General features: G+C 68.4%; 51 protein-coding genes and 1 tRNA gene. 3 read left to right on the top strand and 49 right to left on the bottom strand.

All coding sequences use genetic code 11. From position 1 onward, the window contains the following. Window positions 1-115: 115 nt before the first annotated feature. Window positions 116-877, top strand: a complete 762-nt coding sequence (locus ACRX5W_RS03615; RefSeq protein WP_436786396.1) for a hypothetical protein — start codon at window positions 116-118, stop codon at window positions 875-877. 25 nt (window positions 878-902) lie between these two features. On the opposite strand, the gene truA is transcribed toward ACRX5W_RS03615, so the two are convergent. From truA to ACRX5W_RS03385, 46 genes are all read right to left on the bottom strand, one after another. After that, entirely contained in the window at window positions 903-1,796 is an 894-nt protein-coding gene (gene truA, locus ACRX5W_RS03610; protein WP_436786395.1) for a tRNA pseudouridine(38-40) synthase TruA, read from the bottom strand. Window positions 1,797-1,972: 176 nt separating this feature from the next. Then, complete coding sequence (gene rplQ, locus ACRX5W_RS03605) at window positions 1,973-2,536, bottom strand: 50S ribosomal protein L17 (RefSeq protein ID WP_436786394.1); 564 nt, start codon at window positions 2,534-2,536, stop codon at window positions 1,973-1,975. Between the two features lie 154 nt (window positions 2,537-2,690). Next, entirely contained in the window at window positions 2,691-3,707 is a 1,017-nt protein-coding gene (locus tag ACRX5W_RS03600; RefSeq protein WP_436786393.1) for a DNA-directed RNA polymerase subunit alpha, read from the bottom strand. 127 nt (window positions 3,708-3,834) lie between these two features. Then, on the bottom strand, window positions 3,835-4,461 hold the full coding sequence (rpsD, locus tag ACRX5W_RS03595) for a 30S ribosomal protein S4 (RefSeq protein ID WP_436786392.1): 627 nt from the start codon (window positions 4,459-4,461) through the stop codon (window positions 3,835-3,837). Between the two features lie 28 nt (window positions 4,462-4,489). Next, window positions 4,490-4,891 (bottom strand): 30S ribosomal protein S11, encoded by a 402-nt coding sequence (gene rpsK / locus ACRX5W_RS03590; protein WP_235054792.1) that lies wholly within the window; start codon window positions 4,889-4,891, stop codon window positions 4,490-4,492. Window positions 4,892-4,958: 67 nt separating this feature from the next. After that, a complete protein-coding gene (gene rpsM, locus ACRX5W_RS03585; RefSeq protein ID WP_436786391.1) occupies window positions 4,959-5,339 on the bottom strand; it encodes a 30S ribosomal protein S13 in 381 nt (126 codons plus the stop codon). A gap of 193 nt (window positions 5,340-5,532) precedes the next feature. Further along, window positions 5,533-5,646: a 50S ribosomal protein L36 gene (gene rpmJ, locus ACRX5W_RS03580; protein ID WP_009740505.1), complete on the bottom strand. Its 114-nt coding sequence runs from the start codon at window positions 5,644-5,646 to the stop codon at window positions 5,533-5,535. Window positions 5,647-5,758: 112 nt separating this feature from the next. Continuing rightward, complete coding sequence (infA, locus tag ACRX5W_RS03575; RefSeq protein WP_018382544.1) at window positions 5,759-5,980, bottom strand: translation initiation factor IF-1; 222 nt, start codon at window positions 5,978-5,980, stop codon at window positions 5,759-5,761. Window positions 5,981-6,110: 130 nt separating this feature from the next. Beyond that, a complete protein-coding gene (locus ACRX5W_RS03570) occupies window positions 6,111-6,524 on the bottom strand; it encodes a DUF1707 SHOCT-like domain-containing protein (protein ID WP_436786390.1) in 414 nt (137 codons plus the stop codon). Between the two features lie 23 nt (window positions 6,525-6,547). Continuing rightward, window positions 6,548-7,336, bottom strand: coding sequence for a type I methionyl aminopeptidase (gene map, locus ACRX5W_RS03565; RefSeq protein WP_436786389.1), 789 nt, complete (start codon window positions 7,334-7,336; stop codon window positions 6,548-6,550). Window positions 7,337-7,563: 227 nt separating this feature from the next. Next, window positions 7,564-8,220 (bottom strand): adenylate kinase, encoded by a 657-nt coding sequence (locus ACRX5W_RS03560; protein ID WP_436786388.1) that lies wholly within the window; start codon window positions 8,218-8,220, stop codon window positions 7,564-7,566. Beyond that, a complete protein-coding gene (gene secY, locus ACRX5W_RS03555; protein ID WP_436786387.1) occupies window positions 8,221-9,543 on the bottom strand; it encodes a preprotein translocase subunit SecY in 1,323 nt (440 codons plus the stop codon). 359 nt (window positions 9,544-9,902) lie between these two features. Beyond that, window positions 9,903-10,355 carry a 50S ribosomal protein L15 gene (gene rplO / locus ACRX5W_RS03550; protein WP_436786386.1) on the bottom strand — a complete coding sequence of 151 codons (453 nt, stop codon included), beginning with the start codon at window positions 10,353-10,355 and terminating at the stop codon, window positions 9,903-9,905. A 1-nt stretch (window position 10,356) separates the two neighbouring features. Beyond that, window positions 10,357-10,539: a 50S ribosomal protein L30 gene (gene rpmD, locus ACRX5W_RS03545; protein WP_231778750.1), complete on the bottom strand. Its 183-nt coding sequence runs from the start codon at window positions 10,537-10,539 to the stop codon at window positions 10,357-10,359. Beyond that, the gene (gene rpsE, locus ACRX5W_RS03540) at window positions 10,539-11,144 is read right to left on the bottom strand and encodes a 30S ribosomal protein S5 (RefSeq protein WP_231778751.1); all 606 of its coding nucleotides are present in this window, start codon (window positions 11,142-11,144) and stop codon (window positions 10,539-10,541) included. Before rpsE ends, rpmD begins: the two co-directional genes overlap by 1 nt. Window positions 11,145-11,190: 46 nt before the next feature. Continuing rightward, window positions 11,191-11,574: a 50S ribosomal protein L18 gene (gene rplR / locus ACRX5W_RS03535; RefSeq protein ID WP_436786385.1), complete on the bottom strand. Its 384-nt coding sequence runs from the start codon at window positions 11,572-11,574 to the stop codon at window positions 11,191-11,193. A 2-nt stretch (window positions 11,575-11,576) separates the two neighbouring features. After that, window positions 11,577-12,116: a 50S ribosomal protein L6 gene (gene rplF, locus ACRX5W_RS03530; protein WP_436786384.1), complete on the bottom strand. Its 540-nt coding sequence runs from the start codon at window positions 12,114-12,116 to the stop codon at window positions 11,577-11,579. 19 nt (window positions 12,117-12,135) lie between these two features. Further along, window positions 12,136-12,534, bottom strand: a complete 399-nt coding sequence (rpsH, locus tag ACRX5W_RS03525) for a 30S ribosomal protein S8 (RefSeq protein ID WP_281469061.1) — start codon at window positions 12,532-12,534, stop codon at window positions 12,136-12,138. Window positions 12,535-12,705: 171 nt separating this feature from the next. Then, a complete protein-coding gene (locus ACRX5W_RS03520; RefSeq protein WP_436786383.1) occupies window positions 12,706-12,891 on the bottom strand; it encodes a type Z 30S ribosomal protein S14 in 186 nt (61 codons plus the stop codon). 41 nt (window positions 12,892-12,932) lie between these two features. Next, window positions 12,933-13,502, bottom strand: a complete 570-nt coding sequence (rplE, locus tag ACRX5W_RS03515) for a 50S ribosomal protein L5 (protein WP_436786382.1) — start codon at window positions 13,500-13,502, stop codon at window positions 12,933-12,935. After that, complete coding sequence (rplX, locus tag ACRX5W_RS03510) at window positions 13,502-13,825, bottom strand: 50S ribosomal protein L24 (protein ID WP_436786777.1); 324 nt, start codon at window positions 13,823-13,825, stop codon at window positions 13,502-13,504. The genes rplE and rplX overlap by 1 nt, the downstream gene beginning before the upstream one ends. Before the next feature lie 33 nt (window positions 13,826-13,858). Continuing rightward, a complete protein-coding gene (gene rplN, locus ACRX5W_RS03505; protein ID WP_235054803.1) occupies window positions 13,859-14,227 on the bottom strand; it encodes a 50S ribosomal protein L14 in 369 nt (122 codons plus the stop codon). A 62-nt stretch (window positions 14,228-14,289) separates the two neighbouring features. After that, window positions 14,290-14,553 carry a 30S ribosomal protein S17 gene (gene rpsQ / locus ACRX5W_RS03500; RefSeq protein WP_436786381.1) on the bottom strand — a complete coding sequence of 88 codons (264 nt, stop codon included), beginning with the start codon at window positions 14,551-14,553 and terminating at the stop codon, window positions 14,290-14,292. A gap of 14 nt (window positions 14,554-14,567) precedes the next feature. Next, on the bottom strand, window positions 14,568-14,804 hold the full coding sequence (rpmC, locus tag ACRX5W_RS03495; protein ID WP_436786380.1) for a 50S ribosomal protein L29: 237 nt from the start codon (window positions 14,802-14,804) through the stop codon (window positions 14,568-14,570). Beyond that, entirely contained in the window at window positions 14,804-15,223 is a 420-nt protein-coding gene (gene rplP, locus ACRX5W_RS03490; RefSeq protein ID WP_231778759.1) for a 50S ribosomal protein L16, read from the bottom strand. The genes rpmC and rplP overlap by 1 nt, the downstream gene beginning before the upstream one ends. A gap of 5 nt (window positions 15,224-15,228) precedes the next feature. Further along, entirely contained in the window at window positions 15,229-16,095 is an 867-nt protein-coding gene (gene rpsC / locus ACRX5W_RS03485) for a 30S ribosomal protein S3 (protein ID WP_436786379.1), read from the bottom strand. Beyond that, on the bottom strand, window positions 16,095-16,439 hold the full coding sequence (gene rplV, locus ACRX5W_RS03480) for a 50S ribosomal protein L22 (protein ID WP_231778761.1): 345 nt from the start codon (window positions 16,437-16,439) through the stop codon (window positions 16,095-16,097). Before rplV ends, rpsC begins: the two co-directional genes overlap by 1 nt. A 47-nt stretch (window positions 16,440-16,486) precedes the next feature. Further along, complete coding sequence (gene rpsS, locus ACRX5W_RS03475; RefSeq protein ID WP_436786378.1) at window positions 16,487-16,768, bottom strand: 30S ribosomal protein S19; 282 nt, start codon at window positions 16,766-16,768, stop codon at window positions 16,487-16,489. An 11-nt stretch (window positions 16,769-16,779) separates the two neighbouring features. Beyond that, on the bottom strand, window positions 16,780-17,616 hold the full coding sequence (rplB, locus tag ACRX5W_RS03470; protein ID WP_436786377.1) for a 50S ribosomal protein L2: 837 nt from the start codon (window positions 17,614-17,616) through the stop codon (window positions 16,780-16,782). 34 nt (window positions 17,617-17,650) lie between these two features. Further along, window positions 17,651-17,977 carry a 50S ribosomal protein L23 gene (gene rplW, locus ACRX5W_RS03465; RefSeq protein WP_436786376.1) on the bottom strand — a complete coding sequence of 109 codons (327 nt, stop codon included), beginning with the start codon at window positions 17,975-17,977 and terminating at the stop codon, window positions 17,651-17,653. Beyond that, the gene (rplD, locus tag ACRX5W_RS03460) at window positions 17,974-18,660 is read right to left on the bottom strand and encodes a 50S ribosomal protein L4 (RefSeq protein ID WP_436786375.1); all 687 of its coding nucleotides are present in this window, start codon (window positions 18,658-18,660) and stop codon (window positions 17,974-17,976) included. The genes rplW and rplD overlap by 4 nt, the downstream gene beginning before the upstream one ends. A 4-nt stretch (window positions 18,661-18,664) precedes the next feature. Then, the gene (rplC, locus tag ACRX5W_RS03455; RefSeq protein ID WP_436786374.1) at window positions 18,665-19,309 is read right to left on the bottom strand and encodes a 50S ribosomal protein L3; all 645 of its coding nucleotides are present in this window, start codon (window positions 19,307-19,309) and stop codon (window positions 18,665-18,667) included. Window positions 19,310-19,323: 14 nt separating this feature from the next. Further along, the gene (gene rpsJ, locus ACRX5W_RS03450; protein WP_066889903.1) at window positions 19,324-19,632 is read right to left on the bottom strand and encodes a 30S ribosomal protein S10; all 309 of its coding nucleotides are present in this window, start codon (window positions 19,630-19,632) and stop codon (window positions 19,324-19,326) included. A 521-nt stretch (window positions 19,633-20,153) separates the two neighbouring features. Further along, the gene (tuf, locus tag ACRX5W_RS03445) at window positions 20,154-21,347 is read right to left on the bottom strand and encodes an elongation factor Tu (protein WP_436786373.1); all 1,194 of its coding nucleotides are present in this window, start codon (window positions 21,345-21,347) and stop codon (window positions 20,154-20,156) included. 118 nt (window positions 21,348-21,465) lie between these two features. Continuing rightward, window positions 21,466-23,604: an elongation factor G gene (gene fusA / locus ACRX5W_RS03440; protein ID WP_436786372.1), complete on the bottom strand. Its 2,139-nt coding sequence runs from the start codon at window positions 23,602-23,604 to the stop codon at window positions 21,466-21,468. 39 nt (window positions 23,605-23,643) lie between these two features. Continuing rightward, on the bottom strand, window positions 23,644-24,114 hold the full coding sequence (gene rpsG, locus ACRX5W_RS03435; RefSeq protein WP_231778769.1) for a 30S ribosomal protein S7: 471 nt from the start codon (window positions 24,112-24,114) through the stop codon (window positions 23,644-23,646). Next, window positions 24,114-24,488, bottom strand: coding sequence for a 30S ribosomal protein S12 (rpsL, locus tag ACRX5W_RS03430; RefSeq protein WP_020549242.1), 375 nt, complete (start codon window positions 24,486-24,488; stop codon window positions 24,114-24,116). Before rpsL ends, rpsG begins: the two co-directional genes overlap by 1 nt. 1,040 nt (window positions 24,489-25,528) lie before the next feature. Continuing rightward, complete coding sequence (locus tag ACRX5W_RS03425; RefSeq protein WP_436786371.1) at window positions 25,529-29,422, bottom strand: DNA-directed RNA polymerase subunit beta'; 3,894 nt, start codon at window positions 29,420-29,422, stop codon at window positions 25,529-25,531. A gap of 135 nt (window positions 29,423-29,557) precedes the next feature. After that, complete coding sequence (rpoB, locus tag ACRX5W_RS03420) at window positions 29,558-33,043, bottom strand: DNA-directed RNA polymerase subunit beta (protein ID WP_436786776.1); 3,486 nt, start codon at window positions 33,041-33,043, stop codon at window positions 29,558-29,560. Window positions 33,044-34,296: 1,253 nt separating this feature from the next. Then, on the bottom strand, window positions 34,297-34,683 hold the full coding sequence (gene rplL / locus ACRX5W_RS03415; RefSeq protein ID WP_436786370.1) for a 50S ribosomal protein L7/L12: 387 nt from the start codon (window positions 34,681-34,683) through the stop codon (window positions 34,297-34,299). Between the two features lie 99 nt (window positions 34,684-34,782). Then, window positions 34,783-35,352: a 50S ribosomal protein L10 gene (gene rplJ / locus ACRX5W_RS03410; protein WP_436786369.1), complete on the bottom strand. Its 570-nt coding sequence runs from the start codon at window positions 35,350-35,352 to the stop codon at window positions 34,783-34,785. 656 nt (window positions 35,353-36,008) lie between these two features. Further along, window positions 36,009-36,740 (bottom strand): 50S ribosomal protein L1, encoded by a 732-nt coding sequence (rplA, locus tag ACRX5W_RS03405; RefSeq protein WP_436786368.1) that lies wholly within the window; start codon window positions 36,738-36,740, stop codon window positions 36,009-36,011. Between the two features lie 98 nt (window positions 36,741-36,838). Beyond that, window positions 36,839-37,270 carry a 50S ribosomal protein L11 gene (rplK, locus tag ACRX5W_RS03400; RefSeq protein ID WP_436786367.1) on the bottom strand — a complete coding sequence of 144 codons (432 nt, stop codon included), beginning with the start codon at window positions 37,268-37,270 and terminating at the stop codon, window positions 36,839-36,841. Between the two features lie 235 nt (window positions 37,271-37,505). Continuing rightward, window positions 37,506-38,285, bottom strand: a complete 780-nt coding sequence (gene nusG / locus ACRX5W_RS03395; protein WP_436786366.1) for a transcription termination/antitermination protein NusG — start codon at window positions 38,283-38,285, stop codon at window positions 37,506-37,508. Between the two features lie 120 nt (window positions 38,286-38,405). After that, the gene (secE, locus tag ACRX5W_RS03390; protein WP_436786365.1) at window positions 38,406-38,732 is read right to left on the bottom strand and encodes a preprotein translocase subunit SecE; all 327 of its coding nucleotides are present in this window, start codon (window positions 38,730-38,732) and stop codon (window positions 38,406-38,408) included. A gap of 117 nt (window positions 38,733-38,849) precedes the next feature. Continuing rightward, window positions 38,850-38,922: transfer RNA gene (locus ACRX5W_RS03385), tRNA-Trp, on the bottom strand. 205 nt (window positions 38,923-39,127) lie between these two features. Between ACRX5W_RS03385 and ACRX5W_RS03380 the strand changes: the two genes are divergently transcribed. Together ACRX5W_RS03380 and ACRX5W_RS03375 are read left to right on the top strand one after the other, a co-directional pair. Further along, window positions 39,128-40,381 (top strand): pyridoxal phosphate-dependent aminotransferase, encoded by a 1,254-nt coding sequence (locus tag ACRX5W_RS03380; protein ID WP_436786364.1) that lies wholly within the window; start codon window positions 39,128-39,130, stop codon window positions 40,379-40,381. A gap of 162 nt (window positions 40,382-40,543) precedes the next feature. Then, window positions 40,544-41,566, top strand: coding sequence for an adenosine deaminase (locus tag ACRX5W_RS03375; protein ID WP_436786363.1), 1,023 nt, complete (start codon window positions 40,544-40,546; stop codon window positions 41,564-41,566). A 139-nt stretch (window positions 41,567-41,705) separates the two neighbouring features. Here ACRX5W_RS03375 and ACRX5W_RS03370 read toward each other — a convergent pair whose 3' ends face one another. From ACRX5W_RS03370 to ACRX5W_RS03360, 3 genes are all read right to left on the bottom strand, one after another. Then, complete coding sequence (locus ACRX5W_RS03370; RefSeq protein WP_436786362.1) at window positions 41,706-43,187, bottom strand: DHA2 family efflux MFS transporter permease subunit; 1,482 nt, start codon at window positions 43,185-43,187, stop codon at window positions 41,706-41,708. Window positions 43,188-43,303: 116 nt separating this feature from the next. Then, entirely contained in the window at window positions 43,304-43,912 is a 609-nt protein-coding gene (locus ACRX5W_RS03365; RefSeq protein ID WP_436786361.1) for a TetR/AcrR family transcriptional regulator, read from the bottom strand. A gap of 267 nt (window positions 43,913-44,179) precedes the next feature. Further along, the coding region (locus ACRX5W_RS03360; RefSeq protein WP_436786360.1) for a UDP-N-acetylmuramate dehydrogenase at window positions 44,180-45,162 on the bottom strand (983 nt) is incomplete at its 5' end.

The raw sequence follows: 45,162 nt of genomic DNA, 5'->3' as shown, positions 1-45,162 counted from the left end.
CCCCCCCCACCCCCCCCCCCCCCCCCCCCCCCCCCCCAACGCGGGCGGCAACGGGCGGCGGGGGCGTCCCAAGAAGACCTTCCGCGGCATCGCGATAGCCGTCGCCCTCGCGGTTGTGGCCGGTGGCGTCGCGACATGGCTGGTTCTCTCCGGCGGCGACTCGGGCGACGACACCACGGCCGCCCCGCCCGGCCCCGAGGCGAGCGCCGACGTGGCCCGGCCCACCTTCCGCCCGGCGCCGACCGTCCCTCCGCCGCCCGGAAGCGAGGCCGTGCTCGCCGATCCGGCGCTGGACACCGGCCCGTTCACACCCGAAGCGCTCTTCCCCGCACCGCAGATCACGGTGGACGGCCGCACGTACACCGTGGTCGCCAAGCAGCTCGACAACAACTGCGCCGACGCCGCCAACCCCGCCCTCGCCGCGGTACTGCGCAGCCACGCGTGCGCGCAGATGATCCGGCTCACCGCCACATCCCCGGACGGCACCGCCGCCACCGTCGCAGTCGGCTCGTTCGCGAATCCGGCCGACGCCCAGGCCGCCGCGGCAAAGGGCGGCGCCGACTTGAGCGCCGCACTCCTCGGCCTGCCCGGCGGCCCGGTTCCGCTGCTGTGCCCCGTGCCGCAGCCGGGAACCCCCGGCGTGGTCTGCGCGCAGCAGACGAACTCCCTTGGCCGATATGGGCTTTTCCTCGTCGGCGGATACCCCGGCCCGGAGAACCGGATCGACCCCGCGAAGGGCGATCCGAAGGTCGACCAGATCGGCATCGATCTCGACCGCGCGGCACGCAAAGCCCTGGAAGAACGCGGCGAGCAGCGCTCCCAGGCCATCTACGAGGCGGCGAAGGCCGAAGCGGAGAAGGCCATCGAGGGCGAGTGACGAACGCCTCCGCCGACGGCAGCGCTCAAAGCACGTCGAGACGGTGCCGCTTCGCCTTCGCCGCGCGCTCCGCGAGGCGCTCGTCCGACGGGTAGGCGACCTCTTCCAGAACCAACCCGTGCGCGGGCGCGACGTGCACGGCGGAGTCGCGTACGCCCCGAGCCAGTATGTCGGCGGGCCACCGCACCGGGCGCCGCCCCGAACCGACCGCCATCATGGCCCCCACCAGGGATCGGACCATGTTGTGGCAGAAGGCGTCCGCACGCACGGCCGCGATCACCAACGGCGTGAACCCCGGCCCCGCGTCCGCCTCTCCGGGCGTCTCGCGCACCCAGTGGAACTCCTTGAGGCACCGGACCGTCGACGCGCCTTCACGCCTCTTGCAGTACGCCGCGAAATCGTGGTCGCCCAGCAGCAGACCCGCCGCCTCGTTCATCAGGTCCACGTCCAACGGCCGGTCGTGCCAGACCACATGCGCACGCCGCAACGGGTCGACACCGCCCGGGGCATCGCTGATGCGGTACGCGTAGCGCCGCCACTCCGCCGCGAACCTTGCGTCGAAGCCGTCGGGTGCCACGGACACTTCGCGCACGCGCACATCCCGCGGCAACGTGCCGGACAACCTGCGCACCAACTGCCGGCCGTCCATCGTCCACTTGCCCGCCGGGATGTCCACATGCGCCACCTGTCCGCGCGCGTGCACCCCGGCGTCGGTCCGCCCGGCCACGGTCAGTTGCGCGGGTTCCGCGAGCCGCAGAACCGTGGTGAGCGCCGCCTCCAGCGTCCCCTGCACGGTGCGCAGCCCGGGTTGGCGCGCCCATCCGGAGAACTCCGTGCCGTCGTACGCCAGATCGATGCGCAGCCGCAGCGACGCCGCGCCGACGGCGGTCGCGGTACCGGCCGCGCTGTCCGTGCTCACGCTGTCTTCCCCATCCCGCGCCCCGCCCCGGCCCACGACCGCCGGCGAACGACACAAAGCAAACGGCAAAAAGCCACGGGCCCGCCGCCACCCCGAAGGGCGGCGAACGGGCCCGCACACGGCGTCGGTCGGACGCCCAGGCGTCCGGGACACCCCCGCTCGGCGGGGAGTGCGCCCTACTTCTCCGTGTCGACCTTGTCTTCCCCGGCGTCCTCGCCGGCGGCGCCCGCGGTCTCCTCGACCTCTGCGGCCTCGGCTGCCTCGGCGGTCTCGTCGGTCTCCTTGGCCAGGTCCGGCTTGGCCTCGGACTTCGCGGCCTCCTGCTCCTTGACGGAGCGCTTGGTCGCCGCCTCGGCCTCGCCCACCGCGGTCTGCGCGACCGTCAGGGCCTCGACCAGCTCGATCACGGCCATCGGCGCGTTGTCGCCCTTGCGGTTCCCGATCTTGGTGATGCGGGTGTAGCCGCCGGGACGGTTCTCGTACCGGGGACCGATCTCCTCGAAGAGCGTGTGGACGACGCTCTTGTCGCGGATCACCGTGAGCACCTGGCGGCGCGCGTGCAGGTCACCGCGCTTGGCCTTGGTGATCAGCTTCTCCGCGACCGGCCGCAGCCGGCGGGCCTTGGCCTCGGTCGTGGTGATCCGGCCGTGCTCGAAGAGCGCGGTCGCGAGGCCCGACAGAAGCAGGCGCTCGTGTGCCGGGCCGCCACCGAGGCGGGCACCCTTTGCGGGACGGGGCATTGCTTTCTCCTTGGATTCCCTGCATCGGCCGTATCAGGTACCGGTGTCAGTCCGTCCGGGCCGGTCGGCCCGGACGCGAGCTTCCGACGAGTCGCCGGAAGCGGTCCGTGGGGAAGGACCCGAAGGCCCTCCCCACGACGTGCCGCTGGTGAGATCAGTACTGCTCGGTCTCCGCGAACCCGTGGTCGTCCTCGTCGCCGAAGCTGTCGGCCGCGGCGGTCGGGTCGAATCCGGGCGGGCTGTCCTTGAGCGCGAGGCCCATACCGGCCAGCTTCGCCTTGACCTCGTCGATGGACTTCGCACCGAAGTTGCGGATGTCCAGCAGGTCGGCCTCGCTGCGCGCGACGAGCTCGCCCACGGTGTGGATGCCCTCGCGCTTGAGGCAGTTGTACGAACGGACCGTGAGCTCCAGCTCCTCGATCGGCAGCGCCAGGTCGGCCATCAGCGCGGCGTCCGTCGGCGACGGGCCCATGTCGATGCCCTCGGCGTCGACGTTGAGCTCGCGCGCCAGGCCGAACAGCTCGACCAGGGTCTTGCCGGCCGACGCCATCGAGTCGCGCGGACGCATCGACGGCTTGGTCTCGACGTCCACGATCAGCTTGTCGAAGTCCGTGCGCTGCTCGACACGGGTGGCCTCGACCTTGTACGTGACCTTCATGACCGGCGAGTAGATCGAGTCGACCGGAATCCGGCCGATCTCCTGGCCCGCCTGCTTGTTCTGCACCGCGGAGACGTAGCCGCGACCGCGCTCGACGGTCAGCTCCATCTCCAGCTTGCCCTTGGCGTTGAGCGTCGCCAGCACCAGGTCGGGGTTGTGCACCTCGACGCCGGCCGGAGGCGCGATGTCACCGGCGGTGACCGGACCCGGGCCCTGCTTGCGCAGGTACATCACGACCGGCTCGTCGTGCTCCGAGGAGACGACGAGCTGCTTGATGTTGAGGATGAGGTCGGTGACGTCCTCCTTCACGCCCGGCACGGTGGTGAACTCGTGCAGGACGCCGTCGATCCGGATGCTCGTGACGGCGGCACCGGGGATCGAGGAGAGGAGCGTGCGACGCAGGGAGTTGCCGAGGGTGTAGCCGAAGCCCGGCTCCAGCGGCTCGATCACGAACCGGGAGCGGTATTCGTCGACGACGTCCTCGGTCAGAGTGGGACGCTGTGCGATGAGCATGGTTGGTCCTCCATGTCTTCGGTGCCCGCTATATGACACCGACGGCTATGGCAAGGGTACGGGCGGAACAGTGCAAACTGTTCCGCCCGCCCATTTTTTGTCGTCTCTCGACGAAACCCCGACGGGGTTACTTCGAGTAGAGCTCGACGATGAGCTGTTCCTGGACCTGCGTGTCGATGACCTGACGCGCCGGCAGGGAGTGCACGAGAATGCGCATCTTGCTCGGGATGACCTCAAGCCACGCGGGGACGGGGCGCTCCCCGGCCTCGGCGCGGGCCACCACGAACGGGGTCAGCTCGACCGACTCGCGGCGGACCTCGACGATGTCGTTCTCGCTGACGCGGGCCGACGGGATGTCGGTCTTGACGCCGTTGACCAGGATGTGGCCGTGGCGCACAAGCTGGCGGGCGTGGTCACGCGACTTGGCGAAGCCCGCGCGGTAGACCACGTTGTCGAGACGCGACTCGAGGATGCGCAGCAGGTTCTCGCCGGTCTTGCCCTGCTTGCGGTTCGCCTCCTCGTAGTAGCCGCGGAACTGCTTCTCCAGGACGCCGTAGATGCGCGCGCACTTCTGCTTCTCGCGCATCTGGAGCAGGTACTCGCTGTCCTTGGTACGGCCGCGGCCGTGCTCACCCGGCGGGTACGGCCGGATCTCGATCGGGCACTTCGGCCCTTCGCACTTGCTGCCCTTGAGGAACAGCTTCATCTTCTCGCGACGGCAGCGCTTGCAGTCAGCGCCGGTGTAACGCGCCATGGTTCCTTAACTCCTACTCAGCTGCGGGTCAGACGCGGCGGCGCTTGGGGGGGCGGCAGCCGTTGTGCGGCACGGGGGTGACGTCCTGAATGGACCCCACCTCCAGGCCGGTGGCCTGCAGCGAGCGAATGGCGGTCTCGCGGCCCGAACCCGGGCCCTTGACGAAGACGTCGACCTTGCGCATGCCGTGCTCCTGGGCGCGGCGGGCGGCGGACTCGGCGGCCATCTGGGCGGCGAACGGGGTCGACTTGCGCGAACCCTTGAAGCCCACGTGGCCCGCGGAGGCCCACGAGATCACGTTCCCGTTGGGGTCGGTGATCGAGACGATCGTGTTGTTGAACGTGCTCTTGATGTGGGCGTGCCCGTGAGCGACGTTCTTCTTTTCCTTGCGGCGCACCTTCTTGGCGCCGGTGCGGCTCTTGGGAGGCATCTGCTGGAAACTCCTGAGGTCGTCGGTCCGGCTTTACTCGGGACCGTCAGATCCGTCGTTGAGCGGACTACTTCTTGCCCGGCTTCTTCTTGCCGGCGATCGCGCGACGCGGGCCCTTGCGGGTGCGGGCGTTGGTGTGGGTGCGCTGGCCGCGGACGGGGAGGCCACGGCGGTGCCGCAGACCCTCGTAGCAGCCGATCTCGACCTTGCGGCGGATGTCCGCCTGGATCTCGCGGCGGAGGTCACCCTCGATGCGGTAGTTGCCGTCGATCCAGTCGCGAAGCCTGACCAGGTCGTCCTCGGTGAGGTCGCGGACGCGCGTGTCCGGGTTGACGCCGGTGTTCTTCAGGGTCTCCAGCGCGCGGGTGCGACCGACGCCGAAGATGTACGTGAGTGCGACCTCGACCCGCTTCTCGCGGGGCAGGTCAACGCCGACAAGGCGTGCCATGTATGTGGCTCCTGGGTTCGTCGGAGGTTCTGCGCAACACCGGTCCGGAAGGTCCATGCAGCGAACCTTCGGTCCCCGGCCTCCGACCGGGGGTGGCGTCCCGCGCCTGACTGCTGCGGGGGTCGGGTATTGCGACTCTTGCGTGGTGCGTGCGTCGCGCGACGATCGCGTGCCGCGTGCGGGGTGGTTCCGCTCAGCCCTGGCGCTGCTTGTGGCGCAGGTTCTCGCAGATCACCATGACCCGGCCGTGGCGGCGGATCACCTTGCACTTGTCACAGATCTTCTTGACGCTCGGCTTGACCTTCATGATCTGAATCTCTCCGGTACGTGCTGACGAGGGCGCACTGAGGCGCCCTCGTCGCCGAGGCGGTTGTCTGGTTCGCGCCCGCGCACCCGGAGACCGGGACGCGAGTGCTCGCCTACTTGTAGCGGTAGACGATTCGGCCGCGGGTGAGGTCGTACGGGCTCAGCTCGACCACAACCCGGTCGTCCGGAAGGATGCGGATGTAGTGCATCCGCATCTTCCCGCTGATGTGTGCAAGGACCTTGTGCCCGTTTTGCAGCTCGACGCGGAACATGGCGTTGGGGAGAGACTCGATGACGGTGCCCTCGATCTCAATGGCCCCTTGCTTCTTGGGCATGTCCTCCGCACTTCATCTTCTCGGGATCATCTACCGTTGGCTGTCACATCCGCCGCGAGGGCACGCTCCGCCCGGTCATGACCGGACTTCCGGGGGCGTGGCGAAACGCGGCTACAGATGAGCCGACGAGTCAGTCTAAGGCACGCGGGAGCGAGAAGCGAAACCGGGTAGCGGACCGTACCGCATACGCCGCACCCGCCGCACCGGCCGCACCGGCCGCAGCGGCAACTGCCACCGACATGACCAGCACGCCCGCGCATCCGGCCTGCGGGCGCCTTCCCGGCGCCGCCGGACCTGGCGGCTCGCCCGCACTCGGCGCGCTCGTTCCCGAAGGCCGCTCGTCGTCGCAGTCGTCGGACGCGTGCCCTGCCCCGAGGTCGCGCACGACCGCGTCGAGCTCCGCGTTCGTCGCGGCGGCCTTCACCCGCCGCAACCGTGCCTGGTACTCACCCAGCGACAAGCGCCCGGACGCCATTCGCTCCCGCAGCACCGCGGTCGCCCGCTCGCGGTCATCCGAGGTCGGCCGCCCGCCGTCACCGTCCATCGGGCCAGATTAGTGCGCCGACGTCATGCGGGGAGGGCGGTGAGGACGACCGGTCCCTCCTCGGTCACCGCGATCGAGTGCTCCCAGTGGGCCGCACAACCGCCGGCCGTCGTCTTCACCGTCCACTCGTCGGGCATCGTGAACGTCGCCGGCCTGCCGAGTGTCACCATCGGCTCGATCGCCAGGCACACGCCGGGCAGCAGCTCCGGCCCCTGGCCCGCGCGGCCGTAGTTGAGGATGTGCGGGTCCTGGTGCATCTCGGTGCCGATGCCGTGGCCGCCGTAGTCCTCGACGATCCCGTACCGTCCCCCGCCCACCGGGGTGTGCGAACGGATCGCCTGTTCGACCGCGTGGCCGATGTCGCTCAGCCTGCCGCCCGGTTTCGCGGCGGCGATGCCGGCCCACAGGGACTCCTCGCAGACGCGGCTGAGCTCGACGAGCTCTTCCGCGACGGTGCCGACCGCGACGGTGATCGCCGAGTCGCCGTGCCAGCCGTCGAGGATCGCGCCGCAGTCGATCGAGATGAGGTCGCCCTCACGCAGCGGCGTGTCGTCCGGGATGCCGTGCACCACCACGTCGTTGACCGACGCGCAGATCGACGCGGGGAAGCCGTGGTAGCCCTTGAACGACGGGACGGCACCGGCCTCGCGGATCGTCCGCTCGGCGAGGGCGTCGAGCTCGCGGGTGGTCGCCCCGGGGACGGCCGCCTCGCGGAGCTTGACGAGCGTCGTCGCCACCACACCGCCCGCGAGCCGCATCTTCTCGACCTGCGCGGGCGTCTTGCGCTCGATCTTGGTACGCCGCCTCTTCATCACCGGCTTTGTCGTCCTTCCGCGCCGCGTCGGCGTTGTCATCCGGCCCGGAGAGGATGAGGACCGGTTCGTCCTGTTCGTGTACCCGTGCGCCAACGTGCGCATGGGCGACCCGGGAGTCCCGGATCGCCCATGCGTCGGCGTTTTCCTGCCGCCGGTGCAGCGCCTCGCCCGAAGGCCGGGCCGCCTCGGCCGCTCGGTCCTGCCGAGCTCGGTCCTGCTTGACCTCAGTCCTGCTTGAACGCCTTCAGCGCGGTCTTCGCCCGCTCGGTCACCTCGGGGACGCGTCCCAAGGCGTCGATCACGACGAGGATCCCCTGTTCGGAGTAGTAGCCGACGAGCGGCTCGGTCTGCTCCTTGTAGACGTCCAGACGGTGCTTCACCGTCTCCTCGCGGTCGTCGTCGCGCTGGTACAGCTCACTGCCGCACTCGTCGCACACGCCTTCGACCTGCGGGCGGTCGAAGAAGATGTGGCAGACGTGCCCGTGCGCGCGGCACTGACGGCGCCCGGACAGCCGCTGGATGATCTCCTTGGAGGGGACATCCAGTTCCAACACGGCGTCCAGCCGGGTGCCGTGTTCGGCCAATATCTCGTCGAGCACCTTGGCCTGCGCGGTGTTCCGCGGAAACCCGTCGAGCAGGAATCCGTCGGCGGCGTCGGGCTGCGCGAGGCGGTCCCGGACCATGCCGATGGTGACTTCGTCGGGCACGAGGTTGCCCGCATCCATGTACTTCTTCGCTTCGAGACCCAACGGCGTCCTCTGGGCCACGTTGCTGCGGAAGAGATCGCCCGTCGAGATCGCGGGGATCGACAGGTCTGCGGCGATGTATTGGGCCTGGGTTCCCTTGCCCGCGCCGGGTGGGCCCACAAGAACGATACGCATTTAGCGGAGGAAGCCTTCGTAGTTGCGCTGCTGGAGCTGGCTCTCGATCTGCTTCACGGTTTCCAGACCCACTCCCACGATGATCAGGATGCTCGTGCCGCCGAACGGGAAATTGTTGGTGGCGTTGAACAGCACGAGCGCGATCATGGGTACGAGCGCGATCATGCCCAGGTAGAGCGATCCGGGCCACGTGATCCGGGTGAGGATGTAGTTGAGGTATTCCGCAGTCGGTCTGCCGGCGCGGATGCCCGGGATGAAACCACCATACTTCTTCATGTTGTCGGCAACTTCTTCGGGGTTGAACGTGATCGCCACATAGAAGAAGGCGAAGAACACGATCAGCAGGAAGTACGTCGCCATGTAGATCGGGTGGTCACCCTGCACGAAGTTGTTCTGGATCCACAGCGCCCAGCCTGAATCGCTCCCGCTGAACTGTGCGATCAGCGCCGGGATGTAGAGCAGCGACGAGGCGAAGATCACGGGGATGATGCCCGCCTGGTTCACCTTGAGCGGGATGTATGTGGACGTACCGCCGTAGGCGCGTCGCCCGATCATCCGCTTGGCGTACTGCACCGGGATGCGGCGCTGCGCCTGCTCGACGAAGACGACCAGGCCGACCATGAGCAGGCCGACCGCGACGACGGTGAAGAAGGCCACCCAGCCGCCGCCCAGCGTGCCGGTCTGCTTGATGTTCCACAGCGCGGACGGGAAGCCCGCCGCCACCGACACGAACATCAGGATCGACATGCCGTTCCCGATGCCGCGGTCGGTCACGAGCTCGCCGAGCCACATGATGACCGAGGTGCCCGCGGTCATGACCATGACCATGACCATGATGCGGAACAGGCTCTGGTCGGGAACGATTTGGTCCGGTACGCACTCCCCGCCGCCGGAGCTGCTGAACAGCGCGCCGCTGCGTGCCGTCGCCACCAGGGCGGTCGACTGGAGGATCGCCAGCGCGATCGTGAGGTACCGGGTGTACTGCGTGATCTTGGCGGTGCCGGACTGGCCCTCCTTCTTGAGGGCCTCCAACCGCGGAATGACGACCGTCAGGAGCTGAAGGATGATGCTCGCCGTGATGTACGGCATGATCCCCAGCGCGAAGATCGTCAGCTGCAGCAGCGCACCGCCGCTGAACATGTTCACCAGGCCGAAGAGACCGCCCTGGTCCGACGCGTCCACACACTTGCGGACCATCTGGAAGGAGACGCCTGGGACCGGGATCGTGGAACCGATCCGGAACAGGACGATGATCCCCAACGTGAACAGCAGCTTCTTGCGCAGGTCGGGCGTGCGGAACGCCCGGGCGAACGCGGTGAGCACACTGCCTCCTGCGCCTCACCCGAAAGGGCAAGTCGTTTGATCGATCGGGTCCCGTGGTCTACGGGGAGGTCCGATTGCCGAACCTCACGGACAATAACAGCGTCGGTCCGCGGAAGTGTCGCTCGGACCGGGAGATTTGCTGTGCGGACGCAGGGAAGTCATCCCGCCGTTCCGCACCGGCATCGCTGCGGTTCTCGCGCTGCCCCTGCGGAGTCGGTGTCCGCCGAGAAACTCAGCGGAGTCGGTGTCCGCCGAGAAGCTCAGCGGAGTCGTTGGCCGCCGATGAGCAACGGGCCACAGACGACACAGGGGCGCCACCACCTTACCGGCGTGGCGCCCCTGCTAAGAAGCCGTCGCTCCTAGAGCTCGTCGGCCGAGCCGCCGGCCGCCGCGATCTTCTCCTTCGCGGAGCCGGAGAAGGCGTGCGCCTTGATCCGGACCGCGACGGAGATCTCGCCCTGGCCGAGGACCTTGACCAACTGGTTCCCGCGGACCGCGCCCTTGGCCACGAGGTCGTCGACGGTCACGTCGCCGCCCTCGGGGAAAAGCGCGCTGATCTTGTCCAGGTTGACGACCTGGTACTCGGTGCGGAACGGGTTCTTGAAGCCCTTCAGCTTCGGAAGCCGCATGTGGAGGGGCATCTGCCCGCCCTCGAAGCGCTCCGGAACCTGGTAGCGGGCCTTCGTGCCCTTGGTGCCGCGACCGGCGGTCTTGCCCTTCGACGCCTCACCACGACCCACGCGGGTCTTGGCGGTCTTGGCGCCCGGGGCGGGCCGAAGGTGGTGCACCTTCAGCGGGTTCTCGGCTCCCATGTCAGTCCACCTCCTCGACGGTGACCAGGTGCTGCACCGTGAAAATCATGCCGCGGATCTCCGGACGGTCCTCCTTGACGACCACGTCGTGGACGCGCTTGAGGCCGAGCGAACGGAGGGTGTCGCGCTGGTTCTGCTTGCTCCCGATCTTCGACCGGGTCTGCGTGACCTTGAGACGAGCCATCACGCACCCACTCCCGCGCGGGCCCGCAGCAGCGCGGCCGGCGCCACGTCCTCCAGCGGAAGCCCGCGGCGCGCCGCGATCTCCTCGGGACGCTGGAGACCCTTGAGGGCCGCCACCGTCGCGTGAACGATGTTGATCGCGTTGTCCGAGCCGAGCGACTTGCTCAGCACGTCGTGGATGCCCGCGCACTCCAGCACGGCACGCACCGGGCCACCGGCGATGACACCGGTACCGGGGGACGCCGGCTTGAGGAGCACGACTCCGGCCGCCGCCTCACCCTGGATCGGGTGCGGGATGGTGCCCTGGATACGCGGGACCTTGAAGAAGTGCTTCTTGGCCTCCTCCACACCCTTGGCGATGGCGGCCGGCACCTCCTTGGCCTTCCCGTACCCGACACCCACGGTGCCGTCGCCGTCGCCCACCACGACGAGCGCGGTGAAGCTGAAGCGGCGGCCACCCTTGACTACCTTGGCCACACGGTTGATCGCGACGACGCGCTCGACGTACGCGGTCTTCTCGGCGGCGGCGCCGCCGTCACGCCGATCCCGCCGGTCCCGACGCTCGCCGCCGCCGGCGCCGCCACCGCGGCGCTGGGGTCCAGCCATCAGAAAATCCTCATCTGTCGTACGAAGCTTGTCCGGACCAGCGGGCTCAGAAAGCCAGCCCGTTCTCACGCGCGGCATCTGCGAGCGCGGCGATACGGCCGTGGTACTTGTTGCCACCACGGTCGAACACCACGGTCTCGATGCCCGCTGCCTTGGCCCGCTCAGCGACGAGCTCGCCGACCTTGCGCGCCTTTTCGGTCTTGTCGCCCTCGCCGCCGCGGATGGACTCGTCCATCGTCGAGGCGGACGCGAGCGTGTGACCGGCCAGGTCGTCGATGACCTGCGCCACGATGTGGCGCGTACTGCGGGTCACGACCAGACGTGGCCGCTGCGGGGTGCCGGAAACACGCTTCCGGACCCGAATGTGCCGGCGCTTGCGAGACGTGGACTTCTTCGCCACACCCTTGCCGACCTTCACACCGACGGCCATGCCTACTTACCAGCCTTTCCGACCTTGCGGCGGATGACCTCACCCGCGTACTTCACACCCTTGGCCTTGTACGGGTCGGGCTTGCGAAGCTTGCGGATGTTCGCGGCGACCTCGCCGACCTTCTGCTTGTCGATGCCCTGGACCTCGAACTTGGTCGGGCTCTCGACGACGAAGGAGATGCCCTCGGGCGCCTCGACGACGATCGGGTGGCTGAAACCGAGCGCGAACTCCAGCGAAGAGCCCTTCGCCGCCACGCGGTAGCCGACACCGCTGATTTCCAGCTTCTTGCTGTATCCCTGGGTCACACCGGTGATCATGTTCGCCACCAGCGTCCGGGACAGCCCGTGCAGGGCCTTCGAGAGCCGCTCGTCGTTCGGGCGCGTCACCGCGAGGGTGCCGTCCTCCGACTTGGCGATCTCGATCGGAGCGGCGAGGTTGTGCGACAGGGTGCCCTTGGGGCCCTTCACGACGACCTCGCGGCCATTGATGGTGACGTCCACACCGGTGGGAACCGGGATGGGCAGCCGTCCGATACGCGACATAGCTGTGCCTCCCTTCCGGTTACCAGACGAAGGCGAGGACTTCCCCGCCCACGCCTTTCTTGGCGGCCTGACGGTCGGTGAGCAGACCCTGCGACGTCGAGATGATCGCGACGCCGAGGCCTCCCAGCACCTTCGGCAGGTTCGTGGACTTTGCGTACACCCGCAGACCGGGCTTCGAGACGCGGCGGATGCCGGCGACCGAGCGCTCGCGGTTCGGGCCGTACTTCAGGTCGATGACGAGGCTCTTGCCGACCTCGGCGTCCTCGACTCGCCAGCCCTGGATGTAACCCTCCTGCTGGAGGATCTCCGCGATGTGCGACTTGATCTTGCTGTACGGCATCACGACATCGTCGTGGTATGCCGAGTTGGCATTCCGCAGACGCGTCAACATGTCTGCGATGGGGTCGGTCATGGTCATGACGGCCTCAGGGCCTTTCCCGCCGCGGTTTCCCGAAATGCGATCTGTCCCGGGCCGCCCACCCCGGCAGGGGACGGGCGGCACACGGCGACGACTGCGGGACGGGACCTACAGCGTTTGTATCGGACACCCTCGCGCGGGGCGAGGATGGTCGCCGGCAGGCGGGTTCGCCTACCAGCTGCTCTTCGTGACGCCGGGCAGCTCGCCGGCGTGCGCCATCACGCGCAGGCACACACGGCACAGACCGAACTTGCGGTAAACCGAGTGCGGACGACCGCACCGCTGGCAGCGCGTGTAGCTGCGCACCGCGAACTTCGGCTTGCGAGCGGCCTTGGCAATCAGGGCCTTCTTCGCCACTTCAGCTCTCCTTATTGCGACTCAGCCGCTTGCGCGGCTGCTCACGCTTCCTTGAACGGGAAGCCGAGGTGGCGCAGCAGAGCCCGGCCCTCGTCGTTGTTCTTGGCGCTGGTCACCACGGTGATGTCCATGCCGCGAACACGGTCGATCTTGTCCTGGTCGATCTCGTGGAACATCGACTGCTCGGTGAGACCGAAGGTGTAGTTGCCGTTGCCGTCGAACTGCTTCGGCGACAGGCCGCGGAAGTCGCGGATACGCGGCAGCGCGATCGACACCAGGCGGTCCAGGAACTCCCACATCCGGTCGCCGCGCAGTGTGACGTGCGCACCGATCGGCTGGCCCTCGCGCAGCTTGAACTGCGCGATGGACCGGCGGGCCTTGGTGACCTGGGGCTTCTGGCCGGTGATGGCCATCAAGTCCTTGATCGCACCCTCGATGAGCTTGGAGTCGCGCGCGGCGTCTCCGACACCCATGTTGACGACGACCTTGACGACACCCGGGATCTGCATGACGTTCTCGTACGAGAACTCCTCACGCAGCTTGTCCTTGATCTCGTCGCGGTAGCGCTGCTTCAGACGCGGCAGCGTCTTTGCCTCAGTGGTGACAGTCATCAGATGTCCTCACCGGTCCGCTTCGCGATCCGGATCTTGTTGCCCTCGTCGTCGAACCGGTAGCCGACGCGCGTGGGGACCTTCTTGCCGTCCTTCTCCACGACCAGCATCACGTTGCTGACGTGGATGGGGGCCTCCTGCGTGATGATGCCGCCGGTCTTGGCACCCTTGGCGGACTGGCCGACCTTGGTGTGCTTCTTGATCCGGTTGACACCCTCGACGAGGACGCGCTCAAGCTGCGGGTAGGCCGCGATGACCTTGCCCTGCTTGCCGCGGTCCTTGCCCGTGATGACCTGGACCAGGTCACCCTTCTTGACCTTCATGCTCTTCTTGCTCGTCGGGCTCTTCGCCATGGCTTACAGCACCTCCGGCGCGAGCGAGATGATCTTCATGAACTTCTTCTCGCGCAGTTCACGGCCGACCGGACCGAAGATGCGGGTACCGCGGGGCTCACCGTCGTTCTTGAGGATGACGGCGGCGTTCTCGTCGAAGCGGATGTAGGAGCCGTCGACACGGCGGCGCTCCTTGACGGTCCGCACGACGACAGCCTTGACGACGTCGCCCTTCTTCACGTTGCCACCGGGGATCGCGTCCTTGACGGTGGCCACAATGACGTCCCCGATGCCCGCGTAGCGCCGGCCGGACCCACCGAGCACACGGATGCAAAGGATCTCCTTGGCACCCGTGTTGTCGGCGACTCGCAGTCGCGACTCCTGCTGGATCACGTCTAACTCCTGATCGTCACGTCACGGCGCAGGCCCACGTCGGTGGGCCTGCCCGGCGCTCGCTACTTGGCCTTCTCGAGGATCTCGACGATGCGCCAGCGCTTGCTGGCGGACAGCGGCCGGGTCTCCATCAGGAGGACGCGGTCGCCGACTCCGCACGCGTTCTGCTCGTCGTGAGCCTTCAGCTTGCTCGTGCGGCGGATGACCTTGCCGTACAGCGGGTGCTTCACGCGGTCCTCGACGGCGACGACGACGGTCTTGTCCATCTTGTCGCTGACGACGAGGCCCTCACGGGTCTTGCGGAATCCCCGGGTCTGCTCAGTCATCTCAGTCTTCTCGCTCACGACTCGCCTCCGGTCTCCTCCACGCTGACGATCCCGAGCTCGCGCTCGCGCATCAGCGTGTAGATGCGGGCGATGTCCTTGCGGACCGCCTTGAGCCGCCCGTGGTTCTCGAGCTGCCCGGTCGCCGCCTGGAAACGGAGGTTGAACAGCTCCTCCTTGGCCTCACGCAGCTTGGCGACGAGTTCCTCGTCCGCCAGGTCGCGCAGCTCGGACGCCTTGGTCCCGGCCGCCATCACGCCTCACCTGCCTCGCGCCGGACGATCCGGCACTTCATCGGCAGCTTGTGCGTGGCGCGCAGAAGCGCCTCGCGAGCCACCTTCTCGTTCGGGTACGACAGTTCGAACATCACCCGACCGGGCTTGACGTTCGCGACCCACCACTCGGGCGAGCCCTTGCCGGAGCCCATGCGGGTCTCGGCCGGCTTCTTGGTCAGCGGACGGTCCGGGTAGATGTTGATCCACACCTTGCCGCCACGACGGATGTGCCGCGTGATGGCGATACGGGCGGATTCGATCTGCCGGTTGGTCACGTACGCCTGGCCCAGGGCCTGGATGCCGTACTCGCCGAACGCGAGCTCCGTACCGCCCTTGGCGCGACCGGCGCGCCCGGGGTGGTGCTGCTTGCGGTGCTTGACCCTGCGGGGGATCAGCATCGGGGTCAGGCCTCCGTTCCGGATTCGGGCGCCGAAGTCTGCGCGGGCGCGGCCTCGACGGCCGGCGCGGCGGAGTCGGCGGCCCCGGTGGACTCGCTCGACGACGCGTCGTTCTGCTGACGTCCGCCACGACCGCCGCCACGGCGCTCGCCACCGCGGCCACCGCCGCGCGGACGGTCGCCGCCGGGGCCACGCGACGGGCGGTTGCCCGCGCGCGCCGCGGCGTTGTCGGCGCGGACCTCGGCGATGTTCTTCACGTCGCCCTTGTAGATCCACACCTTGACGCCGATGCGGCCGAAGGTCGTGCGGGCCTCGAAGAAGCCGTACTCGACGTTGGCGCGCAGCGTGTGCAGCGGGACACGGCCCTCGCGGTAGAACTCGGAGCGCGACATCTCCGCGCCGCCGAGCCGGCCACCGCACTGGATCTTGATGCCCTTGGCGCCGGCCTTCATCGCGGTCTGCATCGCCTTGCGCATCGCGCGGCGGAACGAGACACGCGACGAAAGCTGCTCGGCCACGCCCTGCGCGACGAGCTGGGCGTCGATCTCGGGGTTCTTGACCTCAAGGATGTTGAGCTGGACCTGCTTGCCGGTCAGCTTCTCCAGGTCACCCCGGATGCGGTCGGCCTCCGCGCCGCGGCGGCCGATGACGATGCCCGGCCGGGCGGTGTGGATGTCGACGCGGACGCGGTCGCGGGTGCGCTCGATCTCCACCTTGGAGATGCCGGCCCGCTCCATGCCCTGCGTCATCATCCGGCGGATGGCGACGTCTTCCTTGACGTAGTCCTTGTACAGCTTGTCGGCGTACCAGCGGGACTTGAAGTCCGTGGTGATGCCGAGGCGGAACCCGTGCGGGTTAACCTTCTGGCCCACTAGCGGGTCCTCTCCTTCTCGGCGACAACCACGGTGATGTGGCTGGTGCGCTTGCGGATGCGGTACGCGCGGCCCTGGGCACGCGGCCGGAACCGCTTGAGGGTCGGCCCCTCGTCCACGTAGGCCTCGGACACGTACAGGTTGTTGGTGTCGAGGTTGTGGTTGTGCCCGGCGTTGGCGATGGCGCTGTCGAGCACCTTGCCGACCGGCTCGCTGGCCGCCTGCTGCGCGAAGCGCAGGATGGCCTGCGCCTCGGCGGCGTCCACGCCGCGGATCAGATCGACAACCCGGCGAGCCTTCATGGGCGTGACGCGGATGTACCGCGCCTGGGCCCTGGCTTCCATTGAAGTCCCCTTGCTCATCTCAGTTCGGTTTCCTTGTAGCCCGCCGGTCAGCGACGACGCGACTTGCGGTCGTCCTTCTCGTGGCCACGGAAGGTCCGGGTCGGGGCGAACTCGCCGAGCTTGTGGCCGACCATCGCCTCGGTGACGAACACCGGGACGTGCTTGCGGCCGTCGTGCACCGCGATGGTGTGACCCAGCATCGCCGGGATGATCATCGAGCGGCGGGACCAGGTCTTGATGACGTTCTTGGTGCCCTTCTCGTTCTGCGCGTCCACCTTCTTGATCAGGTGGTCGTCGACGAAGGGCCCCTTCTTGAGACTGCGCGGCATCGAGACTGCTCCTAGCGCTTCTTGTTCGTCTTGCGGCGGCGGATGATCAGCTTGTCGCTGGCCTTCTTCGGCCTGCGGGTGCGACCTTCCTTCTGGCCCCACGGCGAAACCGGGTGACGGCCACCGGAGGTCTTGCCCTCACCACCACCGTGCGGGTGGTCGATCGGGTTCATCGCCACACCGCGGACGGTCGGGCGCTTGCCCTTCCAGCGCATGCGGCCGGCCTTGCCCCAGTTGATGTTCGACTGCTCGGCGTTGCCGACCTCGCCGATGGTGGCGCGGCAGCGGACGTCGACCATCCGGATCTCACCCGACGGCATGCGGAGGGTCGCGAACGCGCCTTCCTTCGCCAGGAGTTGCACGCTCGCACCGGCGGAACGGGCCAGCTTGGCGCCGCCGCCCGGACGCAGCTCGATCGCGTGCACGACCGTACCGACCGGGATGTTGCGGAGCTGCAGGTTGTTCCCCGGCTTGATGTCGGCGGTCGGACCGTTCTCGATCCGGTCGCCCTGACGCAGCTTGTTCGGGGCCAGGATGTAGCGCTTCTCGCCGTCCGCGTAGTGCAGGAGGGCGATGCGCGCGGTGCGGTTCGGGTCGTACTCGATGTGCGCGACCTTCGCCGGGACGCCGTCCTTGTCGTTGCGACGGAAGTCGATCACCCGGTACGCACGCTTGTGACCGCCACCCTGGTGGCGGGTCGTCACGCGGCCGTGGTTGTTACGACCACCCTTGTTGTGCAGCGGGCGGACCAGCGACTTCTCCGGCGTGGACCGCGTGATCTCGACGAAGTCGGCGACGCTGGCGCCACGACGGCCCGGAGTCGTCGGCTTGTACTTGCGGATGCCCATGGCTTCTCTTAGTCCTCGTCCGTATCAGCGGCCGTCAGCCGACGGGTCCACCGAAGATGTCGATCCGCTCGCCCTCGGCCAGGGTGACGATCGCTCGCTTCGTGTCCTTGCGCTTGCCCATGCCGGTCCGGGAGCGCTTGCGCTTGCCCTGCCGGTTGATCGTGTTCACGTTCGTGACCTTGACCCCGAACACGGCCGCGACGGCCTGCTTGATCTGGGTCTTGTTCGCGTTCGGGTGCACGATGAACGTGTACTTGTTCTCGTCCAGAAGCCCGTAGGACTTCTCCGAGATCACCGGCTTCAGCAGCACGTCGCGCGGGTCGGTGAAGGTCTTGCTGGTGACCGGGGTGCTCTCGCTCACGCCTCGTCGCTCCCTTCGAGCTCGCTCGAAGTGGCAACGGCGGACGCGGACTTGCCTCGCGGCGAGCCGGCGATGAACCGCTCCAGAGCAGCCTTCGTGAAGACCACGTCGTCGGAGACGAGCACGTCGTAGGTGTTCAGCTGGCCCGGGTCGAGCACGTGCACCTGCGGGAGGTTGCGGGCGCTCAGCCAGGCGGCCGTGTCGTCCCTGTCGGCGACCAGGAGCACGTGCTTGCGCTCGGAGATCTTGCCGATCAGGGTGCGCGCGGCCTTGGTGGACGGCGCGTCGCCGTCGATCAGGGCGGACACGCAGTGGATGCGCGAGTGCGCGGCCCGGTCGCTGAGGGCACCGCGCAGTGCGGCGGCCTTCATCTTCTTGGGCGTCCGCTGCGAGTAGTCGCGCGGGACGGGACCGTGCACGGTGCCGCCGCCGGCGAACTGCGGCGCACGGGTCGAGCCCTGGCGCGCACGGCCGGTGCCCTTCTGGCGGTACGGCTTGCGCCCACCGCCGCGGACCTCGCCGCGCGTCTTCGTCTTGTGCGTGCCCTGGCGGGCCGCGGCAAGCTGGGCGACGACGACCTGGTGGATCGTCGGGATGCTGACCTGGACGCCGAAGATCTCCGCGGGGAGTTCGACGGTCCCGGTCTTCTCGCCGGCCGGCGAGAGAACGTCAATGGTGGTCATGAGTTCACGCCCCCTTGGCCGCGGTGCGGACCAGGACGAGTCCGCCGTTCGGACCGGGGATCGCACCCTTGACCAGGATGAGACCCTTCTCCGCGTCGACGGCGTGGACGGTCAGGTTCTGGGTCGAGACACGCACGTTGCCCATGCGGCCGGCCATGCGGACGCCCTTGAACACGCGGCCCGGAGTGGCACACCCGCCGATGGAGCCCGGCGAGCGGTGCTTGCGCTGCGTACCGTGCGAGGCGCCGAGGCCGCGGAAGCCGTGGCGCTTCATGACGCCCGCGGTGCCCTTGCCCTTGCTGGTGCCCGAGACGTCGACCTTCTGGCCGGCCTCGAAGACGTCCGCGGTGATCTCCTGGCCGAGCGTGTACTCGGACGCGTCGGAGGTGCGGAGCTCCACCAGGTGACGGCGCGGGGTGACCCCGGCCTTGTCGAAGTGCCCGGCGAGCGGCTTGTTGACCTTGCGCGGGTCGATCTGGCCGAACGCGATCTGAACGGCGCTGTAGCCGTCGGTGTCGGCGTTGCGGACCTGCGTCACGACGCACGGCCCGGCCTGGACGACGGTCACCGGAACGACGCGGTTGTTCTCGTCCCAGACCTGGGTCATGCCGAGCTTGGTGCCCAGAATGCCCTTCATCTGCTTCGTCATCGTCGGTGCGTCCCTCAGAGCTTGATCTCGATGTCGACGCCGGCCGGAAGGTCGAGACGCATCAGCGAGTCAACCGTCTTCGGCGTCGGGTCGAGAATGTCGATGAGCCGCTTGTGCGTGCGCATCTCGAAGTGCTCGCGCGAGTCCTTGTACTTGTGCGGCGAGCGGATGACGCAGTACACGTTCTTCTCGGTCGGCAGCGGCACCGGGCCCGCGACCTGCGCACCCGTACGAGTCACCGTCTCGACGATCTTGCGCGCCGAGCTGTCGATGACCTCGTGGTCGTAGGCCTTGAGCCGGATGCGGATCTTCTGTCCCGCCATGGCTGCTTTGTTTTCCTTCTCTCGTACCGCTGCGGATCACCCCCGCTGTCGCGGGAGGAAGTCTTGGCCGGTAACCCGACCGGGCCGACCGACCCCCGCGGTCGGGCGTGTCGCCCTGCTGCCCGCAAGCGTCCCTTGAACCCCTTTGGGGGGAGGCTCCGGGAAGCCGGGCAGCGGATCGCACTGTCCTTGCTGCTGCGGCAAGCAGCCGGACATCGATGCGACCACCAGGCAGTGCACGCGCACACGTCGCGGTGGTTGGCGGGGAGGCAAGTCCACCGTTGCCCGAGCCGTAAGGCCGCGTGCCGTCACAGGCGCGCAAAAACCCCTTGGCCTAACCGGGCAACCTGACCAGTATGCAACACGCGGTGCTGCCTTGGCCAATCGAGGTTTAACCGACGGAGAATCCGTTCGGACAACCCCGGGCGACTGGATCCGCCCCGTCTTCTACGGGGGTGTGATCTCCGGACAGAACAAGGCCCCGCCCGTCGGACCCGGAGGACCGACGGGCGGGGCTTCGCTCACTTGAGGATCTTGGTGACCTGGCCGGCGCCGACGGTACGGCCGCCCTCGCGAATCGCGAAGCGCAGGCCCTCCTCCATGGCGATCGGCTGGATCAGGGCGACGGTCATGGCGGTGTTGTCACCGGGCATCACCATCTCGGTGCCCTCGGGGAGGGTCACCACGCCGGTCACGTCCGTGGTCCGGAAGTAGAACTGCGGACGGTAGTTGTTGAAGAACGGCGTGTGGCGGCCACCCTCGTCCTTGGACAGGATGTAGACCGTGGCCTCGAAGTCGGTGTGCGGCGTGACCGACCCCGGCTTGATGATGACCTGGCCGCGCTCGACGTCCTCGCGCTTGATGCCGCGCAGCAGCAGACCGACGTTCTCACCGGCCTGGCCCTCGTCGAGCAGCTTGCGGAACATCTCGATGCCGGTGACCGTGGTGCTGGTCTTCTCCTGCTTGATACCGACGATGTCGACGGTCTCGTTCACCTTGATGATGCCGCGCTCGATACGGCCGGTGACGACCGTACCGCGACCGGTGATGGTGAAGACGTCCTCGACCGGCATGAGGAACGGCTTGTCGACGTCGCGCTCCGGCGTCGGGATCGCCTCGTCGACCGCGCTCATCAGCTCAAGGAGCTTGGCGCCCCACTCGGCGTCGCCCTCAAGGGCCTTGAGCGCCGACACGCGCACGACCGGCAGGTCGTCGCCCGGGAACTCGTACTCCGAGAGCAGCTCGCGGACCTCGAGCTCGACGAGCTCCAGGATCTCCTCGTCGTCCACCATGTCGGCCTTGTTCAGGGCGACGACGATGTACGGAACACCGACCTGGCGGGCCAGGAGCACGTGCTCCTTGGTCTGCGGCATCGGGCCGTCGGTGGCGGCGACCACGAGGATGGCGCCGTCCATCTGCGCGGCACCGGTGATCATGTTCTTGATGTAGTCCGCGTGACCCGGGCAGTCGACGTGCGCGTAGTGACGGTTCTCCGTCTGGTACTCGACGTGCGCGATCGAGATGGTGATACCGCGCTGACGCTCCTCCGGCGCCTTGTCGATCTGGTCGAACGGCGTGAAGGGGTTCAGGTCCGGGTACGCGTCGTGCAGCACCTTGGTGATCGCCGCGGTAAGGGTCGTCTTACCGTGGTCGATGTGACCGATGGTGCCGATGTTGACGTGCGGCTTAGTCCGCTCGAACTTCGCCTTCGCCACTGGGGTCCTCCTGTGGACTGGTTCTTTTTACGCCGTACGACGTCGGGGTGGTCGGGTGGGGCGGGCCGGCGGCCCGGAGTCGTCGGTGACCCCGGGCCCGCGTCCCGCAGCGGGTGTCTTACTCGCCGCGGGACTTGGCGATGATCTCGTCCGCGACGTTCCGGGGAACCTCGGCGTACGAGTCGAACTGCATGCTGTAGCTGGCCCGGCCCGAGGTCTTGCTCCGGAGGTCGCCGACGTAGCCGAACATCTCCGACAGCGGAACGAGAGCCTTCACAACGCGGGCGCCGCTGCGCTCCTCCATGGCCTGGATCTGGCCACGGCGCGAGTTCAGGTCACCGATCACATCGCCCATGTAGTCCTCGGGCGTGGTGACCTCGACGGCCATCATCGGTTCGAGGAGCGCCGGGCTCGCCTTGCGCGCCGCCTCCTTGAACGCCATGGAGCCGGCGATCTTGAAGGCGAGCTCGGAGGAGTCGACGTCGTGGTACGCGCCGTCGTGCAGGATGACCCGCACGCCCACCAGCGGGAAGCCGGCGAGGACACCGAACTCCATGGCCTCCTGGCAACCGGCGTCCACCGACGGGATGTACTCCCGGGGGATGCGGCCACCGGTGACCTTGTTGACGAACTCGTAGTTGTCGTCGCCACCGGCGTCGAGCGGCTCGATGCCGATCTGCACCTTGGCGAACTGACCCGAACCACCGGTCTGCTTCTTGTGCGTGTAGTCCACGCGCTCGACCGGGGTGCGGATGGTCTCGCGGTAGGCCACCTGCGGCTTACCGACGTTGGCCTCGACCTTGAACTCGCGCTTCATGCGGTCGACCAGCACCTCAAGGTGCAGTTCGCCCATGCCGCCGATGATGGTCTGGCCGGTCTCCTCGTCGGTGTGCACCTGGAACGAGGGGTCCTCCTCGGCGAGGCGCTGGATCGCCACACCGAGCTTCTCCTGGTCGCCCTTCGACTTGGGCTCGATGGCGACCTGGATGACCGGGGCCGGGAAGGTCATCGACTCGAGGATGACCGGGTTCGACGCGTCGGACAGCGTCTCGCCGGTGGTCGTGTCCTTGAGGCCCATGACGGCGACGATGTCGCCGGCGCCCACGCTCGGGATCTCCTCACGCTTGTTCGCGTGCATGCGGTAGATCTTGCCGATGCGCTCCTTCTTGCCCTTCACGGAGTTGAGGACCTGGGATCCCGACTCCATGCGGCCCGAGTAGACCCGGACGAAGGTGAGCTTGCCGAGGTGCGGGTCGCTCATGATCTTGAAGGCCAGGGCGGCGAGGGGCTCGGACTCGTCCGGCTTGCGCGTGACGACCTCCTCCTCCTTGCCGACCTTGTGGCCCTCGATGACCTCGCGGTCCAGCGGCGACGGCAGGTAGCGCACGACCGCGTCGAGCAGGGGCTGGACGCCCTTGTTCTTGAACGCGGTGCCGCAGAACACCGGCGTGAAGGTCGGCTCGTCGGCCTTCTCCGGGCTGGTCGAGGCGATGGTCGCGCGGCGGATCGCCGCGTACAGCTGCTCCTCGGTGGGCTCGACGCCCTCCAGGAACAGCTCCATCATCTCCTCGTCGTGCTCGGAGATGGTCTCGACCAGCTTCTCGCGCCAGGTCTGGGCGATCTCCGTGTGCGTGGCCGGGATGTCGACGACGTCGTACATCTCGCCCTTGGCGGCCTCGGCGGACCACACCAGGGCCTTCATGCTGACGAGGTCGACGACGCCCTGGAAGTCGGCCTCGGCGCCGATCGGCACCTGCATGACCAGCGGGGTCGCACCCAGGCGGTCGTCGATCATGTCGACGCAGCGGAAGAACTCCGCGCCCGTGCGGTCCAGCTTGTTGACGAAGCAGATGCGCGGCACGCCGTAGCGGTCGGCCTGACGCCACACCGTCTCGGACTGCGGCTCGACACCCGCGACACCGTCGAACACGGTGACGGCACCGTCGAGGACGCGGAGCGAACGCTCCACCTCGACCGTGAAGTCCACGTGGCCCGGGGTGTCGATGATGTTGATGGTGTTGTCGACACCTTCGAGGGACCAGTGACAGGTCGTCGCGGCCGACGTGATCGTGATGCCGCGCTCCTGCTCCTGCTCCATCCAGTCCATCGTGGCGGCGCCCTCGTGGACCTCGCCGATCTTGTAGTTCACACCGGTGTAGAACAGGATCCGCTCAGTCGTCGTGGTCTTGCCCGCGTCGATGTGAGCCATGATCCCGATGTTGCGGACCTTGGCCAGGTCAAGAGCAGTGGTAGCCATGTGGCTTTCTCTCTCGTATCTCGTTCGACGGGGTGACGACTACCAGCGGTAGTGCGCGAAGGCCTTGTTGGACTCGGCCATCTTGTGCGTGTCCTCGCGCTTCTTGACTGAAGCGCCCAGACCGTTGCTCGCGTCCAGCAGCTCGTTCATCAGACGCTCGGTCATCGTCTTCTCGCGACGGGCGCGGGAGTAGCCGACGAGCCAGCGCAGCGCCAGGGTGGTGGAGCGGCCGGGGCGAACCTCGACGGGGACCTGGTACGTCGCGCCACCGACACGGCGGCTGCGGACCTCCAGGGTCGGCTTGACGTTCTCGAGAGCGCGCTTGAGCGTGATGACCGGGTCCGTGCCGGTCTTCTCGCGGCAGCCTTCGAGGGCGCCGTACACGATCCGCTCGGCGGTGGAGCGCTTGCCGTTCAGCAGGACCTTGTTCACCAGGGAGGTGACCAGCGGCGAGTTGTAGACCGGGTCGATGATCACCGGTCGCTTCGGGGCCGGGCCCTTGCGAGGCATTAGCTCTTCTCCTTCTTCGCGCCGTAGCGGCTGCGCGCCTGCTTGCGGTTCTTCACACCCTGCGTGTCGAGCGACCCGCGGATGATCTTGTAGCGCACACCGGGGAGGTCCTTCACACGGCCACCGCGCACGAGCACGATCGAGTGCTCCTGAAGGTTGTGGCCCTCACCGGGGATGTACGCCGTGACCTCGATGCCACTCGTGAGGCGAACACGCGCGACCTTGCGAAGAGCCGAGTTCGGTTTCTTGGGCGTCGTCGTGTAAACACGGGTGCACACGCCGCGACGCTGCGGGCTCCCCTTGAGCGCCGGTGTCTTGGCCTTGTCGACCTTGTCCTGGCGGCCCTTTCGGACCAGCTGCTGGATCGTGGGCACCGCGTCTCCGTCTTCTTCGTGCCAAGCGGTCTGGAATACGACTGCATCTTCAAAGTGCTGCTGGATGGCCTAGATCCCTGGGTGTACGGGCCATCGCCTACCTTCGCTATCCGACCCCCGCGGTCGGGCGTGTCGCCCAGTATTCAGCGCGGATCGGAATCGGGAGGTATGTGTTTCGGTCTCCTGCACCCTCTCATGAACGCATCCCATCCGGATTGCGGTGAGCGCAGGCGCAAGAACCCGGGGACACCCCAGGCACAGGGAAAGAGACTACCTACCACACGTGCCGAGGTCAAAGCGAAAGCCACAGGCCCGGTTGCCACCGTGGATTCACTCGTCCGCGCACGTCCCGACCGCCGTTTTCGCCGGCGCCCGGCCCTCTTCGCCCCGTCCGGAAACAACCTTACCCGGATGGAGCAACGCCGAACGGGCTACGCACATGAAGATGCCCGCCGAGGCCTCCCGGAGGGCTCGACGCGCCGCGGCGCGAGCGGGGAAGCCCGCCCGGGAGAGGCGGCAGCGGCGAGCGTTCCGAGACGGCTTGTACGCGCTCGTGGGCTGTCCAGGCTCCTGCGCGCCGCCGGGCCGGGCGCAGTGGGTCCTCGGCATGACGACGATCGCGGGGCGCGAAGGGACAGCCTGGGCCAGACCGCCTCAGCGCAGCCCGGAGCGTGCGCGCGTCACGTTTCCCGGGACTCAGCCTCGGGACGCGATCCGGCCGCCCGCACGACCCGGGCCCACTGCCGCGCGCCGAAGACGAGCGGTGAGCCGCCGAATTCGGAGTCGCGAACTTTGACCCCCTTCGCCGTCGCCGATACCGGCCGCCTCGACGCATTGGGCGTCCCAGTTCCCGCCCTGGGTGCTCTTGCGTCGGCGAACCGTGGTCATGGCGTCCTCCCCGAACGGGCAACTCCCGCAGCACAACACCGACAAGTCGAGGGGGGCCGGCGAGAGCTTCGGACGCCAGGCCTTTCACGTCCCCGAAAAACGCGGCAGGGCCGCCACCGGTGTGGTGGCGACCCTGCCGGCGTTGCGCGGGCTCAGCCCTGGTAGCCGCCGAAGTCGTACTCCTCCAGCGGAACCGCCTGGCCCGAGCCGGTGCCGAAGGCGGAGTAGTCGGCCTCGTCGTACCCGGACATCGAGTACATCGCGGCCTTCGCCTCCTCGGTCGGCTCCACCCGGATGTTGCGGTAGCGGGGCATGCCCGTACCGGCCGGGATCAGCTTGCCGATGATGACGTTCTCCTTCAGGCCCAGCAGCGGGTCCGACTTGGCGTGGATCGCCGCGTCGGTGAGCACCCGGGTCGTCTCCTGGAAGGAGGCCGCCGACAGCCACGACTCGGTGGCCAGCGACGCCTTGGTGATACCCATGAGCTGCGGACGTCCCGAGGCCGGCTGACCGCCCTCGGCCACCACGCGCCGGTTCTCGCTCTCGAACCGGCCGCGCTCGACCAGTTCGCCCGGCAGCAGCTCGGCGTCGCCCGACTCGATGATCGTCACGCGGCGCAGCATCTGCCGGATGATGATCTCGATGTGCTTGTCGTGGATCGACACGCCCTGCGAGTTGTAGACCTTCTGGACCTCGGCCACGAGGTGCACCTGCACCGCGCGCTGGCCGAGGATGCGCAGCACGTCGTGCGGGTTGACCGCACCCTGGGTCAGCCGCTGGCCGACCTTGACGGGGTCGCCTTCGTCCACGGTCAGCTTCACGCGCTTGGACACCGCGTACGCCAGCTCGTCCGAGCCGTCGTCCGGGGTCACCACGACCTTGCGGGTCTTGTCGGTGTCCTCGATGCGGACCCGGCCGGACGCCTCGCTGATCGGGGCCACACCCTTGGGGGTGCGGGCCTCGAAGAGCTCGACGACACGCGGCAGACCCTGCGTGATGTCGTCACCGGCCACACCACCGGTGTGGAAGGTACGCATCGTGAGCTGGGTGCCCGGCTCACCGATCGACTGGGCGGCGATGATGCCGACCGCCTCGCCGATGTCGACGAGCTTGCCGGTGGCCAGCGAACGGCCGTAGCACATCGCGCACGTGCCGACCTTGGACTCGCAGGTCAGCACCGAGCGGGTCTTCACCTGCTCGACGCCGGCGGCGACGAGCTGGTTGATGATGACGTCGCCCAGGTCGACGCCCGCGGGGGCGATGACCTTGCCGTCCACGACGACATCCTCGGCGAGGCTGCGCGCGTACACGCTGGTCTCGACGTCGTTGGTCTTGCGCAGCGAACCGTCCGCCGCCCGGACCGCGATGTCGAGGGTGAGGCCGCGGTCGGTGCCGCAGTCCTCCTCGCGGATGATCACGTCCTGCGAGACGTCCACCAGACGCCGGGTCAGGTAACCCGAGTCGGCGGTGCGCAGCGCGGTGTCGGCGAGACCCTTGCGCGCACCGTGCGTGGAGATGAAGTACTCCAGCACGGACAGGCCCTCGCGGAACGACGCCTTGATGGGACGCGGGATCGTCTCGTTCTTGGCGTTCGACACCAGACCGCGCATGCCCGCGATCTGACGCATCTGCATCATGTTTCCGCGCGCACCCGAGTCGACCATCATGAAGATGGGGTTCGTCTTCGGGAAGTTCGCGTTCATCGCGTCGGCGACCTCGTTGGTCGCCTTGGTCCAGATCTGGATCTGCTCCTGAGCGCGCTCGGCCTTGGTGATCAGACCGCGCTCGTACTGCTTCTGGATCTTGTCGGCCTGCGCCTCGAAGCTTTCGAGGATCTGCGCCTTGTTCGGCGGCACCACGATGTCGGAGATCGACACCGTGACCCCCGAGCGCGTGGCCCAGTGGAAGCCCGCGGCCTTGAGGTTGTCCAGCGTCGCGGCGACCTCGACCTTGGGGTAGCGCTCCGCGAGGTCGTTGACGATCGCGGAGAGCTGCTTCTTGCCGACCTCGGTGTCGATGAACGGGTAGTCCAGCGGCAGGAGTTCGTTGAACAGCGCGCGGCCGAGCGTCGTGGTGAGCCGCAGCGGCTGCCCCGGCTCCCAGGTCACGCCCTCCGGGCCGTTGTCCGGCGCGACCCAGCCGCGCGGCGGCACGGTGCCGGCGGGCAGGCGCAGGTCGATCTTCGCCTGGAGGTCCAGCTCCCGGGCGTCGAACGCCATGATGGCCTCGGCGACCGAGGAGAACTGGCGTCCGGTGCCCTTCATGTCGTCGCGGTCGGACGTCAGGAAGAACAGCCCCAGCACCATGTCCTGCGTGGGCATGGTGACCGGCCGGCCGTCGGCCGGCTTGAGGATGTTGTTCGAGGACAGCATCAGGATGCGGGCCTCGGCCTGGGCCTCGGCGGACAGCGGCAGGTGCACGGCCATCTGGTCGCCGTCGAAGTCCGCGTTGAACGCGGTGCAGACGAGCGGGTGGATCTGGATGGCCTTGCCCTCGACCAACTGCGGCTCGAAGGCCTGGATGCCGAGGCGGTGCAGCGTCGGCGCACGGTTCAGCAGAACCGGGTGCTCGGCGATGACCTCTTCGAGGACGTCCCACACGACCGGGCGGGCGCGCTCGACCATGCGCTTGGCCGACTTGATGTTCTGCGCGTGGTTCAGGTCGACCAGGCGCTTCATCACGAACGGCTTGAACAGCTCCAGCGCCATCTGCTTGGGCAGACCGCACTGGTGCAGCTTGAGCTGCGGGCCGACGACGATGACCGAGCGGCCCGAGTAGTCGACGCGCTTGCCGAGCAGGTTCTGGCGGAACCGGCCCTGCTTGCCCTTGAGCATGTCGGACAGCGACTTGAGCGGACGGTTGCCCGGCCCGGTGACCGGACGACCGCGGCGGCCGTTGTCGAACAGCGCGTCGACGGCCTCCTGGAGCATGCGCTTCTCGTTGTTCACGATGATCTCGGGCGCGCCGAGGTCGAGAAGCCGCTTCAGGCGGTTGTTGCGGTTGATGACGCGGCGGTACAGGTCGTTCAGGTCGGAGGTCGCGAAGCGGCCACCGTCCAGCTGCACCATCGGACGCAGGTCCGGCGGGATGACCGGGACGCAGTCCAGCACCATGCCCGTCGGGCTGTTGCGGGTCTGGAGGAACGCCGAGACGACCTTGAGGCGCTTGAGCGCACGGGTCTTCTTCTGGCCCTTGCCGGTGCGGATGATCTCGCGCAGCTTCTCGGCCTCGGCTTCGAGGTCGAACGACTCCAGGCGCTTCTGGAGCGCCTGCGCGCCCATGCTGCCGAGGAAGTACGTGCCGAAGCGGTCCCGCATCTCGCGGAACAGGATCTCGTCGCCTTCGAGGTCCTGGACCTTGAGGTTCTTGAAGCGGGTCCACACCTCGTCGAGACGGTCGAGCTCGCGCTGGTTGCGGTCGCGGAGCTGCTTCATCTCGCGCTCGGCACCCTCGCGCACCTTGCGGCGCACGTCGGACTTGGCGCCTTCGGCCTCCAGCTCCGCCAGGTCGGCTTCGAGCTTCTTCTGGCGCTCCTCGACCGCGGCGTCGCGGCGCTGCTCGATCTGCTGGCGCTCGACCGAGATCTTGGCCTCAAGCGACGGCAGGTCGCGCTGGCGGCGCTCCTCGTCGACGTACGTGATCATGTACGCCGCGAAGTAGATGACCTTCTCCAGGTCCTTCGGGGCGAGGTCGAGCAAGTAGCCGAGACGGCTCGGCACGCCCTTGAAGTACCAGATGTGGGTGACCGGCGCGGCCAGTTCGATGTGGCCCATCCGCTCACGGCGCACCTTGGCGCGCGTGACCTCGACGCCGCAGCGCTCGCAGATGATGCCCTTGAAGCGGACGCGCTTGTACTTGCCGCAGTAGCACTCCCAGTCCCGGGTGGGGCCGAAGATCTTCTCGCAGAAGAGCCCGTCCTTTTCCGGCTTCAGGGTGCGGTAGTTGATGGTTTCGGGCTTCTTGACCTCGCCGTGGGACCACGTGCGGATGTCGTCGGCGGTGGCGAGACCGATACGCAGCTCGTCGAAGAAGTTGACGTCGAGCACTGTTTCGTCAATCCCTCTTTCGGGGTTTGGTCCCGGCGGCGGCCACTGGGGTTGGCGGCCGCCCCGGGGGTGTCTTCATCAGGTCTGTGGTCCGGGTGTCCGGGGCCCGAACGTCATCGGGTCCCGGGCCGCACATCAGACCTCTTCGACGCTGCTCGGCTCGCGCCGGGACAGGTCGATACCGAGCTCCTCCGCCGCGCGGAAGACGTCCTCGTCCGTGTCGCGCATCTCGATCGACATGCCGTCGCTGGAGAGCACTTCCACGTTGAGGCAGAGCGACTGCATCTCCTTGATGAGCACCTTGAAGGACTCGGGGATGCCGGGCTCCGGGATGTTCTCGCCCTTGACGATGGCCTCGTAGACCTTCACGCGGCCGAGCACGTCGTCGGACTTGATCGTCAGAAGTTCCTGGAGGGCGTAGGCGGCGCCGTACGCCTCCAGCGCCCACACCTCCATCTCACCGAAGCGCTGGCCACCGAACTGCGCCTTACCACCCAGCGGCTGCTGGGTGATCATCGAGTACGGACCGGTCGACCGGGCGTGCAGCTTGTCGTCGACCAGGTGGTGCAGCTTCAGGATGTACATGTAGCCGACCGAGATCGGGTGCGGGAACGGCTCGCCGGAGCGGCCGTCGAACAGCCGTGCCTTGCCGGACCCGTCGATCATGCGGACGCCGTCGCGGTTCGGGATCGTCGAGTCCAGCAGACCCGTGATCTCCTCCTCGCGCGCGCCGTCGAAGACCGGGGTGGCGACGTTGGTGCCGGGCTCCGCCGCGTCCGCGCCGATGGCGCGCAGGCGGTCCTTCCACTCCTCGTCGCTGCCCTCGACCTGCCAGCCGCGGCTGGCCACCCAGCCGAGGTGGGTTTCGAGGACCTGGCCCGGGTTCATCCGGGACGGGACGCCCAGCGGGTTGAGGATGATGTCGACCGGGGTGCCGTCCTCCAGGAACGGCATGTCCTCGACCGGCAGGATCTTGGCGATGACGCCCTTGTTGCCGTGGCGGCCCGCGAGCTTGTCACCGTCGGTGATCTTGCGCTTCTGCGCGACATAGACGCGGACCAGCTGGTTCACGCCCGGCGGCAGTTCGTCTCCGGCCTCGCGGTCGAAGACGCGCACGCCGATGACCTTGCCCTGCTCACCGTGCGGCACCTTCAGCGAGGTGTCGCGGACCTCGCGCGCCTTCTCGCCGAAGATCGCGCGGAGCAGGCGCTCCTCGGGGGTCAGCTCGGTCTCGCCCTTGGGGGTGACCTTGCCGACCAGGATGTCGCCGGGCACGACGTCCGCGCCGATGCGGATGATGCCGCGCTCGTCGAGGTCGGCGAGGACCTCCTCGGAGACGTTCGGGATGTCCCGGGTGATCTCCTCGGGGCCCAGCTTGGTGTCGCGGGCGTCGACCTCGTGCTCCTCGATGTGGATCGAGGAGAGGACGTCGTCCTGCACGAGGCGCTGCGACAGGATGATCGCGTCCTCGTAGTTGTGGCCTTCCCACGGCATGAACGCCACGAGGAGGTTCTTGCCGAGGGCCATCTCGCCGTCTTCGGTGCACGGCCCGTCCGCGAGGACCTGGCCGGCCACGACACGCGCGCCCTCGTCGACGATGACCTTCTGGTTGAAGCTCGTGCCCTGGTTGGAGCGCATGAACTTCTGCACGCGGTACGTGGTGTACGTGGCGTCGTCGTTCATGACGGTGACGTAGTCCGCCGACACGTCGGTGACCACGCCGTCCTTCTCGGCCGCGATGACGTCGGCCGCGTCGACCGCCGCGCGGTACTCCATGCCGGTGCCGACCAGCGGCGACTCGGACTTCAGGAGCGGCACGGCCTGGCGCATCATGTTCGATCCCATGAGCGCGCGGTTGGCGTCGTCGTGCTCCAGGAAGGGGATCATCGCGGTCGCGACCGACACCATCTGGCGCGGCGAGACGTCCATGTAGTCGATCTCGTCGCCCGGAAGGTAGTCGATCTCGCCGCCGCGGCGACGGACCAGCGCGCGGGCCTCCGCGAACGTGTTGTCGTCGTTCAGCGGAGCGTTCGCCTGCGCGATGACGAAGCGGTCCTCTTCGTCGGCGGTCAGGTAGTCCACCTCGTCGGTGACGACACCGTCGGTGACCCTGCGGTACGGGGTCTCGACGAAGCCGAACGCGTTGACCCGCCCGTACGACGCGAGCGAGCCGATCAGGCCGATGTTCGGGCCTTCCGGCGTCTCGATCGGACACATGCGGCCGTAGTGGGACGGGTGCACGTCGCGGACCTCGAAGCCCGCCCGCTCGCGCGACAGACCACCGGGGCCGAGCGCGTTCAGGCGCCGCTTGTGGGTCAGGCCCGACAGCGGGTTGGTCTGGTCCATGAACTGCGACAACTGGCTTGTGCCGAAGAACTCCTTGATGGAGGCGACGACCGGCCGGATGTTGATCAGCGTCTGCGGCGTGATCGCCTCGACGTCCTGCGTGGTCATGCGCTCACGGACGACGCGCTCCATGCGCGCGAGGCCGGTGCGGACCTGGTTCTGGATCAGCTCGCCGACGTTGCGCAGGCGGCGGTTGCCGAAGTGGTCGATGTCGTCGGCCTCGACGACGATCTCCTGGCCGGACAGGCCGGTCATCTCCTGCTCGCCGGCGTGCAGCTTGACCAGGTACTTGATCGTCGCGATGACGTCCTCGACGGTGAGGGTCCCCGCGTCGAGCGGGCGGTCGACGCCCAGCTTCTTGTTGATCTTGTACCGGCCGACCTTGGCGAGGTCGTACCGCTTCGGGTTGAAGTAGAGGTTCTCCAGCAGCGTCTGCGCGGCCTCACGCGTGGGCGGCTCGCCCGGACGCAGCTTGCGATAGATGTCGAGCAGCGCGTCGTCCTGGCCCTGGGTGTGGTCCTTCTCCAGGGTCTGGCGCATCGACTCGTACTCGCCGAACTCCTCAAGGATCTGCGAGTCGGTCCAGCCCAGCGCCTTCAGCAACACGGTGACGGACTGCTTGCGCTTGCGGTCGATGCGCACACCGACGGTGTCGCGCTTGTCGATCTCCAGCTCCAGCCACGCACCGCGCGACGGGATGACCTTGGCGCTGAAGATGTCCTTGTCGGACGTCTTGTCGATCTGCTTGTCGAAGTAGACGCCGGGCGAGCGCACGAGCTGCGACACCACGACACGCTCGGTGCCGTTGATGATGAACGTGCCCTTGTTCGTCATGAGCGGGAAGTCGCCCATGAAGACGGTCTGGCTCTTGATCTCGCCGGTCTCGTTGTTGGTGAACTCCGCCGTCACGAACAGCGGCGCGGAGTACGTGAAGTCACGCTCCTTGCACTCTTCGATCGAGTTCTTCGGCGGCTCGAAGCGGTGGTCGCGGAACGTGAGCGACATCGACCCGGAGAAGTCCTCGATCGGGGAGATCTCCTCGAAGATCTCTTCGAGGCCGGACTTCCTGGGGACGTCTGCTCCGGAGGCGAGCGCATCCTCGACTCGAGCCTTCCAAACGCTGTTGCCGAGCAGCCAGTCGAAGCTCTCGGTTTGCAGCGCGAGAAGGTTCGGTACCTCAAGAGGCTCGCGGATCTTGGCGAAGGAGATGCGGAGCGGGGCGGTACTGGCGGCGCCGTTGTTCGTAGCGTTCGTGGCGTTGCGCGAGGCGGCCAAGAGGGGTCCTTCCGAGGGCATCGGACTCACTATGCGCATGCCGGACAGCCTCGGTGGGAGTTACCGTGGACGGGTCAACAGGCAGCGCAAAGGGTCAGTGTAGCCACACGGCACACCGCTGTCCAGCGCCTGGAATGGGCGCTCGCCATCTCGGGGGCTTCTGCCACCCGGCAAGTGCTCTTCGGGACGCGTCCGAAGAATTGCGCGCCGCGTCCGGTTCGTCAAGAGGCGGCCAAGCGGTTGCGGCGCGGGGACCACTCTTGCACAGCCGACCGACAGATACCCGCTGCCGAGTCGGCGCGTTGCAGGTTCGCCCGAATTCTGCGCGCACCCGCAGGTCACGCCCCTCCCGGTCCCCCGGCCGACGACACCGGGATCGGGCCGCAGGCGCGAGAACAGGCGGTTGCCGGGGCACCGCGCGGGTACCTCCGCGCAGGTGTACGGGAACTTCGGGCAGGGTGCGCCGGACATCGCAAACAGCGTTCCCAAGTGTTGTGTAAATCACTCTTGCGGGTGAAGCCGAACCGGTGAATCCGACGCCCCGAAGGCCTGCGGCACGAGACCGATGCCACGTTCTCCGGAACGTCTCGCCACCCTGGGCGGCTCTCCACAGGACCGTCGGCCGGGGGCGCCGACGTCCCCGGCCGCGGCGAGTCCGCCGAGCGCCGAGTCCTGCTGTGTTTCCTCATGTGTGCTGTGTCACCGCCCGGCGTGCTCGCGCAGGGCGGAAGGGGGCCGCGAAACGTCGTACTCGCGGCGCCCACCGCCGGCAACGGGTCACCACAAAATTGCCGCCTCGACTGACGTTCGTAGCGCCGCCTCGCCTCGGCCCTCGGGTTCGCGTGTCACGTTCGGAGTCCCCCTGCCACGGCCGAGCACGGCTGACGTCGATGGCCTGATTGCATCGCTCGGTGCCGCAGTGTGCGTGTGCGTGGTACCTGACTTATCGCGCTGTGGCGACGTGCCGTGCCGCGGTGCGGCCACGATCGCCGCTTCCGCGTTCGCAAGGTGCGGTCGGTGTCGCGTCTCGGCCGACGCGCCCTGCCGCCGGACGCGGCCGCGGAGTGAGGCCTTGGGGCATGAGCCCGCGTTCGCCGCCTCGGCGTTCGCGATCCGGGGCCGGCGTCGCCTTTCGGCTGACGCGCTACGGCGGTCACCACAGACTGTGCCCCGGTTTCCTCGAAAACGCCGTCAGGCGGCAACCCCTTTTCGGGTTGCCGCCTGACGGATGGTGCAGGTACTGCCGACCGTGATTACTTCACGGAGACGGTGGCGCCGGCGCCCTCAAGGGCGGCCTTCGCCTTGTCCGCGGCTTCCTTGTTGACGCCCTCAAGCAGCGGCTTCGGGGCGCCGTCGACCAGGTCCTTGGCTTCCTTCAGGCCCAGGCTCGTGAGCGCGCGGACCTCCTTGATGACCTGGATCTTCTTGTCGCCCGCGCCTTCGAGGATGACGTCGAAGGTGTCCTTGACCTCGACCTCGGCAGCCTCGCCGCCACCGGTCGGGCCGGCCACGGCCACGGCGGCCGGGGCGGCAGCCTTGACGTCGAAGGTGTCCTCGAAGAGCTTCACGAACTCGGAGAGCTCGATGAGGGACATTTCCTTGAACGCGTCGAGCAGCTCGTCAGTGCTGAGCTTCGCCATGATCGGCGGTCCTTCCTAATCTGGTTCGGCGGGTGCCGGGTGATGTGGATGGCGGGGGCTGGGCCCCCGGCGACCGGGGTCGCGGTCCTGCGGGCCGAATTACTCGGCCGCGGCCTCCGCGGCCTCGGCGGCGGGAGCCGGCTCGCCGGCACCGCCCTGCTCGACCTTCGCGCGCAGTGCGTCCGCGGTGCGAGCGAACTGCGTGAGCGGGGCCTGGAAGGTCGCGGCGGCCTTGGCCATCGAGCCCTTCATGGCGCCCGCCAGCTTGGCGAGCAGCACCTCGCGGGACTCGAGGTCCGCGAGCTTCTTGATCTCGTCAGCGCTGAGGGCCTTGCCCTCCAGGACACCGCCCTTGATGACGAGAAGAGGGTTCGCCTTGGAGAAGTCACGCAGGCTCTTGGCAGCCTCGACCGGGTCACCGGAGACGAAGGCGATCGCGGACGGGCCCTCAAGGAGCTCGTCCAGCTCGCTGATGCCCGCCTCGTTCGCCGCAACCTTGGTCAGCGTGTTCTTCACCACGGCGTACTGCGCGTTCTCACCGAGGGAACGGCGGAGCTCCTTGAGCTTCGCCACGGTGAGCCCGCGGTACTCGGTCAGCACGGCGGCGTTCGAGTCGCGGAACATGTCCGCGAGCTCGGCAACCGCGGCTGCCTTGTCGGGCCTCGCCATGGGACGGGCCTCCTTCCGCGATGCGATCGACGATCGGCCGTGGACCGACCGGATGCCGGACAGACCACCGACGGACAGGGGACCCGACAAACGAAAACGCCCCGGCGCGGGCGCACGGGGCGGACACGGCCCTCCGGTGATCCGGGCGGGCCAGGAACGTCTCACGAACACCTGCGCAGGTCGCCCGCTGCTGCGGAACCTTCGGTCACGGGACCCTTGCGAGAAGGGCACGCCAGTGACGACCGGCGGTCTTTGGCTTCGCCCCAAGGTACGGGAGAGCGAGCAGATGTGGCAAATCCCTATCGCGGGTGGGGGCGCGGCGTCATGTGCCCCTTCAAGTGCCGCTTCGTTGCCTCGGCGGAGTTTCGCGCCCCTACCCGTGCCATCGGTCGGCCCACGGCTCGTCGCAACGGATCGCTGTCCCCACCACCGCGTCGAATGTGGGGTGGCCCGCGTGTCCGTGCGAAGGATCGTGCGTATCAAAGGAGTGGGCTGACGGACGCACACGGTCGCGCCCGTGTGCCGAACGCTCTCCCGGCGACCGGCCCGCAACGTGGCCCGCGCACCCCGCGAAAACGTGCGGTGGCCCGTACACCCCACGAAGGTGTGTACGGGCCACCGGAGTTCGCTGCCTGACGCGGCGTCGACCGGATCGGTCAGACGGCGGCCGGGTCCTCCTCGACGAGGAGGTTGCGGGTGCGGTTCGGGTCGACCGGGATGCCGGGGCCCATCGTCGTCGTGAAGGCGACCTTCTTGACGTAGCGGCCCTTGGCGGCGGACGGCTTGACACGCAGGACCTCGTCGAGCGCGGCGCCGTAGTTCTCCACGAGCTGCTCGTCGCTGAACGACGTCTTGCCGATCACGAAGTGCAGGTTGGAGTGCTTGTCGACGCGGAACTCGATCTTGCCGCCCTTGATCTCGTTGACCGCCTTGGCGACGTCCGGCGTCACGGTGCCCGTCTTGGGGTTGGGCATCAGACCGCGCGGACCGAGCACGCGGCCGAGGCGGCCGACCTTGCCCATGAGGTCCGGCGTGGCGACGACCGAGTCGATCTCGTTGAGCAGTTCGCCCTTGAGGATCCGGTCGATCAGCTCGTCGGCGCCGACGATGTCGGCGCCCGCAGCCTTCGCAGCCTCGGCACGGTCACCGGTCGCGAAGACCAGGACCCGGGCGGTCTTGCCGGTGCCGTGCGGGAGGATGACGGTGCTGCGGACCATCTGGTCGGCCTTGCGCGGGTCGACGCCCAGGCGCAGGGCGACCTCGACGGTCGCGTCGAACTTGGTCTTCGAGGTGGCCTTGGCCAGGCGGACGGCTTCGAGCGGGGCGTACAGCCGCTCGCGGTCCACCTGGGCGGCGACCTCGCGGTAGGTCTTGCTGCGCTGCGTCACTTCTGCTCCTGGGAGATGCGAAGAGGAGTCGTGGTGGATCGGGCCGACGCAACGGCCCTGCCACGTGTTGCCGAGGTGCTGGAGGATCCGGCGGGGGCTCAGCCCTCGACCGTGATGCCCATCGAACGTGCGGTGCCGGCGATGATCTTCTCGGCGGCGTCCAGGTCGTTCGCGTTGAGGTCGGGCATCTTCGTCTCGGCGATGCCGCGGACCTGCTCGCGCGTGATCTTGGCGACCTTGGTCTTGTGCGGCTCGCCCGAGCCCTTCTCGACACCCGCGGCCTTGAGGATCAGGCGCGCGGCCGGCGGCGTCTTCGTGACGAAGGTGAAGGAACGGTCCTCGAAGACCGAGATCTCCACCGGCACGATGTCGCCGCGCTGCGACTCGGTGGCCGCGTTGTAGGCCTTGCAGAACTCCATGATGTTGACGCCGTGCTGGCCCAGCGCCGGACCGACCGGCGGGGCCGGGGTGGCGGCGCCGGCCTTGATCTGCAGCTTGATGATGGCTGCAAGCTTCTTCTTGGGAGGCATGGTTTCCGGGTCCTTCGACGAGATGTACTTCCCTGTCGCCGCACGGTACGCAGAGCACCGCGAGGGAGCTCTTTCGTACGGCATGCGCCGCGCTCGTCCGGCCCCCCGGCGGCACATGACAAGTGCTCGGGGACGCGGCACACGCGGCGCGGCGCCCCACAACGATAGCCACCGTTGCGAAGGCGCCCTAATCCGCGGCCCGGAACGGCTGCGCGCCGCCCCGGGCCGGGAAGTCTCAGTTCTTCTGGATCTGGTTGAACGAAAGCTCGACCGGGGTCTCGCGGCCGAAGATCTCGACGAGGCCCTTGACCTTCTGCGAGTCGGCGTTGATCTCGTTGATCGTCGCCTGGAGCGTCGCGAAGGGGCCGTCGATGACGGTGACCGAGTCGCCGACCTCGAAGTCGAGCACCTTGACCTCGGCGGGCGCCTTGGTCGCGGTGCCGCCGCCGGCGACCTGCTCCTCTTCGGGGGCCAGGATCTTGGCGACCTCGTCGAGGGTCAGCGGGTAGGGCTCGTGGGCGTTGCCGACGAAGCCGGTGACACCGGGAGTGTTGCGCACGGCGCCCCACGACTCGTTCGTCAGGTCCATGCGGACGAGCACGTAGCCGGGGAACTTGTTGCGCTTGACGGTCTTCTTCTGACCGTTCTTGATCTCGATGACCTCTTCCATCGGCACCTCGACCTGGAAGATGTACTCCTCCATGTTGAGCGAGGTCGTGCGCGATTCGAGGTTGGCCTTCACGCGGTTCTCGTAGCCCGCGTAGGAGTGGATGACGTACCACTCACCGGGTGCGCGGCGCAGGGCCTCGCGGAACTCCTCAAGGGTGTCCACCGGGGACTCGACCACGGCAGCCTCCGCAGCCTCTGCGGCGTCGCCTTCCGCGGCCGACGCGTCGTCGACGGCCCCTTCGGGGACAGCGGTGGCCGGGGAGGACACGGCGGCGTCCTCCGCCTGCTCCGGCAGGGACCCCGTCTCCTCGACGGCCTCGCCGGGGAACAGGTTCGGGTCTGACACGGTGGCTGCTTCTTCCTGGGTGGGGGTCAATCGGATGGGCCGGCGGTCTGCCCGGAGACATGAACCGGTGCCCTGGGCATCACTGCCTCAGGACACCACAGTAACCGCCGAACGGGCGGATCAGCCGAAGACTTCGAGCGCCGCCTTGGAGAAGCCGAGGTCGAGCACGTAGACGATGCCGATGATGATGAGGCAGAAGACGATCACGACGGTGGTGTACGTGATCAGCTCATTGCGCGTCGGCCAGACGACCTTGCGGAGCTCGGCGACGATCTGCCGGTAGAACAGCGCGAGCCGGGCGAAGATGCCCCGCTTCCTCGGCTCGGGCTTCTCGGCCTGGGCCCTGCGCCCCCTGCGGTTGCCGCCGCCGGGAGGGGTCTCGTCCACGCCAAGCTCGTCCGAGCGCTCATCCTCGGGCGTGGCGGTGGAGCCGTGGGCCTCCGTCACTCGTCCTCACCTGATCCGGCCTGACTGGATCACCGACGGTGTCGTCGGCGCTGTTCGACTGCGCTGACTGCATGCGCACCCCGGCAGGACCTGCATCCCGGCCGGTATGGCACATCGCAGGGCACGAGGGACTTGAACCCCCAACCCCCGGTTTTGGAGACCGGTGCTCTGCCAATTGAGCTAGTGCCCTTCAAGGGTGGCTCCAACTTAGCCCACCGTCCAGCTCGGGACCACGGGGTTTCCGGGCGCGACAGCAACGGGGTTGGATCCGCCAGGGGACGAGTGTACGGGTTGAGGTGCCCCAGGTCGAACCGGCCGTTCCTCGTGCCGCTCTTCCGCGGCATATCCCGAAACCGGCGTGTCCCGGCCCACCGGGCAGTGCGACGATTGGACGCATGACCGCTGCTTCCTCCAGCCCCCAGACAAACCCCCGCACCGGCTCCCCCACCGAGCGCCGGGTGTCGGCACGCATCGGTGCGATCGCCGAGTCCGCGACCCTTGCCGTCGACGCCAAGGCCAAGGCCCTCAAGGCCGCCGGGCGTCCGGTCATCGGTTTCGGTGCCGGCGAGCCGGACTTCCCGACGCCGGACTACATCGTCGACGCGGCGGTGGCCGCGTGCCGCACTCCGAGGTTCCACCGCTACACGCCGGCCGGGGGGTTGCCGGAGCTGAAGCAGGCGATCGTCGACAAGACCCTGCGCGACTCCGGGCTCGCCGTGGACGTGTCGCAGGTGCTGGTCACGAACGGCGGCAAGCAGGCGATCTACGAGGCGTTCGCGGCGATCCTCGACCCGGGCGACGAGGTGATCGTGCCGGCGCCGTACTGGACCACGTACCCGGAGTCGATCAAGCTGGCCGGCGGCGTCCCGGTCGAGGTCGTGGCGGATGAGACGACGGGCTACCTGGTGTCGGTCGAGCAGCTTGAGGCTGCGCGTACGCCGAACACCAAGGTGCTGCTGTTCGTCTCGCCGTCGAACCCGACGGGGGCCGTCTACTCGCGGGCGCAGGTCGAGGAGATCGGGCGCTGGGCAGCCGCGCACGGGCTGTGGGTGCTGACCGACGAGATCTACGAGCACCTGGTGTACGACGACGCCGAGTTCGTCTCGATGCCGACCGTCGTCCCCGAGCTGGCCGACCGCACGATCATCGTCAACGGCGTCGCGAAGACGTACGCCATGACCGGCTGGCGCGTGGGGTGGGTCATCGGGCCGAAGGACGTCGTCAAGGCCGCCGCCAACCTCCAGTCGCACGCGACGTCGAACGTCTGCAACGTGGCCCAGGCGGCGGCGCTCGCTGCGGTGTCCGGCGACCTGTCGGCGGTCGACGAGATGAAGGTGGCGTTCGACCGCCGCCGCCGCACGATCGTGCGGTTGCTCAACGAGATCCCGGGCGTCGAGTGCCCCGAGCCGAAGGGGGCGTTCTACGCCTACCCGTCGGTCAAGGGGGTCATCGGCAAGGAGATCCGCGGGCAGGTGCCGGCGAGCTCGGCGGAGCTGGCAAGCCTGATCCTCGACGAGGCCGAGGTCGCCGTGGTGCCGGGCGAGGCGTTCGGTACGCCGGGCTACCTGCGTCTTTCCTACGCGCTGGGCGACGACGACCTGGCCGAGGGTGTCGCACGTATCGCGAAGCTTCTGTCCGAGGCGCGGTGACGACCGCCTGAGCGGATCGCACTGTGCGGTGGCCGCCTGCCGGGACCGGCGGGCGGCCACCGCGCGTTCGCGGGCCGTCGGCCGCCGGTTCCCGGTCATCCGGACGGGGCAACCTGAGCGGACGGCACCCGTTCGGGCGCGCGTTCGGCCATGATTCGGGGGATGGATCACCCCGTCCGCGATGTACGCGCTCTCCCGAAGGCTCACCTGCACCTGCACTTCACCGGTTCGATGCGCACCCAGACCCTGCTGGAGCTCGCCGACCGGTACCGCGTGCACCTGCCGTCCGCCCTGACGTCCGGCACTCCGCCGCGCCTTCGGGCGACCGACGAGCGCGGCTGGTTCCGCTTCCAGCGCCTGTACGACATCGCCCGGTCGTGCGTGCGCGGCGTCGACGACGTGCACCGGCTCGTGCGTGAGGCGGCCGAGGACGATCTCGCCGAGGGCTCGGGGTGGCTGGAGATCCAGGTGGACCCGACGTCGTACGCGCCGCGGCTGGGCGGGCTCACGCCGGCGGTCGAGGTGATCCTGGACGCGGTGGAGGAAGCCGAGCGCTCGACGGGTGTGGGGATCGCGGTGGTGATCGCGGCCAATCGGACGAAGCACCAGTTGGAGGCGCGCACGCTGGCCCGACTCGCGGCCCGGTACGCGGGGGGCCGGGTCGTCGGTTTCGGTTTGTCGAACGACGAACGGCGGGGCAGGGCCTTGGAGTTCGAGCGCGCGTTCGCCATCGCACGGCGGTCCGGGCTGTTCGCGAACCCGCACGGCGGCGAGTTGGACGGGCCGCGCAGCATCCGCGAGTGCGTCGACGTGCTGGGGGCGCGGCGCTTGGGGCACGGGGTCCGCGCGGCCGAGGATCCGGAGCTGGTGGCGGAGTTGGCCCGACGCGAGATCGTCTGCGAGGTGTGCCCGGCGTCGAACGTCGCGCTCGGGGTCTACGACGATCCGGCTCAGGTGCCGCTGCGGCGGTTGTTCGAGGCGGGCGTACCGGTCGCTTTGGGTGCGGACGATCCGCTGTTGTTCGGCTCGCGCCTGGCGGCGCAGTACGAGATCGCGCGGACCGCGCAGGGTTTCACCGACGAGGAGCTGGCCGAGCTGGCACGGCAGTCGATCAGGGGCTCGGTGGCGCCCGACGAGGTGCGGGACAAGCTGCTGGCGGGCGTCGACGCGTGGCTGGCGGGTTGACGCCCGGTGACGGCCGACGTCGGGCCCGGGCGGTGAGGCCTCGTGGATTGGTCGGGGACGCACACGCGAAGCCGCCCGGGCGCGGACCCCCGCATGGTCCGTGCCCGGGCGGCTTCGCCGGCTGTGCGGGTGGTTCGGCTCAGACCGCGGCCGGCACCTTCTCGGTCGCCGGTGTCCGGGGCGATGCAGCCGTCGTGCCCGCGCGGCGCGGGATCAGTGCCGCGGTGACCGCGCCGAGTCCGGCGAGGGCAACACCGACCCAGAGGGCGGGGACCAGGCCGTCGACGAAGTTCTCGCCGGAGGCGAAACCGCCGTTGGCGCTGAAGACGGACGCGAGGACCGCGACGCCGAACACGCCGCCGAGTTCGCGCATGGCGTTGTTGGCGCCCGAGGCGACGCCCTGCTCGTGGGTGCCGACGGAGGCCATCAGCAGGCTTGCGGTGGGGATGAAGTAGAGCGACATGCCCAGGCCGCACAGGACGAGCGCGGGGATCTGCTCGGCGTACGTGACGTCCGGCGACGCGACCGCGGCGAACCAGGCCAGACCGGAGGCGCACAGGGCCAGCCCGGCGATGACCAGCGGGCGGCCGCCGATCTTCCCGGCGAGCGGTCCGGCGAGCGGGGCGATGACGACCGGCATCGCGGTCCACGGCAGGATGCGCAGGCCCGCGCCGAGCGGCGAGTAGCCCTGGACGCCCTGGAAGTACTGCGTGAGCAGGAAGATCGAGCCGAAGACGCCGGCGAACATCATCAGCCCGGAGAAGGTGAGGGCGGTGAAGGCGCGGTTGCGGAACATCGCCATCGGCAGCATCGGCTGCGGCGCGCGGCGCTCGTAGGCGATGAACGCGGCGACGAGGACGAGACCGGCGGCGATCGGGCCGACGACCGACGCGCTGCTCCATCCGTGGCTCTCGCCGCGGACCAGCCCGAAGATGAGACCGAGCATGCCCAGGCTGACCAGGACCGTGCCGACGAGGTCGAGGCGGCTGTTGGGACCGCGGCTCTCCTCGACCTTGAACCAGGTGAGCGGGACGAGGATCAGGCCGATCGGCACGTTGAGCCAGAAGATCCACTGCCACGAGCCGTCTTCGACGATCGCTCCGCCGACGAGCGGGCCGAGTGCGATGGACAGGCCGTTGACGCCGCCCCACAGGCCGAGTGCCATCGGGCGCTTCTCGGGGGCGACCGCACGGGTGAGGATCGTGAGGCTCAGAGGGAGGATCGCGGCGGCGCCGGCGCCCTGGATGGCCCGGGCGGCGATGAGCGTGCCGGTGTCGGGGGCTATCGCGGCGAGTGCGGAGGCGACGGTGAAGACGCCGATGCCGATGGCGAAGATGCGGCGGCGGCCGAAGCGGTCGCCGAGTGCGGCGCCCAGCATGAGGAGGACGGCGAAGCTCAGCGTGTAGCCGTTCACCGTCCATTCGAGTTCGGAGATGTCCGCCCCGAGATCGTCGCGGATCGACGGCAGTGCGGTGGTGACGACGAGGTTGTCGAGCCCGGCCATGAAGAGCGCGAAGCTGGACGCGATGAACGTCCACAGGACTGTGCGCTTGCCTGTGGGGTTCTCCGCGGGCTTGTCGGCGCGGGGGCTGTCTGCGGGAGGTGCCTGGTTCTCACTCATGGATGTCCCCTCGTGATGGTGAGTTACCGGTCACTTACTTTCTTGACCAAGGATTTAGTTATTGATCACTTACTTTTAGGGACGCACGTCTGCGCCGAAAGGCACAGGCGGCGGGCCTAGCCCGTCTGCCCGGCCTCCGCGGCGCACACCTCGCAGCCGAGCGCGACACCGTCCTCAAGCGGGACGTCGCCGAAGTAGCGCTCCCGGGGGAGGTCGAGCGCGGCGATCACGTTGCAGAGCATGCCGCGGGCGAAGAAGTCGGTGACCTCCAGGGACGGCAGGTCGACGGCCTCGCGGACCAGCGTGTCCAGGTGGTCCCAATGCCTGCGGACCTCGGCTCCGATCTCCGGATCCGCCGAGGCGACGTACGCCTGCAACTGCATGTGCAGGAGATCCCGGTCGTTGCTGAGAAACTCCTGGTATGCGTGGGCCATCGCGTGGACCGCGGCGGCGCCGGTCAGGCCTTCGGTGGCCCGGATGAACGTCTCCTCCACCCGATGGAAGCCCAAGGCGACCGCGGCGAGGAAAAGCTCCTTTTTTGTGGCGAACAACCGGAAGAGGTAGGGCTGCGACACCCCGACGCGCTGGGCGATCACGGCGGTCGACGTCCCGTGCAGGCCACCGACCGCGAACTCCTTGACGGCGGCGCGGACGACCGCGACACGACGCTCGTCGGCGCTCATCCGGACGGTGCCGGCTGCGGGAGACTTCTGCGGGGCTGCCATGCAGACGAAGTTAGTGCCCAATCACTACCTAGGTCAAGTCCCTTCTCGACAAGCCGCTGAGCTGCGCTTTTGACATCGGTGGGACTGGGCACGTGGCCGCACGACCGGCCGCCGCGCCGCGAGTTCCGGCTCTTCGGGCCCATGGGATCCCGGGAACGGTCGACAACGCCGGATCGCCGGGCTCGCACCGACGGCCGACCCCACCGTGCCCAGGGCGCATATGCGCGCGGCCCAGGGCTCGGCGGCGGCAAGCGCCCGACGCTGCGGTTACAGCTCCGCGCCGACGAATACCGGCTCGTTCACGAGTTCCACACCGAAGGCCTCACGCACCCCGTCCCGGACCTCGCGGGCGAGCGACAACAAGTCCTCGGTCTTCGCCGCGCCCCTGTTGGTCAGGGCGAGGGTGTGCTTTGTCGAGATTCGGGCCGGCCCGGTGCCGTACCCCTTGCCGAATCCCGCGCGCTCGATCAGCCACGCGGCCGACGTCTTCGCCAGCCCGTCGCCCGCGGGGTAGCGCGGCGGTGCGGTGTCGGGGCCCAGGCGCTCGGTGACGCGCGATGCCAGAGCGGCGAACTGCGCCTCGGTCAGCACCGGGTTGGTGAAGAACGAACCCGCGCTCCACGTGTCGTGGTCGGCCTCGTCGAGGACCATGCCCTTGCCGCGCCGGAGCGCGAGGACGGTCTCGCGGGCCGCTGTGAGCGGGACGCGGGCGCCTGGTTCGACTCCCAGCGCGCGGGCGGCCTCCGCGTAGGTCACGGGCGCGGACAGGCCGCCCTCGTCGCGGAGTTGGAAGTGCACACGAAGCACAACGAAGCGGCTGTCGCCCTTGAACACGCTGTGGCGGTACGCGAATCCGCACTCGGACGGGTCGAGCATGTCCATGCGGCCGGTGTGCCGGTCGTACACCTCGACGAGGGCGATGGTCTCGCTGACCTCCTGGCCGTACGCCCCGACGTTCTGGATCGGCGTGGCCCCGGCGCTGCCCGGGATGCCGGACAGGAACTCCAGCCCCGCGAGGCCCGCGCCGACCGCGGTCTCGACCAGGTGGTCCCAGCGCACCCCCGCGTCCGAGCTGAGGAGCCCCTGGCCGCTCAGTGTGTGGCCCTTGGTCGCGATGCGGACCACGATGCCGTCGAAGCCCTCGTCGCCGATGACCAGGTTGCTGCCGCCGCCGATGAGCAGCAGCGGCGTCCCGTGGTCGTCGGCGTCGCGGACGACGGCGACCAACTCGGCCGTCGTGGTCGCCTCGT

This window comes from Yinghuangia sp. YIM S10712, assembly GCF_051388935.1.
Taxonomy (GTDB): domain Bacteria; phylum Actinomycetota; class Actinomycetes; order Streptomycetales; family Streptomycetaceae; genus Yinghuangia.
The sequence above is the reverse complement of the archived record's forward strand: the minus strand, read 5'-3'. Positions and strand labels throughout refer to the sequence as shown.

Excerpts from the sequence above, each read along its gene's own strand:
- rplQ (WP_436786394.1), bottom strand. The coding sequence starts at position 2,536 with ATGCCCCGTCCCGCAAAGGGTGCCCGCCTCGGTGGCGGCCCGGCACAC.
- ACRX5W_RS03600 (WP_436786393.1), bottom strand. The coding sequence starts at position 3,707 with ATGCTCATCGCACAGCGTCCCACTCTGACCGAGGACGTCGTCGACGAA.
- rpsD (WP_436786392.1), bottom strand. The coding sequence starts at position 4,461 with ATGGCGCGTTACACCGGCGCTGACTGCAAGCGCTGCCGTCGCGAGAAG.
- rpsK (WP_235054792.1), bottom strand. The coding sequence starts at position 4,891 with ATGCCTCCCAAGAGCCGCACCGGCGCCAAGAAGGTGCGCCGCAAGGAA.
- rpsM (WP_436786391.1), bottom strand. The coding sequence starts at position 5,339 with ATGGCACGCCTTGTCGGCGTTGACCTGCCCCGCGAGAAGCGGGTCGAG.
- rpmJ (WP_009740505.1), bottom strand. The coding sequence starts at position 5,646 with ATGAAGGTCAAGCCGAGCGTCAAGAAGATCTGTGACAAGTGCAAGGTG.
- infA (WP_018382544.1), bottom strand. The coding sequence starts at position 5,980 with ATGCCCAAGAAGCAAGGGGCCATTGAGATCGAGGGCACCGTCATCGAG.
- ACRX5W_RS03570 (WP_436786390.1), bottom strand. The coding sequence starts at position 6,524 with ATGGACGGTGACGGCGGGCGGCCGACCTCGGATGACCGCGAGCGGGCG.
- map (WP_436786389.1), bottom strand. The coding sequence starts at position 7,336 with ATGAAGAGGCGGCGTACCAAGATCGAGCGCAAGACGCCCGCGCAGGTC.
- ACRX5W_RS03560 (WP_436786388.1), bottom strand. The coding sequence starts at position 8,220 with ATGCGTATCGTTCTTGTGGGCCCACCCGGCGCGGGCAAGGGAACCCAG.
- rplO (WP_436786386.1), bottom strand. The coding sequence starts at position 10,355 with ATGGGAGCCGAGAACCCGCTGAAGGTGCACCACCTTCGGCCCGCCCCG.
- rpmD (WP_231778750.1), bottom strand. The coding sequence starts at position 10,539 with ATGGCTCGTCTCAAGGTCACGCAGACCCGGTCGAAGATCGGGAGCAAG.
- rpsE (WP_231778751.1), bottom strand. The coding sequence starts at position 11,144 with ATGGCTGGACCCCAGCGCCGCGGTGGCGGCGCCGGCGGCGGCGAGCGT.
- rplR (WP_436786385.1), bottom strand. The coding sequence starts at position 11,574 with ATGGCCGTCGGTGTGAAGGTCGGCAAGGGTGTGGCGAAGAAGTCCACG.
- rplF (WP_436786384.1), bottom strand. The coding sequence starts at position 12,116 with ATGTCGCGTATCGGACGGCTGCCCATCCCGGTTCCCACCGGTGTGGAC.
- rpsH (WP_281469061.1), bottom strand. The coding sequence starts at position 12,534 with ATGACCATGACCGACCCCATCGCAGACATGTTGACGCGTCTGCGGAAT.
- rplE (WP_436786382.1), bottom strand. The coding sequence starts at position 13,502 with ATGACTGTCACCACTGAGGCAAAGACGCTGCCGCGTCTGAAGCAGCGC.
- rplX (WP_436786777.1), bottom strand. The coding sequence starts at position 13,825 with ATGAAGGTCAAGAAGGGTGACCTGGTCCAGGTCATCACGGGCAAGGAC.
- rpsQ (WP_436786381.1), bottom strand. The coding sequence starts at position 14,553 with ATGACTGAGCAGACCCGGGGATTCCGCAAGACCCGTGAGGGCCTCGTC.
- rpmC (WP_436786380.1), bottom strand. The coding sequence starts at position 14,804 with ATGGCGGCCGGGACCAAGGCGTCCGAGCTGCGCGACCTGGCGGACGAG.
- rplP (WP_231778759.1), bottom strand. The coding sequence starts at position 15,223 with ATGCTGATCCCCCGCAGGGTCAAGCACCGCAAGCAGCACCACCCCGGG.
- rplV (WP_231778761.1), bottom strand. The coding sequence starts at position 16,439 with ATGGAAGCCAGGGCCCAGGCGCGGTACATCCGCGTCACGCCCATGAAG.
- rpsS (WP_436786378.1), bottom strand. The coding sequence starts at position 16,768 with ATGCCGCGCAGTCTCAAGAAGGGGCCCTTCGTCGACGACCACCTGATC.
- rplB (WP_436786377.1), bottom strand. The coding sequence starts at position 17,616 with ATGGGCATCCGCAAGTACAAGCCGACGACTCCGGGCCGTCGTGGCGCC.
- rplD (WP_436786375.1), bottom strand. The coding sequence starts at position 18,660 with ATGACCACCATTGACGTTCTCTCGCCGGCCGGCGAGAAGACCGGGACC.
- rplC (WP_436786374.1), bottom strand. The coding sequence starts at position 19,309 with ATGACGAAGCAGATGAAGGGCATTCTGGGCACCAAGCTCGGCATGACC.
- rpsJ (WP_066889903.1), bottom strand. The coding sequence starts at position 19,632 with ATGGCGGGACAGAAGATCCGCATCCGGCTCAAGGCCTACGACCACGAG.
- fusA (WP_436786372.1), bottom strand. The coding sequence starts at position 23,604 with ATGGCTACCACTGCTCTTGACCTGGCCAAGGTCCGCAACATCGGGATC.
- rpsG (WP_231778769.1), bottom strand. The coding sequence starts at position 24,114 with ATGCCTCGCAAGGGCCCGGCCCCGAAGCGACCGGTGATCATCGACCCG.
- rplL (WP_436786370.1), bottom strand. The coding sequence starts at position 34,683 with ATGGCGAAGCTCAGCACTGACGAGCTGCTCGACGCGTTCAAGGAAATG.
- rplJ (WP_436786369.1), bottom strand. The coding sequence starts at position 35,352 with ATGGCGAGGCCCGACAAGGCAGCCGCGGTTGCCGAGCTCGCGGACATG.
- rplK (WP_436786367.1), bottom strand. The coding sequence starts at position 37,270 with ATGCCTCCCAAGAAGAAGCTTGCAGCCATCATCAAGCTGCAGATCAAG.
- ACRX5W_RS03380 (WP_436786364.1), top strand. The coding sequence starts at position 39,128 with ATGACCGCTGCTTCCTCCAGCCCCCAGACAAACCCCCGCACCGGCTCC.
- ACRX5W_RS03375 (WP_436786363.1), top strand. The coding sequence starts at position 40,544 with ATGGATCACCCCGTCCGCGATGTACGCGCTCTCCCGAAGGCTCACCTG.
- ACRX5W_RS03370 (WP_436786362.1), bottom strand. The coding sequence starts at position 43,187 with ATGAGTGAGAACCAGGCACCTCCCGCAGACAGCCCCCGCGCCGACAAG.
- ACRX5W_RS03365 (WP_436786361.1), bottom strand. The coding sequence starts at position 43,912 with ATGGCAGCCCCGCAGAAGTCTCCCGCAGCCGGCACCGTCCGGATGAGC.